Source organism: Mycobacterium sp. NPDC049093, assembly GCF_040704635.1.
GTDB lineage: Bacteria > Actinomycetota > Actinomycetes > Mycobacteriales > Mycobacteriaceae > Mycobacterium.
In genome coordinates, this window is the sequence record NZ_JBEZJS010000010.1 from 1 (window position 1) to 56671 (window position 56671).

The following is a 56671-nucleotide window of genomic DNA, read 5'->3' on the forward strand; positions in this document are numbered from 1 at the left end:
AGCTGTTCTTCAACAACAAGGGCGTCGCCGCCAACACCACCGACGTCTGCCAGAACTACCCGCCCAACGACATGTCGGTCTGGGACTGGCACTGATCCGAGGATTTCCAACGGGCTGGGTCCGGCGGCCGACACGGCTGCGGACCCAGCCCGATTCCGTTAGCTCCATCACAATCGGCATTCCGATGCCTCGGCATCTCCCGGCCTGACGGCCCCGTAAATGTAGCTTGACCTGCGGCTACGCGCCGGGCCACGACGGTGGTCCGCCACGGGTGGCCGGGCAGCACCCCGGGTGCACAATCACACCTGTGTCACCGTTTTGCCACTCATTTAAATAGGCTAATATCTCGCTAAGTTTTTAGTTAGCCATTCGGCTAGACAGCGAGGCGTTTCGAGGTGAACATGGTGCACGGGTGCTCCCCCATCGGCTGCCATGCCACCAGCACGACGATGGCGCCTCGCCGCCCCAATGCCCACTTTGCCCACAACCGACGGACCGGTGCCATTTCACGATGACCAACGCGACGAAAAGCTCTCGCCGGAAACAGTTTTCGATTTCTGGCCTGGCCAAGAAGTTCTGGATCCCCCTGATCATCGTCGTGGTGGTGTTGGTAGGCGGGTTCACGGTGATGCGGGTGCGCACGTTCTTCGGCGCAGGCAATGGCTCGGGGATCTCCAGCGCGAAGGTCGATGACACCAAGCCGTTCGACCCCAAGGTGGTGGTCTACGAGATCTACGGCGTGCCCGGCGCGACGGCAGACGTGAACTACCTCGATCTCGACGCCCAGCCCCAGCGCGTAGACGGAGTCACCCTGCCCTGGACGCTGCGTCTGGAGTCCACCGCTCCGTCGGTGTTCCCCAACATCGTCGCGCAGGGCAACGGGGACAGCATCAGCTGCCGCATCACCGTCGATGACGAGCTCAAGGACGAGAGAACCTCTAACGGCGTCAACGCCCAGACCTTCTGCTTGGTGAAATCTGCATGAGCACCCCTGACGCCCCGACCGACGCCTTTTCGGTCACCGGACCGAAAAAGGCCCACCACGGCGGGATCGCCAAGTGGATCCGGCGCCTGGCCGTGCCGATCATCCTCGGCTGGGTCGTTCTCATCGGCATCCTGAACACCGCTGTTCCCCAGCTCGAAGAGGTGGGGAAGATGCGGTCGGTGTCGATGAGCCCCGACCAGGCTCCGTCGATGATCGCCATGAAGCGTGTCGGCGAGGTGTTCCAGGAGTTCAAGTCCAACAGCTCGGTCATGGTGGTGCTCGAAGGCGACGAGCCGCTCGACATCAAAGCGCACGACTACTACGACGAGGTCGTCGCCAAGCTCGAGGCCGACAAGGAGCACGTCGAGCACGTCCAGGATTTCTGGGGCGATCCGCTGACCGCGTCGGGCGCGCAGAGCTCCGACGGCAAGGCCTCTTACGTGCAGGTCTACACCGCCGGTAACCAGGGCGAGGCGCTGGCCAACGAATCGGTCGAGGCGGTCCAGAAGATCGTCGAGAGCGTCACGCCGCCGCCGGGGGTCAAGGCGTATGTGACCGGCCCGGCCGCGTTGGCCGCCGACCAGCACATTGCCGGCGACCGCAGTGTGAAGATCATCGAGGCGCTGACCTTCACGGTCATCATCATCATGCTGCTTCTGGTCTACCGCTCCATCATCACGGTGATCCTCACCCTGGTCATGGTGGTGCTCTCACTCTCGGCAGCGCGCGGTGTCGTCGCCGCTCTGGGCTACTACAACATCATCGGGCTCTCGACGTTCGCCACCAACCTGTTGGTGACACTGGCCATCGCCGCCTCCACCGACTACGCGATCTTCCTGATAGGCCGATATCAAGAGGCCCGAAGTGTCGGCGAGGACCGGGAACAGTCGTACTACACGATGTTCCACGGCACCGCGCACGTGGTGCTGGGCTCAGGCCTGACCATCGCCGGCGCCACCCTGTGTCTGCATTTCACGAACCTTCCGTACTTCCGGTCGCTGGGCATCCCGTTGGCCATCGGCATGGTCACCGGCGTTGTCGCCGCTCTCACGCTGGGACCGGCGATCATCTCGGTGGCCAGCAGATTCGGTAAGACACTGGAACCCAAGCGGGCCATGCGCACCCGCGGGTGGCGCAAGATCGGCGCCGCGGTGGTGCGTTGGCCGGGACCGATCCTGATCGCCACCATCGCACTGTCGCTGATCGGTCTGCTGACCCTGCCGGGGTACAAGACCAACTACAACGACCGCAAGTACCTCCCGGCGGATCTACCGGCCAACACCGGCTACGCCGCATCCGACCGCCACTTCTCACAGGCCCGGATGAACCCCGAGCTGCTGCTGATCGAGAGCGATCACGATCTGCGCAACTCGGCGGACTTCCTGGTCGTCGACCGCATCGCCAAGCGAATCTTCCAGGTGCCCGGCATTTCTCGGGTTCAGGCCATCACGCGTCCGCAGGGAACGCCGATCGAGCACACCTCGATCCCGTTCCAGATCAGCATGCAGGGCACCACGCAGATGATGAACATGAAGTACATGCAGGACCGCATGAAGGACATGCTGGTCCAGGCCGACGAGATGCAAAAAACGGTCGACACGATGGAGAAGATGCTCGCGTTGACCAAGGAAATGTCGGATACCACCCACAGCATGGTGGGCAAGATGCACGGCATGGTGGTCGATGTCGCCGAAATGCGGGACCACATCGCCGATTTCGACGACTTCTTCCGTCCGATCCGTAACTACCTGTACTGGGAACCGCACTGCTTCGACATCCCCATGTGCTGGTCGATGCGTTCGATCTTCGACACCCTTGACGGCATCGACACCATGACCGACGACATCCAGAAGTTGATGCCGGACATGGATCGTCTCGATGAGCTCATGCCACAGCTGGTCACGATCATGCCGCCGATGATCCAGACCATGAAGAACATGAAGAACATGATGCTGACCATGCAGGCCACGATGGGTGGTCTGCAGGATCAGATGGAAGCGATGATGGAGAACCAGACGGCCATGGGCCAGGCGTTCGACGCTTCCAAGAACGACGACTCGTTCTATCTGCCACCGGAGACCTTCGAGAACCCGGACTTCAAGCGCGGCATGAAGATGTTCCTATCCCCTGACGGGCATGCGGTGCGGTTCATCATCAGCCACGAGGGCGACCCGATGAGCCCAGAGGGAATCTCCCACATCGATGCGATCAAGAACGCCGCCAAGGAGGCCATCAAGGGCACCCCGCTGGAGGGGTCCAAGATCTACCTCGGCGGCACCGCGGCCACCTTCAAGGACATGCAGGAAGGTGCCAACTACGACCTGCTGATCGCCGGAATCGCCGCGCTGTGCCTGATCTTCATCATCATGTTGATCCTGACGCGCAGCGTGGTGGCGGCGGCGGTGATCGTCGGCACCGTGGTGCTGTCCCTCGGCGCCTCCTTCGGCCTGTCGGTGCTCATCTGGCAGCACCTGATCGGACTGGAGCTGCACTGGATGGTGCTCGCGATGGCGGTCATCGTGCTGTTGGCCGTGGGCGCGGACTACAACCTGCTACTGGTCTCCCGATTCAAAGAGGAGATACACGCAGGCTTGAACACCGGCATCATCCGCGCCATGGGCGGCACCGGGTCGGTGGTCACCTCGGCAGGCCTGGTGTTCGCGTTCACCATGATGTCGATGGCAGTCAGCGAGCTCGCCGTGATCGGCCAGGTGGGCACCACCATCGGTCTGGGCCTGTTGTTCGACACCCTGGTCATCCGCTCCTTCATGACCCCGTCGATCGCAGCCCTGATGGGCAAGTGGTTCTGGTGGCCGCAACGGGTGCGTCAGCGTCCCCTGCCGGCGCCGTGGCCCACTCCCGTCCAGCGTGACCCGCAGGACTCGCTGGTCTAAACGGCCTGTTCCAATCCGGACTTCAAACCGGACAGTTTGACCGGCCAGCCGTGCGAGATGATCTCTCGCACGGGGCCGGCGGGATCGAAACCATCGTGGACCACCGTGAGCTTCACCTGGTCCCCGACCGGTTCGATGTCGAACGACACCCGTGACCGGGGTTCGGCCGCCGCCTCGGCAAGGATCTCCTCGTTGAGATCGGGGGCTATCTGGGTCAGGTCGGGCGTGAAGGTGTGGAACGTGAAGGCGAGCCGCTGATAGGGATCGGACTCGACGACGACCTGCTCGGGGTCTTCGATACGCAGCCCGCCTTCGACCCAGGTGTAGGTCGAGCCCTTCTGCCAGTCGGATTCGATGGCGTGTCCCATGTAGCTGCCGGAGAACGCCGGGTTGGTGAGCGCCTGCCACAGCCTTTCCGGTGTAGTGCGGATATAGGTGGTGTACACGAACTCGCCCGGAACAGAGGGGCGCTCCAGGACCGTCTTGAGGTCTGTGAGGGCCTCTACCCTCGTCGAGTCGTAGCGGTCGATCCAGCGGTCGGCGATGGCATTGATCGGTTCGGGGTTGAGGTAATGCAGTTTCTCCCGCCCCTGACGCAGCGTGGTGACGAGGTTGGCCGCCTCCAGCACCGCCAGATGCTTGCTGACCGACTGCCGGGCCATCGACAAGCCGCTACAGAGCTGCCGCAGGCTCTGTCCGTCGCTGTCGTTGAGGCTGTCCAGTAGCAGCCGCCGACTCGGGTCCGCCAGCGCTTTGAAGACCTCGTCCACCCTCACCGTCCCGTCATAGCCCGGGCGCCCGGGCTCTTCGGTCAATCATGCAGCCATTAGGCTGCATGTCAAGGGACGCCGCCGCCGGGGATCGCCGCCGCAACCGCGAATCAGAGCGCCCGATCGGGGCCCGCCAGCCACCATTCAACGGGGTGGCGCCGTTGCCGGATTTACCGCGCCGCGTCGATCCGCCTGCGATCGCGTCCACGGAGAAGCCCGTCGCCGCCCGGGACGCCCTCCAGGCGCGCAGGCAGCCGGTCGAGGTTCGAAATACCTTTAACATCAATGTAATTCGGACACCGCTTGCGTTGCGCAAGCTTTTGATCGACCCGTGGACTGTCAGCACAAGCCCAGTGCCACAGCACTATTGGCGATTGTCCGACACGTCCACCGACGCCTGGCAAACACATTCCCCTGGCAACCGAATTGCGCGCGCAGGCAACTGCACTCAATCCGGAGATGCGTGAAACAGTCCATATCAGGCACCTCTTGTGAACGGAGTCACATATTTTGCCCGGCCAAAAACGGCTCTGCTAGCGTCCCGCCGCATGTTTGCTATCGCGACGCTTATGGCGCTTGTCCAGCAGGTTTCGGGCACGCCGTACATCTCGGGTGGAGACTCGCCGGCCGGCACCGACTGCTCGGGGCTGGCTTCCTGGGTCAGCAATATGGCGACCGGCCGTCCCGTCTACGGCGACCGGTTCAACACCGGAAATCAGGAGCGTGCGCTCCTGGCCCGCGGCTTCAAGTACGGGACCCAGCCGGGCGCCCTGGTGATCGGCTGGAACGGCGGCCACACCGCCGTGACCCTGCCGGACGGCACGCCGGTGTCCTCGGGCGAGGGCGGCCACGGCGTCCGGGTCGGTGGCGGCGGTGCCTACCAGCGCCAGTTCAGCCATCACATGTACCTGCCCATGGCGGCAGAAGCGCCGCAGGAGGCGCCTGCGGACGTGACGATGGACCCGTTCGCGCCCCCGCCACCTCCGCCGATCGATCCCATGGCCGCTCCGGCGCCCATGGACCCCTTCGCGCCCCCGCCACCCGTCGATCCGATGGCCGCTCCGGCCCCGATCGATCCATTCGCCCCGCCGCCGCCGGCCGATGCCGTCCCGCCGGTCGCCCCGATGGATGCGCCGGCGCCGATCGTCCTGGACGTCCCGCCCCCTCCGGCTCCCCCGGCGCCCGACGAGCCGGCCCCGATGGCCGTCTGACATCACACCGGTCGGTGGCCGGCCAACCGAGAGCATTCGGATAGCGTCTGGATGTGCTCGTGCTCCTGCCACCATCGGAGACCAAACGCACCGGCGGGGACGGCCCGCCGGTGCGTTTGGACATTCTGAGCTCGCCAGAGCTCACCCCGCTCCGCCAATCTCTGATCGACGAACTGGTCACCCTGGCCGCCGACCCACCGGCCAGCCGGACAGCCCTAGGCATCTCCGCCGGCCAGGACGCCGAGATCGAACGCAACGCCGCCCTGCGCCAGGCGCCGACGATGCCGGCCATCGAGCGATACACCGGGGTGCTCTACGACGCCCTCGACGTCGGGTCGCTCCGCGGCGCGGCCGTCGCACGAGCCCGCCACCGGCTCGCCGTCGGATCCGCCCTGTTCGGCCTCCTGCGCGCCGACGATCCGGTGCCGGCCTACCGGCTGTCCGCTTCGTCCAAACTGCCCGGACAACCGGGCCTGGCCAAACGTTGGCGCCCGCTGTTGGAACCCGTCCTCGCCGATATCGCCGCAGGCGAGCTGATCGTCGATCTGCGGTCCGGCTCCTACGCCGGGCTGGGCCGGATCCCCGGTTCGGTTCGCGTGCAGGTTCTCGCCGAACATGCCGACGGCCATCGCACCGTGGTCAGCCACTTCAACAAGGCTCACAAGGGCCACCTGGCCCGCGCGCTGGTCAGCTCCCGCAGCGAACCCGACAGCGCAGCCGGGGTCGCGGCGGTCGCCCGCCGTGCCGGCATGCACGTGGAACGCGACGGCGATGAACTGACCGTCGTGGTACCGGCCTGACGTTCAGGCTGCGTCGAACGGCTCGCCGTCGAGAGCCTGCGATGGTCGCCCGTCGGGGCCTTGGGGCACATCCCCCACCAACGTCACCCGATACAACCGGCGGTCGTGTTCGCCCGTGAGATCCGACGGTGCCAGATGCACGGTCGCGCGGTTGTCCCAGAACGCGATGCTGCCCGGCTCCCACTTGAACCGCACGGTGTACTCCGGACGCACCAACTCGTCGTAGAACAGGCCGAGCAGGCGGCGACTCTCGTGCGGTGACACGTCAACGATATGGCTGGTGAAACCCGGGTTGACGTAGAGCGCACGCTCCCCCGTCTCCGGGTGGACCCGCACCACCGGATGCTCGGTCAGCAGCGGACGGCGATTCACCCGACGCTGATAGTCCTCGGTTGCGGTCGTGCCGTCCGGTGGTGCGAACCGGTGCACCGCCCGCAGTCCGTCGGCGAGCCGCTGCAGCGGCGTGGACAGTCCGGCGTAGGCCGCGACGGTATTCGCCCACTGGGTGTCTCCGCCGTAGGGCGGGATCACCTCCGCCCGGAGTATCGATGCGGCAGGCGGATTCACCGCTGCGGTGACATCGGCATGCCAGTTCGCCTTGTCGTAACCGCGACTGCTGCCGTACCTGGCCTTGAACCGGTCGGCGAAAATCGGATAGATCGTCGGGTAGTCCGGATCCGGGATGGAATCGAACAGCGGATGCGCCGGGGTCGGAGAGCCGAAGGCCCGGGCCAACCGAAGGTGATCGTCGTGGCCGATGAACTGGTCGCGGAAGAACACCACTTTCCATTTGAGAAGTGCGGCACGGATTTCGGCGATGTGCTCATCGAGTAGCGGTGCGGTGAGATCGATTCCATGGATCTCGGCACCGATCCAGCCGGACTGTGGCCGGACGCTCAGTGCGGATGCCAGTTGTGTCATCAGTGTTCCCCTCGATTCAGGATGGAGCCGTTAGGATTTCAGCGATTTCGGTGTGACACCGTCGAGTTCGTTCTGCGCGGTGACGATGTCGTTGTAGCGACCGTCCACAAAGGGCGACACGTCGACGCGGCCCTTGATCGTTCCGGTCTCGTGCAGACCGTCGGCGACGGTTTGGAACAACGCCGTGGACTGCTCGTCGATCGGGTAGTACGAGGCGATCCCGTCCTCTTCGTACAGCTTCTTGCCCTGCTCGAAGGTGATGCCCTGAACCTTGACGTAGTACTGGTCGACCCACTGGTCGGCGTGCGTGTCCTTCCAGTTGTTGGCTGCGACGGCACGCCCGAGGTAGTCGCCGATCGCCGCCACCTTGGCGGGATCATCGAGCACATCGCGGCGCACGATCAGTGTCTGAATGCCGGTGTTGATGCCCTTACCGTCACCGAGGATCGGCGGCTCACCCAATTGGTAGTACTGGTTACCCAGCACGATGGCGGCATCGACCGCGCCGGCGGCGAACGTCGGTACCACCTCTGCCCCAGCGAGTTCCACCGGCTGCACGTCGGTGCGCAGGTCCAGGCCGTGGCGCTTGAGCAGCCCTGCGGTCACCATGTGACGGCCCGAACCGGGCGGATAGGCGACCCGCTTTCCGCGCAGATCCTCGATGGTCCTGACTCCGCTGTCGGGGCGAGCCACCAGGTAGTAGCCACCGCTGGTGCCCGGGTTCGCCTGCAACCCGATGGTCACCAGGTCTGTGACGCCACTGTCCACCGCGATCGGTACCGGTGCCTCACCGATGGACCCGACGTCCGCCGCGCCCGACCGGAGTGCCTCGATGACTGCCGCGCCGCCGCTGAAATCGGCGAAATCCACCTCATAAGGTGTTCCCTGGCCGGCATTGGCCAGGTTCCACGGCAGCGACTGTGTCCCGTTCTGCTCGGCGACGACGAGCTTGGTGCCGGCCGGTACCTCGGACTTGGCGGCGATCTTCACCGTGTCGATGGCACCGCCGGACTCGTCGTCGGACAACCCGCACGCGCTGAGCAACAGCGGAACCAACAACAACGCGGCGGACCGCAACCGAACGCGACGATCAAATGGCATCTGATGGTTCCTTGTCTTCGGATACGCCGAGTTCGGACAGCAACCGCTTTCGCAGCGCAGTGAATTCGTGGGTGTCACGGGCCCGGGGTTTGGGCACCGTGACGTCGACATCGAGAGAGATGACGCCGTCGGTCAGCACGATCACGCGGTCGGCGAGCAGGATCGCCTCATCGACGTCGTGGGTGACCAACAGGACCGCCGGGGTGTGTCGGCGGTACAGATCCATCAGCAGGCCGTGCATCCTGATCCGCGTGAGCGCGTCGAGTGCGCCGAACGGTTCGTCGAGCAACAACAGTTGTGGTTCGCGCACCAGGGCCCGGGCCAGCGCAACCCGCTGTGCTTCTCCGCCGGACAAGGTGCGGGGCCACGCCTTCGCCTTGTCCGCCAGGTTGACCTCGCGCAGCGCCGCCAGCGCGCGCCGTTGGATCGCGCCGCCGGCGGGCAATCCGATCGTCACGTTCGCCAGCACCCGCTGCCACGGCAGTAACCGCGAATCCTGGAAGACGATCGCCCGCCGCTCCGGTACCCGCAGGTAGCCGTCCACGTCACTGTCGAGAGCGCCCAGGGCCCGCAGGAAAGTGCTCTTGCCGGAACCGCTTCGGCCGAGCAGGGCGACGAACTCGCCGGCCCGGATCTCCAGATCGAGCCCGTCGATGATGACGTTGTCCCCGAACCGCTTCCGGATGTCGCGGGCGATCACCACCGCCGCCGCGTCAACAGGGGCGGGCAGCGTGTCAGTCCCCGTCATAGGCCCGCCTCCAGGTGAGCAGCCGGCCTTCGAGGAAGCGGACCACCAGAATCGAGACAAGGCCGAGAATCGCGTACACGGCGATCAACACGAAGACGATGTCGATCTGGAAGTACTCGCGGGCGTCGGTCATCATCCGGCCCAGGCCCTTCTTGGCGTTGATCGTCTCGGCGAAGATCAACGACAACCAGGACGCCGTCAGCGCCAGCCGCAGGCCGACCAGGAATCCCGGCAGCGATCCGGGAATGATGACCCGGTAGATCATTTCGGCCCGGCCGGCACCGAACGATCGCGCCGCCTCCACCAGCGTGGCATCGACGCTGCGGATCGCGCTGAACGTGTTGATGTAGATCGCGACGGCAACGGCGAGTGTGATCAGCAGAATCTTCGGCAGCTCGCTGATGCCGAACCACACGATCAGCAGCGGCACCAGCGCGAAGTTCGGAACCGCGCGCAGCACTTCCATGTTGGCATCGACGAAGTTCTCCCCGATCCGGGACAGCCCGGAGATGAGGGCCAGCCCGAGGCCGAGCGCGATACCGAAAGCGAGGCCGTATCCGACGCGCAACAGGCTGGCGGTCAGGTGCTCCTGAAAGGTTCCGTCGGCGATCAGCGTCCACGCGGCACCGAGCACCCGGGTCGGCGGCGGCACGGTGCGCTCGTCGAAGATGCCGACCGTCGAGAGCAGTTGCCACAGGCCGACCAGCAGCGCCGGGCCCAGTAGCCGCTGCACCGAACGCGGCACCAGCGGTTTGCGCTGCGCCCGCCGGACCGCCGCCCGCGGGTCGACCAGGCCACTGGGCGGGTCGGCATGCGCGACGCCGGTCGGTCGCGACAACACGGTGGCCATTTCAGGCAGCGCCGAAGTAGTCGCCCGAAATCGACTCCGAGGCAACACCATCGGGGCCCACCGGAATGTCGCCCACCAGGGTGATGCGGTGCAGCACCCGGTCACCCTCGACATGTTCGAAGTCCCGCGGTGCCAGGTGCAGGGCGGCGCGGTTGTCCCAGAACGCCACACTGCCCGGCTCCCACCTGAACCGCACCGAGTACTCGGGCCGGGCGATCTCCTCGAACAACAGATCGAGCAGGTGCCTGCCCTCCCGCGGCGACAGATTGACGATCTCCCGCGTGAAGGACGGATTGACGTAGAGGACCTTCTCCCCGGTCTCCGGGTGCACCCGAACCACCGGGTGGATCGTCGCCAGTGGATTACTGCGCACCAGATCGCCGATCTTCTCGGTGCTGCGTTCAGCCGACGTCGTCGAACCGAATCGGTGCTCGGCGCGCAGTTCTTCGACGAGCGCCTGCACCGACGGAGACAGACCCGCATACACCGCAGCCACATTGGCGAACTGAGTGTCACCCCCGTAACCGGGCACCTGCTCCGCTCGCAGGATCGAATGCGACGGCGGGTTGATCAGCGGCGTGACATCGGCATGCCAACCCGGACCGTTGGGGCTTTGCCGCTTGCGGTACCTCGTGCCGTAGCGATGGTCGTAGGCGGCCGGGGACACCGTATGAATCTGCGGGAATCCGACTGGGGCAGAATCGCCCTCGTAGGGATGGCCGGGGGTAACTTCGCCGAACTGGGCACCGAACGCGATCTGCGACGCGTGGTCGAGGTCCTGCTCGCGGAAGAACACCACCTTCCACCGGTGCAGGGCCTCGCGGATCGCCGCCACCTGTTCGGGCGGCAGCGGCACGGACAGGTCGGGCCCGTCGATCAACGCTCCGGTGAATCCCGACAGCGGACTGATAGTGAGTCCCGTGGAAGACATGGCCACACTCCCCTCGAAAGCGGCTGCATATATCGGCCATTCGAAGCTAACGACGATGACCGCCGGGCCAACCGGTTTGAATCGACGTGACGGGAAGTGCCGTCGCCGAGCGGGTGACCGATTTGGCGTTGCCAACCGCGGACCGAGTCGACGATCCAAATCGGCTCTGCCTGCGGCGCACTGACGCATTGCGAGAATATGACTGCGAATATCGCTGTTGCCGAGCTACTTTCAGCGCAGCGTTGCCGCCGAAGCACGACCGACCCACACCGCGACCGGATTTCGGCGAATTCTCGGGTGTCACCCACAGGGCCCGGTCTCGTCGTGCACAATATGAGCTCGCGTCAGCGCCCGTCGCCTGTGCCACGCCCATCACACCGCCGTTCCCCGGGAGCAAGCTTGGTCACCTTCGCCGTCTCCACACCGCATCCGCCGTATCAACCGGTTCGCCGTGGACGTCACCGGAAGGCGCCGCAACGACAGTGGCTGCCCGTCGGGATCGGGATGGCGGCCGCAGCCATCGTCAGCTCTCTGCTCACCGCATTCGTCATCATCACCACGTTGGCTTCCAAATTCTCTGCCAGGGATTCGGTGTACGCCGTCGGCGCCAGAACGTATGAGGTGAAACCGAACCGCCTGCAGGCGCCCGTTGTCACCGAACGGGCTGCCGCCGCACCGGCCGCCGCCGCGGCGTTCGCATCTGACGGATCCGGTTTCGTCGACTCCCAGGCGCGGTGCCGCGACACCCAGACCGCCAGGGCCATCGGGCGCACCGAAGGCTCGCTCGTCGTGATCTGCCTGGACCGCACCGGCCGCATGGAATACCACGGCGTGCGGCTTTCCGACCGGGCCGCCCTGGCGGCATCGGCGGACCTCACACCGGGCCGCAAGTTCGTCGCCCGTAACTTCCAGGCGAACTACGCGGTCTCACCGACCGAGTTGCTGGTCACCTCGGGAAGCGCGGTCCTCAAACGCGAACCGATGGTCGAGTACCGCGAGATCCTGTCCACGCCGGTGGTCGTCGCGCCGCGGTAACCGCGCTAAGCTGGCCGCTCATCGGCCGTGCGGCGGGAGATCGATGTCCACTTTCTGGCGGTATGTCCGCATCCAGGCCATGGTGTTCGTCATGGGTATCGTCGGGCCGATCTTCCTCATCATTTACTTTGCCGCGCAACCCGATCCGACACTCAAGTGGATGTATTTCGTCGGCCTGATCCTGACGGGGGTCGAGGTGCTGATCGCGCTCGAGCTCACCCGTCGCAGTACGCCGTCGGACACCACCGTCGAACTCCTGGAGTGAGGTGACATGGATTCCTCGTCGGCATTCGAACTTGCAGGCACCGATGCCATCGGACAGGCGGCACTGGCCGCATCTGGTGAGGTCAGTGCCGTCGAGTTACTCGAGGCTGCGATCATCCGGGTCGAGACGACACGCACCTTGAACGCCGTGATCACCGACCTGTTCGACAGGGGGCGCGCGCAAGCCGCGGCACTCGACGAGTCCGGCGTACTGCGCAACGAGCAGGCCGGGCCGCTGGCCGGGGTGCCGTTCCTGCTCAAGGATCTGGGTGCCGCGCTGGCCGGTACCCGCGAGGCGATGGGCTCGCGGGCGTTGCGCGACCATGTCGCGACCGAAACCGCGTGGACGGTGGACCGCTACCTGGACGCCGGCCTGGTCGTATTCGGCAAGACCAACACCCCGGAGTGGGGCAACCACTGCACCACCGAGCCGGTGTTGTTCGGTCCCACGGTCAACCCCTGGTCCCCCACCGTCACCCCGGGTGGATCCAGCGGAGGTTCGGCCGCAGCCGTGGCCGCCGGCGTGGTGCCCGCCGCGTCGGGCGGGGACGGCACCGGTTCCATCCGGGTGCCCGCCTCCTGCTGCGGCGTCGTCGGCCTCAAGCCGCGGCGCGGGCGGTCGTCCTTCGCCCCCGATGGTGGCCACGGCCTCGAAGGACTCGTGAACGGCCACGCCCTCACCCGCACGGTGCGCGATTGCGCGGCTCTCCTCGACATCATCGCCGGTACCGCACCCGGCGATCCGTACGGCGCCGCGGCTCCCGCCGTGCCCTTCCTTCAGTCGGCCGCGCAGACCCCGTCGGCACAGCGCATCCTGATCGCCACCTCGTCACCGTTTCCCACCGACCGGATCGACCCGGAGGTGGTGTCGGCGGTCGAGGCGACGGGCCGTCTGCTGGAAAGCCTCGGACACCACCTCACTCCCGGGGCCCCGACGATCGATCCGGACGCCGTCGCCGACGCCATCGCGGTCCTGCACACCGTCAGCAACGCGGAACTACATGACCTGGCCGCCGACCACCTGGGACGAGCACCCCTCGAAGACGAATTCGAGCCGAGCACCTGGGTGATGATCCGGGAGGGCTTCACCACCACGGGAGTGGCGTACGCGGACGCGATCTCGGCCGTCCACGCCCAGACCCGCCGTTTCGCCCGGGAGATGGCCGGTCACGACGTGCTGCTGGTGCCGACGCTGCTGACCGGCCCGCCGCCGTACGGTCTGCTGAATCAGCCCCGGGGCACCACCCGGGCCTTCTTCGACGTCGAGTTCGCCACCACCGGTTGGACCGCCCTGGCCAACGTCACCGGTTGGGCCGCGATTTCGCTGCCGCTGGGCCAGACGGCCGAGGGCCTGCCGATCGGCGTGCAGCTGCTGGCACCCGACGAAACGGTGCTGCTCGGCCTGGCCGGCCAACTCGAGCAGGCGGCCCCGTGGGCCGGCCGTACCCCACCCCGATGGGTGGGCGCTACCGCTGTGAGCTGGCCGCCTATCCTCTGAGTCGAACTGTGCGCCACTGTGGTGTGCGCCTCAGCAGCACAACTACATCAGGACACCGTCTTCAAAGGAGTAGACAACCTCATGGTGAACCAGCAGCAGGCCGACAAGATGACCACGGGCAAGGGCTTCATCGCCGCGCTCGACCAGAGCGGTGGGTCCACCCCCAAGGCGCTGCGTCTCTACGGGGTCGAGGAGAGCGCCTACTCCTCCGAAGAGGAGATGTTCGACCTGATCCACCAGATGCGGTCGCGCATCATCACCTCCCCGGTGTTCAACGGTGACCGCGTGCTCGCCGCGATCCTGTTCGAGCAGACCATGGACCGCTCCATCGAGGGCAAGCCCACCGCCACCTACCTCTGGGAGGACAAGGGCGTGGTGCCGCTGCTCAAGATCGACAAAGGCCTGGCCGACGTCGAGAACGGCGTGCAGGTGATGAAGCCGATGCCCGGCCTGGACGATCTGCTCGCCCGCGCGGCCAAGGGCGGCATCTTCGGCACCAAGGAGCGGTCGGTGATCGGCGCCGCCGACGCGGACGGCATCGCCGCCGTGGTCGCCCAGCAGTTCGAGGTGGCAAAGCAGGTGCTGTCGCACGGTCTGATCCCGATCATCGAACCCGAGGTCACCATCTCGATCTCCGACAAGGCCGAGGCCGAGGACCTGCTCCGCGACGAGATCACCAAGAACCTCGACGCGCTGCCCGCCGACCAGAAGGTCATGCTCAAGTTGACCCTGCCGACTCGGGCCAACCACTACCAGTCGCTGGTCGAACATCCCAAGGTGATGCGGGTCGTGGCGCTGTCCGGCGGCTACTCGCGCGATGACGCCAACAAGATGCTGGCCGAGAACACTGGCTTGATCGCGAGCTTCAGCCGCGCACTCACCGAAGGGCTGTCGGCGCAGCAGAGCGACGACGAGTTCAACGCCACGTTGGACAAGTCCATCCAGTCCATCTACGACGCCTCAGTCGCAGGCTAGACGCGGACCCGGCGAGGCACACTGATGGTCATCCCGATCGATCGCCCCAAACTGGAGGGCAATGTCGCCGTCGGCGACGGCCGTCAGCTCGGCTTCGCCGAATTCGGTGACCCGCAGGGCCGTGCGGTCTTCTGGCTGCACGGCACCCCGGGAGCGCGTAGGCAGATCCCGACCGAGGCCCGGATCTACGCCGAGCGCAACCACATCCGGCTGATCGGGGTGGACCGGCCCGGCATCGGTTCCTCCACCCCGCACCAGTACGACCGGGTACTGGATTTCGGTGACGATCTGCGCACCATCGCCGACGTCCTGGGCATCGACAAGATGGCCGTCATCGGGCTGTCCGGTGGCGGCCCCTACACGCTGGCCACCGCGGCAGCCATGCCCGACCGGGTCGTGGCGGCCGGGGTGCTCGGCGGTGTGGCCCCGATGATCGGCCCCGACGCGATCAGCAGCCCGCTGATGCAGCTCGGTGCGGCAGTCGCGCCCATCCTTGAGGTGGCCGGTGCGCCGATCCGGTTGGCCGCCTCCGGACTCATCCGGCTGATCCGTCCGGTCGCCTCCCCCGCCCTCGAGATCTACGCGCGGATCTCCCCCGAGGGCGACCGGCGCATGCTGGGCCGGCCCGAGTTCAAGGCCATGTTCCTCGACGATCTGCTCAACGGCAGCCGCAAGCAGCTGGCCGCCCCGTTCTACGACATCGTGGTGTTCGAGCGGGACTGGGGCTTCCGGCTCGACGAGGTCAAGGTTCCGGTGCGCTGGTGGCACGGCGACCATGACCACATCGTGCCGTTCGCGCACGGTCAACATGTGGTTTCCCGGTTGCCCGATGCGGTGATGACCGAGCTGCCCTACGAGAGCCACCTCGGTGGTCTGGGCTGCGCCGAGGAGATCATGGGCACCATGATCACGATGTGGGACACGGCCGGCACCGACTGAACCCGTTCAGGGGTTGACCTCAACCATTGTTGAGGGGCGAGGCTGTCGTCATGACCACCTCGATGACCCGGATCCGGACCGATCTGTGGGAAACGCGCACCGACACACCGTTTCCCGGATTGACCACCCACGCCTATCTGTGGACGCCCGCCGGGCACAACGCCCTGTTCTACAGTCCGGCCAGTGACGCCGACTTCGCCGCGCTGGACACGCTCGGCGGAGTCGACGACCACTACCTCTCACACCAGGACGAGGCGGGACCGATGCTGGCCCGCGTCGCCGAGCGGTTCGGGTCGAGGTTGCATGCGCCCGCCGCCGAACGCGAGACGATCGGGCGGCACAGCCCGATCGACGTCCCGCTGGGGTCCCGCCATCTCGACGACCGCGGTGTCGAGGTGATCCCCACCCCGGGGCACACTCCCGGCAGCACGAGCTATCTGGTTCAGGGCGCCCAGGGCCGGTACCTGTTCACCGGGGACACCATGTTCGTCGCCGGCGACGGGCGATGGTCGACGTTCGTGATCCCGGGTGTCGGTGACGCCGCAGCCATGGCGGACAGCCTGAACCTGTTGGCGAGCCTGCAACCCGATGTCGTCATCTCCAGCGCGTTCGGGGCGCGGGCGGTCACTGTCCTCGACGAGGGCGCTTGGCCGGCATGCGTCGAGCAGGCGCGGCGCTCGATACCGGTGACCCGCTGAGGTTCGAGTAGCGCACTACTCTAGGCCCGGCTCCGGCCCGCTCCGATACTTCGAGCAACTGGTGATGTGCCAGCGGTCCGGAGGTCGGCAATGGCAACGATCGGCAAACACGCAGTGGTGCTGGGCGCGAGCATGGGCGGGCTGTTGGCAGCCCGGGTGCTGGCCGAGTTCTTCGAGACGGTCACCCTCGTGGAGCGCGACGTACTCCCCGGCGGTCCGGCCCAGCGGCGCGGGGTGCCGCAGGGCCGGCATGCCCACGGACTGCTCAGCGGTGGGCTCCGGACACTGGAGAAACTCTTTCCCGGCCTCCCCGAAGACCTGGCCGCCGACGGCGCAACGGTGCTGGGCGGTGAAAACCTGTCCCTCATCTCGCTGACATTCGGCGGCCACAAGCTCAATCTCAGCCGGGCACCGGAGCAGCCGATCGATTCCTATCTGGCCAGCCGACCGTTCCTGGAAGCACATGTGCGAGACCGGGTGCGCGCCATCGACAACGTCGACGTGCTCGACGGGCATGACGCGGTCGAGCTGCTGATGACCGGCACCCGGCGGGTGACGGGCGTCCTGGTCGCCGGCCGCGACGGTGGTACCGGCAGGGCGATAGCCGCCGATTTGATCGTCGACGCGATGGGACGCGCCGGCCGGACCCCGGCGTTCCTCGAAAGTGCGGGATTCGGGCGTCCGGCCGAATCACGGGTCGAGGTGAAGGTCGCTTATTCCAGCCAACTGTTGCGCTTCACCGGCAGCGCGCCCCGCGATCGGCTCATCCTGGTCGGCGCCGTACCCGAAAGACCTTACGGTGGTTCATTGTTCGCCTACGAAGACGACACCTGGATGCTCACCACGGCGGGCATGAACGGACATGAACCACCGGCCGATCTGGCCGGGATGATCGACTTCGTCGAGGATCTGTTCCCGGCCGATGCGATCGCGGCCCTGCGCGGCGCCCAACCGCTGGAGCCGGTGGCCACCTTCCGTTATCCCGCGAGCGTGCGTAGGCGGTACGAGCGCATGACCCGTTTCCCCGATGGTCTCCTGGTGTTCGGCGACGCCATCTGCAGCTTCAATCCGGTGTACGGACAAGGGATGTCGGTGGCCGCGCTCGAGGCGCTGGCGCTGCGCGACTGCCTGTCCCGAGGTGCCGATGATCTGGGTCCCCGATTCCTGCGCGCGGCCGCCGGCTGCGTCGACACGGCATGGCAGATGGCGAGCGGCGCCGACCTGGCGCTGCCGCAGATACCCGGCCATCGCCCGGTCTCGGTACGGGTATCCAACTGGTACACCCAGCACGTGCTCGCGGCCGCTGAGTCCGATCCGGTGGTGACCGAGGCGTTCTTCCGGGTGATGAACCTGATCGACCCACCCAGCAGACTGCTGCACCCGTCGATCGTGGCGCGGGTGGCGCGCGGCGCCCCGCGACGGCTCCGCGCGGTGCGTGCCGCGCCCGCGGCAACCCCGGTCGCGGCCGGCACCTGAGGGCGGCAGGTTCAGTCGCCAACTCCCGTGAGCGCCCGGCGCAGCAGGTGCATCGCGACCGTGGTGGCCCGCTCCCGGATGTCGGAACGGTTGCCGGGGAGTCGGAGGGTGCGGGTGATGGCCACCGGCCCCGACCGCACCGCGAAACACACGGTGCCGACCGGCTTTTCCGCGGTACCGCCGTCCGGGCCGGCGATCCCGCTGATGGCCACCGCGGTATCGGCACCGAAATGGTGCAGCGCGCCGGTGACCATGGATTCGACCACCGGTTCCGACACCGCGCCGTACTCGGCGATCAGCACCGGATCCACGTTCAACAGTTCGGCCTTGGCCTCGTTCGAATAGCTGACCACCCCGCCGGCGAAGTAATCCGAACACCCGGGGATGTCGGCCAACCGGGCGGCCAGTAGTCCTGCGGTGCAGGATTCCGCAGTGCCGATCCGGTGCCCGGCGAGCAGGCCGGCCACCTGCTGGTCCACGGTCGCGCCGTCCTCGGAGTACAACGCGGCACCGTGCCGGTCCCGCAGCAGGGCCAGCAGCGCCTGGTAGGCACCGGCGGCGTCGGGCTCGTAGCGGGTGACGATCTCGAGTTCGCCGCGACGCAGGCACGTCGTGATCTCCAGTGCGTCGAAGCCCGGGACGGACCCCTCGGCGTCACGCAAGGTCTCGGCCAGACCGGATTCGGCGAGGCCGAACATCCGAACCATTTCCTGCCGGTACTCGGTCCGACCCGAAATCGCTTGTTGCACAGCCTCGGTCGCGACAGCGGTATGCCACATCGGCTGCAGTTCCCGCGGCGGGCCGGGCAGGACCACCACCGTCGGGCTGCCAGGAACCACGACACCGGGGGCGGTGCCGACGGGTGCCAGAACCTCCGCGCCCACCGGCACCATGGCCTGTTTGCGGTTGGCGGCGCGCACCGAGTCGAAATCCACGCCGGGCCGGTCGCCGATCAACTTGCGCAGGATGGCGGCGATCCGCTCCTCCATCGCCTCGTCGAGCACGAGTTCGCGGCCGCAGAACTCGGCGACCGTCGCCACGGTGAGGTCGTCGGCGGTCGGTCCGAGCCCGCCGCTCGTCACGATCAGGTCCACGCCCTCATCGGCGAGGAACCGCAATTGTGCCGCGATGTCGCGGGGCCGGTCACCGCAGATGGTGATGTGTGCGAGTTCCACCCCGAGCTCGAGGAGCTGATCGGCCAGCCACGGACCGTTGCGGTCCTGAACCCTGCCGGTGAGAACTTCGGTTCCGGTTACGACGATGCCTGCGCGTGCGCTCACCCCGTGAACATTACGCAGCACGTGTCGGACGCGGCCTAGAAGCTGTAGCCCAGCTCGGCCGGAACATCGCTCACGAACGCCGCACCGAGCCGCTGCAGCAGGGCTGAGTCCTTGCTGCGCAATCGGTTTGCGGCAACGAACGCGTCCGGGTGATGAGCGCCGAGATAGAGACTTCCGAGGACGTCGAGGTCGAGTTCGACGTCCGCCGGCGCCTCAGTGGGCGTACACCGTGCGCGGCCTTCTCGAACCTGCAGGGCGAAGCGTCCGCCGTCGCCGCGGAAACCGTCCGCGACCTCCAGGACGACGTCGAGGTCGGCGTGATACCGCCGCGCCTCGAGAGCCACCGGGATGTTCATGATCCGGATCCACAGGTCGTCACTGCTCGAGGTCACGCGAGCCAGCCGTGGATTGGTCAGCAGGTAGGGCAACGGATCGCCGGGGTGAGTCCAAACGCTCACCTTGTCCATGAGGTCCATCCCGAGCAGGGCCCGCCACAGGGCGATGTAGGCGTCGGTGGTCACCGCGGTGACGTCGCGGACGCGCAGCGTCCGGGATTCCTCGCCGTGAACGCGATACAGCGCGTAGCCGTCGGGGTGCAGGAACGCGAACCATGCCGAACCGCCCTCGCGGGTGTCCTCCCGGTCGGCGAGCACGTCGTCCCACAGCGCCGTCGTACACGCCAACCCGCCCGGGGTCTGCCGTCGCCAGCGGTCGTAGATCGCGGAGAAGGCGTCGCGGTGCTCGACAGGTTTGACCATGCGGACACCACCGGGGTCGGGGACAGAGCCATGGAACTCGGCGAACCTGCGGTCAACGGTCATCAGGTGCACGGTGGTGGCCGGACCGTAACCGAATCGGCCGTAGATTCCGCCCTCGCTGGCGGTGAGTGCGGCGATCGGATATTGCGCCTCCGCGATCCGCTGGTGCAGCTCGGTGTACATCGAGCGCAGGATGCCGCGGCGTCGATGGGTGGGAGCGACGGCCACATAGCTGATTCCCGCCGCGGGCAGCGTTGCGCCGCCCGGAACGGTCAGGGTGAGGTCGAGGAAGATCGACTGTCCGACGATGTCGCCATCGCCGTCCCGCGCCACGACACCACCGTCGGCAGGCACCAGCTCGCGCCATGCCGCCATCGAATCGGGGTGGTTGACCTCACCGAACGCGGTGTTGCCGAGCAGCGCCATGCCCGCCCAGTCAGCGTCGGTGATGCTCTGTATCGCGAGCGGTGTTGTCGAGGGTGCCACGTTGTCGATCACAGAATCCGACAGTGCCACACCGTCACCGACGAGGGCGACCGATTTTCCGGCCGCCCGACCGGGACGGCCGGTGACTCAGCGCTTGAGCCAGTTGTTCAGCGTCGCGAGTTCGCGGGTGTAGGTGGTCATGATGTCGTCCTGGTACAGCGTCGCCCCGCTGATCGTGGTCGGCCCCTGCCACACCACCCTGATCCGGTTCGCACCGCGCTGGTAGACGTCCACCCGGTCGAGGTCACGGTGCAGCCATCCGCCGCTGTCGGCCAGCCGGCCGACCTCATGGCGCTCATCGGTTGTGGTCATCAGCCGATCCTATCGTCGTGCCCGCTGGTCGATCGGTACCACCGTCGGTGCACTGTTGTAGCCGCCGACCCGGACCCAGTTGGGTCCGTGCTCCGATCCGGTCACCGTGCCGCTGATCTCCGTCGTCTCGCCCGGGTACACGGTGACGTAGTTGTCGGAGTATTCGATCGGGAGGATCTCGTCACCGTCGCGGGTCGTGGTGATCTCGGCCCGCTCGAAGAAGGCGATCTGACGTCCCGGATTGTGCAACCGGATCACCACGCTCGCGCTGCCGTCGGTCGACTCGGTTCGGTGCGCGGTCACGTCCAGCCGTGTGGGTCCCATGGTGTTGAGCGGTGTCAGGTCGGCCCAGCTGCTCTGCACCAGGTCGAAGGCCTGGTCGTTGACCGGGGGCCCGACATCGTCGAGTTTCTGCGACTGCCAATACGTGTTGTCGGCGACCACGGCGCCGGACTCGTCGAGCAGTTCACAACGGATGAACACCACCGGTGAGTCCAGGGCCAGCCGCGGCAGCGTCAACCCCGGCACCACCCCGTTCGACGGCACGGCCGGCACCTCGGAACTGCGGTCGTCGCGCATCCGGCCGGTCAGGTCGTAGGTGCGCACCCGCACCCGAAGACCGGTCCGCTCCTGCGGCGACTGGTTGACCACCTTGACGGCGGCGGTGTCGTGGTCGCCGGTCGCGTACGAGTCGAAGACGACCGACAGCGGGCGCAGCCCCTTCTTGGCTCCGAAGTACGCGCCGCCGGGCCGCAGGTAGTAGTCGAAGAGGTGACCGAAGAACGACGGCCAGTGGTTGTTGAGCATCCAGTAGATGGTCATCTTGTGGTTGTCCCACCCGCCTGCGGCGAACGCCTCGAACTGTGCGCGGGTGGACTCGTAGTGGGCAAGCTGGGCCTTGCGCGCGAATTCCTCTGCGCCCCGCGATGATCCGTAGCGCTGCATGACCGCGGTGCGGATGCTCTCCAGGGCCGCGTTGCTCGGGTTCGCCCCGGCGTGGAAGTACCAGGCCTCGTTGATCGGCCAGAGTTTGTCCGGTGGGATGAACTTCTGCAGGCTGGCGAACGGCGGGATGTGTTCGTTGTCGCCCTGTTCGGCATTGGAACCGCGGGTGGCCTGATAACGACCGTCGAACCAGTAGCTCGGCGGGCGCCACGTATACGGGCCTGCCATGTGGATGCCGTCCCAGTCCGGCTCGCCGTTGGCGTCGCGGGCCAGCGACGACACCGTGTCGACGACGGTGTTGGGCCAGTGCAGCTCACCCAGGATGCGGCGGTAGCCGTCGAGCACCGGCGCCGGGGGCTTGCCGTCGCTGCCGTTGGCCCAGAGGAACGCCGACGCGTGTCCGCGCAGCGACAGGATCTGCGAGCGCATGCTCTCGTCGGCCACCCGCCGATCCTCGTCGTCCCACTGCCACCACTTCTCCCACTGGTTGCAGCACATCCACCCGTACATCAGCGGGATGCCGAGTTCGTCGGCCCGCTCGATGATGTTGTCGCCCGGGAACTTTCCCTCCAGGCGCACCATGTTCAGCCCGAGGTCCCGGACGTATCCGAGGATGGCGTCCTCTCGCTGCGGGTCGTACTGGAACAGCAGATCGGGCGTATATGCCGCACCCCGGACCAGGAAGTCGCGCCCGTTGACGGTCAGGTAGAAGCTGCCACCGCGGCCCAGATCGGGGAACTGTTCGTCGTTGTCGCGGTGCTGCGCCACGGTGCGGATACCGAATCGGGAATCCACGGTGTCGATCGGCCGTCCGTACCGCACGAACTCCAGCCGCAGGTCATAGAGGTCCGGCCGGCCCATGGTGTAGGGCCACCAGAGGTCCGGGTTGCTCACCTGCAAAGCCGCGAAAGTGTCCGGGTCGAACCGGATTTCCCGCTTCTCCCCCGGCGCCAGGCTGACCGCTTGATCCACCGAGATGGTCGGCTTTCCCGGCCGGCTGATCCGGGCCCGAACGACGCCTCGCATCGGAACGTCGGCGGTGTTGCGGATGTCGGAGTAGACGGTGAGCCGCGCATGCGAGGTGTCAGGCAGCGGCAACGCGGTGGTGACCAACGGGTCGCTGAGCACGACCTGCCCCGAGAAGCTGAGGTAGACGGGTTTGAAGATGCCCGCGTTACGGTCGGGCACATAGGAATTGCCACGCAGCGGGTTCTTGTCCGGGCCCTGATAGCCGATGCGGTTCCAGTTGAGCCAGTCCCACCAGCTGTCGGCGAGCTCGACCCCGTCGATGTCCTGCAACGCCTGCTCGGGAGTGACCCTGACCGCCAGCGTGTTGGCGCCGCCGGGGTTGATCCACGGCGTGGCGTCGATCTCGTGGATCGTGTGCATCCCTACGAGCAGGGAATTACCGGCGATCATGGTGCCGTTGAGCCAGACCTCGGCGCGGTAGTTGATGCCGGGGAAATCGAGCCGGTAGCTGGAGCTGCCCTGCGGAGCGGTGAACGTCGTCCGGTACCACCAGTCCTGGCGGAACAGATCGTCGGGCACATCGGCCAGGTTGTCCCCGACGTACAGGTCCGGGTAGGTGCCGTCGTCCTGTAGCGCCGCCAGCACCGTCGAAGGCATGTGTTTGACCTCGTGCCAGTCGGCCTCGACCGCGCCCGGGGTCGACAGCGCGGCGCCGTCGGCCGTCACGGTGCGCGCCGAGGCCAACTGCCAGCCCTGTGCCAGCTCCACCCGTCCCGACGGCGGCTCCGGGGTGGCGAACGGCGGGAAATCGGCGGCGCACAGCGAGAACACCAGCACCGCGGCAACGACCAGGCCGACGAAACCCGTGAGGCTCAGGCCTGCGCGGCGACTCCGGGCGGAAATGGGCAGCTCCTCACAGACCGGTACGGCACCGTGTCGATGAGTCGATGCCCTGCCGGGTCATTCTGCCGTGGCCGGTACCGCCGCGTGCGGCCGGTGCTGACTCAGAGCTTGTGCGGGACGTCGTTGACGAGGCCGCCGTCCATCACGAACTCCGCGCCGGTGGCATAGCGAGATTCGTCGCTGGCCAGGAACACCACGAAGGTCGAGACCTCCTCGGGTTGTCCGGACCGGCCCAGCGGAATGGTCAGCATGTCCTCGGGGAAATGCTCGGTCATCGGGGTCCGGATGAATCCGGGGTGGATCGAGTTGACCCGGATCTGTTTGGGTCCCAGCTCCAGTGCCGCAGACTTCGTCAGGCCGCGCACCGCCCACTTCGAGGCGACGTACGGGTGCACCATGGCCGCACCGCGCAACCCCTCGATCGACGAGACGTTGATGATCGAACCGCCGCCCGCGGCCTTCATCGCCTTGACGCACGCCTGCATGCCCAGGAAGGTGCCGGTCAGGTTGACGTCGATCACCTTCTGCCACTGGGCCATGTCGAACTTGCCGATCTGGCCGAGCGCGACGATGCCGGCGTTGTTCACCAGCACGGTGAGTGAGCCGAACTCCGAGGTGGCCGTTTCCACGGCCGCGTTCCATTGGTCCTCCTCGGTGACATCGAGGTGCACATAGCGGGCCGAATCGCCGAGTTCGGCGGCCAGCGCCTTCCCCTCGTCGTCGAGGATGTCCCCGATCACCACCTTGGCGCCTTCGGCGATCAGCGCCCGGGCGTGCTCGGCACCCATGCCCCGCGCCCCGCCACTGATGAGTGCCACTTTTCCGTCTACCCGTCCCATGACGGGTGAGGCTACCGCCTGCGGTCGCAAATTAGAACCTGTTCCAATTTTCTTGTCCGGTAGGCATACTGCGATCAGACCGAACACTTGAGGAGACCTGTATGGCCATTCGCGTGGCGATCGTCGGCACCGGAAACTGCGGCCGGTTGGCCCTGATCCAGCTCATCGAGGACCCCCGGTTCGAACTCGTCGCGGTGGGCACCTCGACCGAGGCGAAGGTCGGCCTGGACGCCGGCGAACTGGCCGGACTGGGTGGCGTCACCGGGGTCACCGCCACGCTGGGCATCGATGCCTCGATCGCCGCCAAGCCGGACTGCCTGGTGTACTGCGCGATGGGTGACACCCGCCCCGTGGAAGCCACGCGCGATGTGATGGCCGCACTGGCCGCCGGGATCAATGTGGTCGGCTCGGCCCCGGGCGGCCTGCAATTCCCCTGGGGCGCCATGCCGGAGAAGGCCATCGCACGGGTCGAAGAAGCTGCTCAGGCGGGTAATTCAAGCGTGTTCATCACCGGTGTCGACCCCGGGTTCGCCACCGACCTGCTGCCGTTCGCCATCGCCGGTACCTGTCAGCGCATCGATCAGATCAAGACCATGGAGATCGCCGACTACGCCACCTATGACGGCACCGAGGTGATGTCGATCGTCATGGGATTCGGCAACCCGATCGACCAGCCCGGAATGTTGTTTCTCCCCGGAATCCTCAGTGCCGCTTGGGGGACCGCGATCCGGATGCTCGCCGCCGGACTGGGCGTCGAAGTCGAAGACATCACCGAGCACTACGAGTTGGAGCCCGCGCCCGAGGACATCGAGGTCGCGACCGGCGTCATCGCCAAGGGCACGGTGGCGGCGATGCGCTTCCAGATCAACGGCATGGTCGGCGGTAAGCCGGTGATCGTCGTCGAACACGTCACCCGGGTACGTGCGGACCTACGACCGGACTGGGCGCAACCGGCCCAGCCCGGCGGCTCCTACCGCGTCGAGATCACCGGCGAGCCGTCGTATGTCGTGGACATCTGCCCCACCAGCCGTAAGGGCGACCACAACCACGCCGCCATCGTCGCGGCGGCCGGGCGCATCGTGAACGCCATCCCTGACGTGGTGGCCGCCGCGCCCGGCATCCGCACCACCCTGGACATGCCGCTCGTCACGGGCATGGGACTGCACAGGCTGGGCTAGGCGCCGGGACGGAGCCGGCGTTCGCCACGACGCCGGCCACCGGGACGCGGCAAGCTGAGCACCGGCCAGTCCTGTTCGGTGGCGGCCGAGGCCAGACCCGGCCGCGGATTCACGGGCCGCGGATGGCCCACCAACCGCATCAGTGCGCCATCCTCGGGGCCGTCCGCGTAGAAATAGCTGTGGGCCAGATCGACCTGCTCGGCCCGGCAAAAGGCCTGCACCGCATCGGCTTTGCGGGCCCCCCAGATGATCGGTTCGACGATCCCGCCGGTGAGCCTGCCCTGGTCGTCGGTCAGAAAGTGATTGCACAGCACGTGGTCGATCCCCAGGTGCCGCGCGACCGGCTCGGCGTGGATGGTCAGGGCCGAGGAACTCATCACGACGGTGTGGCCGCGGTCCTGGTGACGACGCACCACGTCACGCATGTGCGGGTAGACCCGCTGGTTGATGCGGCTCTCGAACAGGTACTCCCCCAGCTCGTCGAGCTCGAGCAGTGATTCGCCGCGGAGGTACCCGGCCGCCCGGACCAACAGCCGCTCGAACGGCATCCGGCCGATCCGATACCGGACCGAGGCCTCGACGATTCCGAGGATCTCGCCTGCAGCGGCCTGCCGCCGGCGGATCCGATGACCGGCGTGCGCCGTGGCGGTGAACCCGTCCACCAGCGTGCCGTCCAGGTCGAAGAAGGCCCCCACCTGCGCACCGCCCGGACCGTCCCCGATCTCCTCAAGCGACTCGGGTGGCGAGAGCATGCGGCCCATGGGCCTAGTACACCAAGCCGCCACGACAATCTGCCAGTCGAGACTCGATCAGGACTAGAACAGAGGGATGTCCGCACAAATGCAATCCATCGCGATCAAGGACGTCGCGGCTGTCATCGCCACCGGTCGTTTCGAGGAGGCGAGGGCCTGGTACGCGCGGCTGCTCGGCCGGGAACCTGACCTGGAACCTGTTCCAGGGGTCGCTGAATGGCAGCTGACCGCGACCGCCTGGCTACAGGTCGTCACTGATCCGGTTCGGGCCGGGAGGTCTGCCGTGCGATTCGGTGTCGACGATCTGGAGCACACCGCCGCCGGGCTGCGCCAGGATGGGGTGACAATCGGGGAACCGCAGGTCATCGCCGACATGGTCGCTGTCATCGACGTTGCCGATCCTGACGGGAATGAAGTTTCATTCGTCGCCGAACTCGCATGAAAATTCCGGGTCGTTCCCCAAACGAGCCCGAGGCCGTACTAAACTAGAACACGTTTCATTTCCATGCGGGCCGTACCGGCCGAGGACTCTCAAACCGCACTGCCACTACACCGCCACCACAAGGAGCTCCGAATGCACACCGCACTCTGCGACGAGCTCGGGATCGACGTCCCGATCTTCGCGTTCACCCACTGTCGCGACGTGGTCGTCGCCGTCAGCAAGGCCGGTGGTTTCGGCGTGCTGGGCGCCGTCGGATTCACCCCCGAGCAGCTCGAGATCGAGTTGAACTGGATCGACGAGCACATCGGCGACCACCCGTACGGCGTCGACATCGTCATCCCGAACAAGTACGAGGGCATGGACGCCAACATGTCCGCCGACGACCTCAAGGGCATGCTGCAGTCCCTGGTACCTCAGGAGCACCTGGATTTCGCCAAGAAGATCCTCGCCGACCATGGCGTGCCGGTCGACCACAGCGACGACGACGCCCTGCAGCTGCTGGGCTGGACCGAGGCCACCGCGACGCCTCAGGTCGAGATCGCGCTGAAGCACCCCAAGATGACGCTGATCGCCAACGCGCTGGGCACGCCGCCCAAGGACATGATCGACCGCATCCACGCCGAGGGGCGCAAGGTCGCGGCGCTGTGCGGTTCGCCGTCACAGGCCCGCAAGCACGCCGACGCGGGCGTGGACATCATCATCGCCCAGGGCGGCGAGGCCGGCGGCCACAGCGGCGAGATCGGCTCGATCGTGCTGTGGCCCCAGGTGGTCAAGGAAGTGGCCCCGGTTCCGGTCCTGGCCGCCGGCGGTATCGGCAGCGGTCAGCAGATCGCCGCTGCCCTGGCTCTCGGCGCGCAGGGCGCCTGGACCGGCTCGCAGTGGGTCATGGTCGAGGAGTCCGAGCACACCGAACAGCAGCACGCGGCGTACGCCAAGGCCACGAGCAAGGACACGGTGCGCAGCCGCTCGTTCACCGGCAAGCCGGCCCGCATGCTCCGCAACGACTGGACCGACGCCTGGGAGAACCCGGACAACCCGAAGCCGCTCGGCATGCCGCTGCAGTACATGGTGTCCGGAATGGCCGTCGCGGCGACGCACAAGTACCCGAACGAGAGTGTCGACGTCGCGTTCAACCCGGTGGGCCAGGTCGTCGGCCAGTTCCAGAAGGTCGAGAAGACCTCGGCCGTGATCGAGCGCTGGGTTCAGGAGTACCTGGAGGCGACGGGCAACCTCAATGCCCTGAACGAGGCCGCCGGGGTGTGATCGAGGCCGCCGGCAGCGGGTTCCTCATCGCCGTTCTGTGGATGGACCTGATCTTCGACGTTCAGGTCCTACCCCACCGCAGGTCGGCCGAATTGCCGGAACCCGTGCTGGCGTCCATCGCCGGCTACTACCGCCGTGCGACCACGACATCGCGCCCGATGAGCCTGCTGATCGCCGCCGTCATGGTGGTGCTGTTGGCGGCAGTGGCTTTTCACGCATTCGACGGTGCCGACCCGGGTTGGCTGACCGCAATGTTCGCGCTGCTCGCCGGCGGCCCCGTGCTGCTGGCCCTGCTGCGCACCGTCCCCAACGCCGTGGCCCTGGGCGCGCGCACCGCCGGCCCGGCCCAGCAGACGCGATTGGCCCGCGCCATCTGCCGCGATCATCTGCTCTGCCTGACGAGCATGTCCATTTTTCTCGTGCTGTGGCTGGTGACAGCCGCTTAGATCGTCAACGCGGCGAATTGCAGTCAGCATCAAGCAGCAACCCGCCGCTTGAGTCGTAGGCGACGGGCGGTAGACCCATGCCTGCCGATTATGTATGGTTGCATACATAGAATTGGCGGAAGGGCTTCGGATGACCAGTCCTCGCGAACGCATGGTGGCTTCGGCCGCACTGTTGATCCGGGAACGCGGCGCGCACCCGACGGCGATTGCCGATGTATTGGCCCACAGCGGCGCCCCGCGAGGCTCGGCATACCACTACTTCCCCGGCGGCCGCAACCAACTCCTGTGCGAGGCAATCGATTACGCCAGCGATCACATCGCGGCTCGGATCGACGAGGCGGACAGCGCCGTGGCACTGCTCGACGCGATGATCGCGGGGTTCCGTAAACAGCTGTCCGCCACCGACTTCCGGGCCGGTTGCCCGATCGTCGCGGTGACGGTCGAGGCCGGCGAACCCGCGGCCGCCGAGCCCACTCCCCTCGACCGCGCCGGGGTGGCCTTCACCCGCTGGACCGGACTCATCACCCGCCGCCTGCAGAGCGACGGAGTCACCACCGAACGCGCCGAGGAACTCGCCACACTGATCCTGACCGCGGTCGAAGGCGCCGTGGTGATGGCCCGGGCGACCCGTGACGTGAAACCACTCGATCTGATCCACCGTCAACTTCGCGCACTCCTTCCGGAAGGAACCCCGTCATGACCGTCGATCAATGGCAGCCCACCGCGTGCATCCTGTGTGAGTGCAACTGCGGCATCGTGGTGCAGACCGAAGGCCGGGCCATCACGAAAATCCGCGGCGACAAAGACCACCCGGCGTCGGCGGGCTACACGTGCAACAAGGCGCTGCGGTTGGACCACTACCAGAGCAGCACCAACCGCCTGACCTCGCCACTGCGCCGCACACCTGACGGCAGCTACGAGGAGATCGACTGGGACACCGCAGTTTCCGAGATCGCCGCGAAGGTCCTGGCAGTCAAGGACGCTCACGGCGGGGACAAGATCTTCTACTACGGTGGCGGCGGCCAGGGCAACCACCTCGGCGGCGCGTACAGCGGCGCGTTCCTCAAGGCGATCGGCTCGCGGTACCGGTCAAACGCCCTGGCGCAGGAGAAGACCGGTGAGGCGTGGGTCGACGCCCACCTCTACGGCGGGCACACCCGCGGCGAGTTCGAGCACGCCGAGGTCTCGGTGTTCGTCGGCAAGAACCCGTGGATGTCGCAGAGTTTTCCACGGGCCCGCGTCGTGCTCAACGAGATCGCCAAGGATCCGGACCGCGCGATGATAGTGATCGACCCGGTGATCACCGACACCGCCAAGCTCGCCGACTTCCACCTGCGCGTGCGGCCCGGGACCGATGCGTGGTGCCTGGCCGCGATGGCCGCGGTGCTGGTTCAGGAAAACCTGTGCGACGAAGAGTTCCTGGCCGCTCACGTCAACGGTGTCGAACCGGTCCGTGAGGTGCTGGGCCACGTCCCGATCGGCGACTATGCCGCGCGGTGCGGCGTCGACGAAACCCTGCTGCGCCAGGCGGTGCGCCGCCTCGCCGCAGCCGACAGTGTGGCCGTGTTCGAGGATCTCGGCATCCAGCAGGCCCCCAACAGCACGCTGTGCTCGTACCTCAACAAGATGCTGTGGATCCTCACCGGCAACTTCGCCAAACGCGGTGGGCAACATCTGCATTCGTCGTTCGCCCCGCTGTTCGGTTCAGGTGGGGTCGGGCGCAGCCCGGTCACGGGCGCCCCGGTGATCGCCGGCCTGGTGCCGTCCAACGCGGTGCCGCAGGAGATCCTCACCGACCACCCCGACCGCTTTCGCGCGATGATCGTCGAGAGCAGCAACCCGGCACACTCGATCGCCGATTCGGCGGCCGTGCGCGCCGCGCTCGAATCGCTCGAGCTCCTGGTGGTCATCGACGTCGCGATGACCGAAACCGCCCGGTTGGCCGACTATGTGCTGCCCGCGGCCAACCAGTTCGAGAAGCCCGAGGCGACGTTCTTCAACCTTGAGTTCCCGCACAACAACTTCCACCTGCGGCACCGGCTGTTCGAACCGCTGCCGGGCACCCTGCCCGAGCCCGAGATCTGGGCCCGCCTGGTACGCGCCATCGGCGCGGTCGACGACGCCGAACTGGATCCGTTACGGCGCGCCGCCCGCGACGGTCTGGACGCCTACGCCGCAGCGTTTCTCGGCGCTGTGGGTGCCAACCCGGGTCTGGGGCGGGTCCTGCCATACGTGCTGTACGAGACGCTCGGACCGGTGCTTCCGGATGGCCTCGCCGGTGCCGCGGCGCTGTGGGGGCTGGCGCAGAAGACCGCGATGACCTATCCCGATGCCGTGCGTCGCGCCGGTCACGCCGACGGCAACGCCCTCTTCGAGGCCATCCTGGCCGGCCGGTCCGGGCTGACCTTCACCGTGCACGAATACCCGGACGATTTCGCTCTGATCGGGCACCCCGATCGCAAGATCGCACTCGACATGCCCGAGATGCTCGACGCGGTCCGGGCATTGCCGACCATGCCGTCGGCACTGACCTCCGAGGAGTTCCCGATGGTGCTCTCGGCCGGCGAACGTCGGGCCTACACCGCCAACGACATCTTCCGCGACCCGGCCTGGCGCAAGCGCGACACTGAGGGCGCCCTGCGGATCAGCGCCGACGACGCCGAGTCCATCGGCCTACGCGACGGAGACCGGGCCAGGCTGACCACCGCGACGGGAAGCGCGGACGTGACCGTCGAGGTCAACGACGCGATGCTGCCCGGGCACATCTCGCTGCCCAACGGATTCGGCCTCGACTACACCGACGGTCAGGGACGGTCGATCGTGCCCGGAGTCGCCCCCAACGAGCTCACGTCGTCGCAGTGGCGCGATGAGTACGCGGGCACACCATGGCACAAGCACGTGCCTGCCCGGGTCGATCTTCCGGTGACAAGCCTGCCGGCCTGATCAGATTCCCGTGCCTCAGGGCGCCGGCGCCGGAGCAGCCGGCGCCGCCGGTACGGCGGGCACAGCAACAGCTGGACCGGCGGGAGCGGCGGGCAACCCGGCGGGGCCGGCAGGAGCGCCGGGCTCGGCTACGGCCGACCCGCCGGGCAGCGGTGCCTCCGGCGCCCCGGGTGCCGCAGGCGCGGTCGGAACGTTCGGCCCGGGTACCTGACCCGGGACAGGTGTATTCATGCCGCGCTGTGCGAGCCCGAGTACCAGGGCTTCCTTGCCACTGATCTCCTGGTTCTGCACGGCATGCCACAGATCCTTGAGATAGCTCAAGTTGGGGGTTTCGGCACCCTGTCCCGTGGGATCCATCGTGGCGCCCGGTGGCAGGGCATCGGGGCTCGCCAGGTGAGGGGTGCCCACTGGGGCCGCGGCAGCCGGTGCCGCCGGATCTCCGACCGCGGCCTGAGCCGCCGGCCCGGGAGCAGCCGCCGGCGCGGGCGCAGGTGCCGGCGCGGGGGCGGGCGCCGGATTGGGTGGCTCCGCGGCCGCCGCGGCGGCCATGGCCAACGCGACGACAGGACCCGACACGCAGCCCGTCAACACGATCCCGAACCTACGGACGTCGACTCGCATAACTGGTTGGCCTCCTGCTGTTGCTCCAGGGACGAATGGTAACGCTGAGTGCATCGTCGCGCTCGTTCAACCGTTACAACGCAAGAATCGGAACACGTTCCAATACCCACGATGTGGGAGTTTCCGAAACCCGCTCCGAGGGGCCCCACCTGTGGTGTAGCAATGGGTCTACGCCACTACACAACGTCGTCGCGAGGAGCGCCAACGCCATGCCGACTCTGCACCTCCCGCCCGGATTCGACTTCACCGATCCCGACATCTACGCCGAACGGCTGCCCGTCGAGGAACTCGCCGAGATGCGCAAGCTGGCTCCGATCTGGTGGAACGAGCAGCCGCTGGGCCAAGGAGGGTTCGACGACGGCGGGTTCTGGGTCGTCACCAAGCACAAAGACGTCAAAGAGGTCTCGCTGCGCAGCGACGTGTTCTCCAGCCAGGAGAAGACCGCCCTCCCGCGCTACCGCGACGGCACCGTCCAGCAGCAGATCGAACAGGGCAAGTTCGTCATGCTCAACATGGACGCCCCACACCACACGCACCTGCGGAAGATCATCTCGCGGGCCTTCACACCACGGGCGGTCGAACGCCTGCGCGCGGACCTCGCCGAGCGCGCACGCACGATCGTGGAGACGGCCGCCGCCGAGGGCTCGGGAGACTTCGTCGAGCAGGTTTCGTGCGAACTACCGCTCCAGGCCATCGCGGGCCTCATGGGTGTGCCGCAGGAAGACCGCAAGAAACTGTTCGACTGGTCCAATCAGATGGTCGGCGACCAGGACCCGGAGTTCGCCTCCAACGATGCGATCAGTGCCTCGGTCGAGCTGATCATGTACGGGATGCAGATGGCGGCTGAGCGGACGAAGAACCCTGGCGAGGATCTGGTCTCCACTCTCCTGCAGGCCGACGTCGAGGGGCACAAGCTCTCCGACGACGAGTTCGGCTTCTTCGTCATCCTGCTCGCCGTGGCAGGCAACGAGACGACGCGCAACTCCATCACCCAGGGAATGATGGCGTTCGCCGATCACCCCGACCAGTGGGAGTTGTTCAAACGGGAGCGCCCGGGCACCGCGGCCGACGAGATCGTCCGGTGGGCCACGCCCGTCACGTCATTCCAGCGCACCGCACTGGAAGACACCGAGCTGGCCGGCGTGCCGATCAAGAAGGGGCAGCGGGTGGTGATGTTCTACCGCTCGGCGAACTTCGACGAGGACGTGTTCGACGACCCGTACAGCTTCAACATCTTGCGCGATCCCAACCCGCACGTGGGGTTCGGCGGCACGGGCGCGCACTACTGCATCGGCGCCAACCTCGCCAGGATGACGATCGACCTGATCTTCAACGCGATCGCCGACGTGATGCCCGACCTGAGGCCGCTGGCGGCGCCCGAACGGCTGCGGTCGGGTTGGCTCAACGGCATCAAACATTGGCAGGTGGACTACCGCGGCCAGTCGGATAGTCGATGATGGATCGCCAATAGTCCTCCGGGATCTCGGTATTCGACCGCAGGGTGATCGCCAGACCGGTTGCCATCGCAATGCCGAGAAGCCCCAGCCACAGGCCGGCGAGGGCGATCGCGATCCAGAGCACGGTTGTCAGCGCGGGCCAGGGCGACACCACCGCGAGCACCGGAGCGAAGAAGAAGCCGGCGCCGATGTAGGCGGCCGACCCGGCCCGGTCGGCCGCCATGACGAAGTGCAGCCAGCGCGGAATACGTTGGTCGGACTGAGGTTTGTCGCTCACTGCCGCCTCCTTGGTGGGTACTGGACTCCACGGTGACGCGGACCGGGTAAGTACCGCAATTACCCCGCAGGTAGTGGTTATCTCCCCGCGCGTGAGTGAGACTCGGGTGGTGACGACTGCGGCAACCCAGACACCTATCGGATCGCTGATGCGCGACTGGCGATTACGGCGCCGCATCAGTCAGCTGGACCTCGCCATCGAGGCCGACGTCTCGGCGCGACATCTCAGCTTCATCGAGACCGGGCGGTCGGTACCGAGCCGGGCCATGGTGCTGCGCCTCGCCGACGCACTGGAGGTGCCGCTGCGAGACCAGAACCAGTTGCTCCTCGCTGCGGGGCTGGCACCGGTGTACGCCGAGCGGACTCTGGAGGATCCCGAGATGACAGGTGTGCGCGACGGTGTGGCCCGAGTGTTGGACGCCTACAACCCGTTTCCCTGCGTGGTCGTGGATCGCACCTGGAATCTGTTGCAGGCCAATGCCGGTACCGCAGTCATGCTGGACGGTGTCGCGCCCCATCTGCTGGCGCAGCCCAACGCGCTGCGGATCACCCTGCACCCCGAGGGCATGGCCCCGCGCATCCGGAACCTGGCAGAGTGGCGCCACCACCTGATCAGCCGGCTGCGCCGGGAGGTCACCGTGAGCGGTTCGGCGGAGCTGGCCGCCCTTCTTGCCGAGATCGAGTCCTACCCGGGAGGGATGGAACCGGTGCGCGACCTCGGCGGCGTGGTCGTCCCACTGGAACTGTCGGCCCCCGACGGCGCCGTGCTGACCTTCCTGAGCACCGTCACCACCTTCGGTACTGCCCTGGACCTGACCGCCGCGGAACTGAGCATCGAGGCCTTTCTGCCGGCCGACGCCGAGACCGCAGCCGCTCTGCGGTGAAAATTTAGTGGTCTTACCACTTGACCTCTGACCGCCAGGCCGGGCAGCATGGGCGGTATGGCGCTACAACCGGTGAACCGCCGATCCGTGCCCGAGGACGTCTTCGAGCAGATCGTCGCCGAGGTACTCAGCGGTCAGATGCAGCCCGGCGAGTCGCTGCCCAGTGAACGCCGCCTGGCCGAGGTGCTCGGCGTGTCCCGCCCGGCTGTGCGCGAGGCGATCAAGCGGCTGACCGCGGCGGGCCTGGTCGAGGTTCGACAGGGCGACTCGACCACGGTGCGGGACTTCCGCAAACATGCGGGCCTGGATCTGTTGCCCCGACTCCTCTTGCGCGCAGGCGAACTCGACGTCGGCGTGGTTCGCAGCATCCTCGAAACCCGCCTGCACAACGGACCCAAGGTCGCCGAGTTGGCCGCCGAGCGGGCCCCGTCCGAGGTGATCGCGCAACTCGGCCGCACCGTCGAGGCCCTGGCGGCCGAACCGGACCCGGTCGAGCAACAGCGCCAGGCACTCAGCTTCTGGGATCTGATCGTCGACGGTGCGGATTCGATCGCTTTCCGCTTGATGTACAACACCCTTCGGCAGACCTACGAGCCCGCGCTGCCGGCGCTGGCCACCATGATGGCCGCCGAAGTCGGCCGCCCCGAGGCATATCGCCGGATCGTCGAGGCCATCGAAGCAGGCGACTCCGCGGCTGCCCGTCTCGCGGCCCAGGACCTACTGGAGCCCGCCACCATGGCGCTCATGGGCGCCCTCGAGGCGTTGGAGGAAACCCGATGACGCGCAATGCTTTCACGTTGGGTGACGCGGCTCGGGAGTTCGTCAAGCACCCCTCCCCCTGGATGATCGGCACCGCGCTGATCGCCGGCGTCGCCGCGCGGTGTGCCGTCGGAGACTGGCAACTCACCGACGCGCTCGTACCCGCGGTGATGCTGGTGACGTTCCCGTTCTTCGAATGGGTCGTCCACGTCTTCGTACTGCATTGGCGGCCAAGGCGATTAGGCCCGATCACACTGGATTCGCTGTTGGCTCGCGACCACCGGCTGCACCACGTCGACCCACGTGAGATCCCGTTGATCTTCATCCCGTGGCGAGCTCTGCTGTGGATCCTGCCTCTCGCAGTGGCCGTCGCCCTCCTGGCGTTCCCCCGACCCGGCCTGGGGCTGACTTTTCTGTCACTGCTGACAGTGCTCGGCCTGGCCTACGAGTGGTGCCACTACCTGATCCACAGCGACTACAAGCCGAAAAGCCGCGCATACCGCGCGGTTTGGCGCAACCATCGCCAGCACCACTACAAGAACGAGCACTACTGGTTCACGGTGACCACCGCCGGGACCGCCGACCGGGCCCTGGGGACCTATCCCGACCCGGCGACGGCCTCCACCTCACCGACCGCGAAGAACCTGCACGCGGCTATGCCTGCACGACAATAGGGTCGCCAAGGTGCACCGTGTTGAAGTACCAGTCGGCGTTGTCGGGACTCAGGTTGATGCAACCGTGGCTGACGTTGGCATAGCCCTGCGATCCCACCGACCAGGGCGCCCCGTGCACGTAGACACCACCCCAGGTCACGCGAACCGCGTCGTAGACGGTGAGCTTGTACCCCTCCGGGTCGCTCAGCGGAATACCGATGGTGCGCGAATCCATCACCACGACAGGCTCTTTGGCCAGCGCGGTGAAGGTCCCGATCGGGGTCGGGTGCTTGGGCTTGCCCATCGACGCAGGCATGGTGCGGGCCACCGTGCCATCGATGCTGACCGTGAAGGTGTGCGCATCGATGTCGGCGACACCGAGTACCTGGGCCCCCGTCTCGAAACTCGTCTTCGCACCGCCGGCCGTGACCGAGATCTTCGAATGAGCCGGCCACAGCTGACCCGGTTTCCACTGCATCACATCGTCACTGAGCCAGGTGAAGGTGCCGGTGGGGGTCTCGGGAGAGCTGATCTTCAGGCTGCTCTGTGCCGCATCGCGATCGGTCACCGGGTCGGCGAACGTCACCGTCAGCGGCATGGCGACGCCGACCACCGAGCCCGAGGCGGGCTCGATCTTCGCACCGGGTGCAGGCGTGCTCGACGCAGCAGATGCCACATTCACCGTGCTCGCGGCGGCCAAGGTGGCGACACCGATCGCCGCAAACACTTTCAGTACCGATACTCGAACGGTTCCGAATGACGACGATGGGGCGCTCAGCATTCCACCAGTGTAGGTGAGCGCCGAAGGTGCACCTTTTAGGCGCAGCGTGGCGACGGCAATTCGAGGTCGGCGGTGGCGCAGTGGGTTGCCCATGGTGAACTCATCGGCCGGGCAACTCAGAACGTTTCACCGCACCCATCGGCGCCCTGGCGTGAGTCTCAGCAACGTCACAGCGGTCAGGGCGTGGCGGGAACCGGCACCGGAGTCTCGGCCGGCAGCTGCTCAGGTGCGGGTGGGGCCACTTCCGGCGCGGGCGGTGCCGGCTCCGGCGCTGGTGGCTCCGGTGCGGGCGGTGCCGGTTCGGTCAACGGAGCCTGCGCGGCCGTCTGCTGCACCGGCGCCGCCTCGGGCGGGACTGGTGGCGCTGGAGGCGCCACCTCGGGGGCCGGGGCCGGAGGCGGAGGTGGAGGCACCTCCGATGTCGAGGACGGCGGCGGCGCCTGATTCTCGGGCAAGGGCTGTTGACCCGGTTCCGGCGGCGGCGCACCTGGAACTTGTTCGGGCAGTGGCGGCGACTGCTCCGGCGGCACCGCCTCCAGTCCGGGCGCGGGAGGCGCCATCAGCTCGCCGGTGTTCTCGGGTGGCGCCGTGGTGGATTGATCGACGACGTACTCGGGCGGGGCGTCCTGTACCACCGGTTCGAGCATCGGCGGAGCTTCGGACGTCGAGGCCGAGGGCGCCGGAGACGTGACCGCCGAGGTCTGCTGCACGGAAGCCGAATCCCCCGATGTACTCACCACCGGACGCGTGCTCTTGTGCGGCGCCGGCTCCGAGGTGGGCAACAGCTGCTGGCCGATCGCCAGCGAGAGCGATACGGCGAACGCCAGCACTCCACCGACCAATATCGCCAGGGGCGTCAATTGCTTTGGGGGCCAGCGCCATCCGGTCGGGGCTACGCTGTCGTCGGATGCCCAACGGTTCCTGCGCACCGCGGCCAATGCGGCTCCTCTGGCCAACGGCAATCCCGGTTCGGCAGGTGTGAACACCGGCGCCGCCAGTGCCTGCTCGAGTTTCGGCAGAACCGAGTCCAGATCTACGGCGGACCCCACGACGACCAGCGCATCAGGGCGCGGGTCCGCCGCGTCGAACATGTCTGACAACCAGGTGGTCAGGCCGGCCACGGTTTCGATGCCACGGCTGACCGTGGTCTGCACCGGGCTCTCGCCGCTCACGGTCATCGCCTGTACGACATCGGGTTCCAGCACACATACGCCGGTCGTGTCGAATCCGACGATCCCGGCAACGCGCCGAGCCAACGCATCCGTCGCGTGCGGCAACCGGACCGGGATCACATCGTTGAATCCGGCGTCCGTGAACTTCTTCAACAGCACCGCGGCCTCGGCGGCCGCCCCTGAACTCCACGTGACGCCGATGGCTGTCAGCCGCAAACCACGTTCTGCGGCAACTCTTTCGGAACGCCGAACCGCCTTCACCACGTCGGCGCAGATGTCGTCGGTGCGCGCGGGTGCAAGGCCGCGAATGTCGAGCGCCTCATGGTCGACGGTCGCTCCGTCGGCCTCGCAGCCCTCTACCAGGACCAGACCGACGGTGGACGGTGTCAACGACACACCGAGCACCGCGTCCACATACACCCCCGAAAAGTGTGGCCGTCGTCCAAACGTTTCACGGTGACATTACCCGGTGGCAGCTTCATTCCCATCTCCTGCACCGTCGGTGACCTCTCACCACCGATGACGAAATGTGCTGTGCCGCAGAATCGCCAGTACACAAAGCAGTCACAGTTTGCCGCCTTGGCCGTCAATTTGGACCGACCGAGCGGTCAGCATGGCAAGGTGGTGGCGCATGCAGGAAGTCCAGGATTCTCCGCGACACCGGACGTTCTTCGGCCATCCCCTCGGGCTGGCCAACCTGGCCGGGGTGGAGATGTGGGAGCGGTTCTCCTTCTACGGGATGCTCACCATCCTCGGCTACTACCTGTACTACGTGGCCACCGACGGCGGGCTCGGGTTGCCCAAGAGCACCGCCACCGGCATCGTCGGCGCCTACGGCGGTCTGGTTTATCTGTCCACCGTGCTGGGTGGCTGGGTCGCCGATCGCATCCTGGGCATGGAGCGCACGGTGTTCTACGGCGGTGTGGTCGTCATGGCCGGCCATATCGCCCTCGCGGTCATTCCGGATCTCTCCGGCGTCGGCATCGGCCTGGTGCTCGTCGCACTCGGGTCCGGCGCACTCAAGGCCAACGCGTCGTCACTGTTGGGCACGCTCTACGCCTTGAACGACCCGCGCGCCGACGGCGGGTTCACCTTGTTCTACCTCGGCGTCAATCTGGGCGCCTTCGTCGGACCGCTGGCCACGGGGTTGTTACAGACACACATCGGCTTCCACTACGGCTTCGGCGCCGCAGCGGTCGGTATGGCAGTGGGGCTGGCGCAGTACGTGATGTTCCGCCGCAACCTCGGAAGCCACGGACGTGTCGTGGCGAACCCGTTGCCGGCGCGGTCCATCGGAAAGGTGATCGCCGTCGTGGCGGCGGCGACCGTGGTCGTGGGGGTGCTGTTCGCGGCACACCTGGTCAAACTGGCGAACCTGTCACAGATCACCACCGCGGTGATCGCCGTGGCCTCGGTAATGTATTTCGCGGTGATGCTGTCCAGAGCCAAAGTGACAGGTACCGAACGGATCCGGGTGCGGGCCTTCATCCCCCTGTTCATCGCGAATGCAGTGTTCTGGTCGCTGTTCCAGCAGACGTTCACGGTGCTGGCCGTCTACTCCGACGAGCGGGTCAACTGGTCACTGTTCGGCTGGACCGCGCCGTCGAGCTGGATCGGGTCGATCGAGCCCGTGTGGATCATCCTGCTCTCACCCGTGTTCGCGGTCCTGTGGACCCGGCTGGGCAACCGGGCACCGACCACACCGCGCAAATTCGGCTACGGGGTGATCGGGATGGGCGCCGCATTCCTGCTGTTTCTCCCGACAGTGCCGCACCAGGGCAAGGTGGTGCCCGCGCTACTGGTCGCCGGCATCATGGTGGTGTTCGCGGTGTCCGAGCTGCTGGTGTCACCGATCGGCCTGTCGGTCACGACAAAGCTTGCCCCAGAGGCGTTCCGGGCCCAGATGATGGCGCTGTTCTTCTTCTCGGTGGGGCTCGGCACGGCGATGTCGGGGGTGCTGGCCCAGCATTACGATCCGGCTCACGAATTCGCCTACTTCGGCACGCTCGGGGCGGTGGCGATCGTCACGGGTGTCGTGGTGCTGCTGATGTCACCGCGGATCAGCAGGTTGATGGAAGGTGTTCACTGACCTTCCGCGAGGATCTCGGCCAGCAACGGCAGCGCGATGTTTCCACCGGAGACGATCGCGACCGTCGGCCCCGGCGGCGTGGCTGCCGTGCGATATCCGGCCAGCGCCACGGCACCGCTGGGCTCCGCCACCAGATGTGCGTGACGCGCCAGTTCTCGCACCGCCGAACGGATCTCGTCCTCGCTCACCGTGATCACACCGTCGAGCACCCGTTGCAGGTGAGCGAAGGTGAGCCCCGACGGGGTCGCACGCAAGCCGTCGGCGATGGTCCGGTTGCGTTGGGCCACAGGCCATTCCACCAGGTGACCGGCGGCCAGACTCTCCGCGGTGTCCGCGGCGAGCTCGGGCTCCACGCCGAATATCTTGGCCCGGGGGCACAACGCGCGGATCGCGGTGCCCACCCCGGAGGCCAGACCACCGCCACTGATCGGGATGAGGACCGTCGCGACCTCGGGCAGATCCTGCGCGATCTCCAGCCCGATGGTGCCCTGGCCCGCGATCACGTCGGGATGGTCGAACGGTGGCACCAGAACACCGCCGGTGCGCTCGACCAGTTCGGCGGCGACCGATTCACGCTCCCCCGCCCCACACAACACGACCTGCGCCCCGTGGCCCCGGGTGGCCTGCACCTTGACGGCCGGGGTTTCCTCGGGCATCACGATGTGGGCCGTGACCCCAAAGGCCGCAGCCGCATACGCCACGGCCTGGGCGTGATTGCCGCTGGAGTAGGCCACCACTCCGGCCGCCCGGACCTCGGGATCGAGCCGGCCCAGCGCGTTGAATGCGCCGCGGATCTTGAAGGCGCCGATCGGTTGCAGATTCTCCGGCTTCAGCCACAACGGACGGTCAGCATCTGACCACCCGGCCGCCAGCAGCGGGGTCCGCACGATGTCGGGGGCTATCCGCCGGGCGGCGGCTTCGATGTCGTCGAGGGTCACCAGGTTCACCAGCCAAGTGTCTCCCGGCGGTCGGTTACCGTGCTGACGTGACCCAGTACAGCTTCGGAATCGTTCCTCGTTACGCCGAGATCGACCAGCAGGGTGTGGTGTTCAACGGCCACTACCTCACCTGGTTCGACGAGGCATGCACCGGGCTGTTCGACCACCTTGGCGTGAACTTCACCGACCTGATCGCCAACGGCATCGACATGCAGGTGGTGCACACCGAGATCGATTTCCAGGCTCCGGTCCGGTGGCGCGAGCCGGTGCGGATCGCCGTCCGGTGCGAGCGCATCGGCACCACCAGTTTCACCATCGGCTTCACCGTGCTGGGCACCGACGCCGCGGGCGACGAGCAGACCCGGGTGTGCGGACGGAACGTCTATGTGGTGGTCTCGACCGACGACTGGGCCAAGCGGCCGGTCCCCGAAGACATTCGCACCGCGCTCACTTCCGTTGCCGGTCAATGATTCTTCCGTCCGGGCTGTGCCGTGGCGCCCGCGGCGGTAATGTCTGGCCATGACACACGCTGAGCGCGGTGAGTTCGGCGACGACGTCCCGGAGGCCGACGTCGTGGAACAACTGATACCGGTCGGCGTCGACGACGAGGACGACGCGCTGTCGGAACTGCCCCCGGTGCGGACCTCGACGGATGCCGATGCCACCGAGGCCGACCTGATCGATCAGGCGATCGCCGTACCACTGGACGACGAGTCCGACTTCGACCGCTGACAGGAAGGATCCCCCGGCATGCGCCTGCCCGATGCCCTCGACAGCATCTCCACCGATACCGCGACCACCTCGCGGGTGTTCGGTGACCCGTACCTGACGCCCGACGGAGCGACGGTGATACCGGTGAGCAAGGTGAGGCACCGGCCCGACAGCGGGCGAACCAGCTCACGACCGCTGGGGATTTTCGTCGTCAAGGACGGCAAACCCACCTGGGTGCCCGCCGTCGACAACACGCGGATCGCCTTGCTGGGTGAACTGATCGGGTTGGTGGCAGCGACTTTGGCCACGGCCGCTATGGTGCGTCGTCCGCCGTGGCCGGACGTACGTGGCGAGTTCTCGCGGCGACTCTGACCCGCCGGGTACGCCACCCGAGCCCGAGCACGACCAGCGTCAGCAGGGCGAGCAACCACGGCCATGCGCCGTGCCGATGCACCCATCCCGCCAGGGCACCCTGCACGCGCCCGGCAGCCGCGATCACCGGGTCAGCGGGATTTCCTGCGGCGCCGAACAATTGGATTTCATACCAGCCGTAGTAGGCGACATAGGCGCCGACGGCGATCAGCAGGGCTCCGCTGATCCGGCTGATGTACGGAACGACACTGCGCAAGCGGTCGATCACGACGGTGCCGGCCAGCGCCGTGGCCACGGCCAGAACGCCGACGACAAGAGCGAAACCCCCTGCGTAGGCAGCGAACACCGCCACCCGGTGCAGTGGGGTGGGTGATTCGAGAGTGGCGCCGGTGACCGCCAGGAAGGGACCCACCGTGCACGACAGTGATGCCAGCGCATACCCGACGCCGTAGCCGGCCATGGAGCCCAGCCGTGCAGTGGGCGCCCAGCCGGCCCGGCCCGCCACCGCATCGGGCAACAGCAACCCGAGCCGGCGACCGGCCAGCAACCAGACCCCCAGCACCAGCAGGATGATCCCGATGACCAAGGTGACGTACGGAAGATAACGCTGCACCGTGTTTGCGGCGGCAACGGTCAGCAGCCCGAAGGTGCCGAACACGGCAACGAATCCGGCGGTCATCACGATGGTGGCGACGAGCGCCCGCCCCAGCGCGTTCAACGGCCCCCGCGGCGAGGCGCCCCGCACCACCAGCGCCAGGTACCCGGGCAGCAGTGCGAAACCGCACGGATTGAGTGCCGCGACGAGTCCGGCGCCGAACGCCAACCCCACCAGGTTGTCTGGCACGCCGGGCGGCTAGCTCTTCAGGGCCGCGACCCGGTCGGCCAGTTCCTGCTGCGGCATCGCGGACGTGGGGTTGTTGACGAAGGTGGATGACCCGTCGGCACGGTAGAAGACGTAGGCCGGCTGCCACGGGACGTTGTAGCGGGCCCAGATCGACCCGTCCGCGTCATTGAGGGTGGGGAAGTTGAGGTGGTATTTGTCGACGAACCCCTGCATGGCCCCGACATCGGAATGTGCCGCCACACCGACGAAGCTGACCTGTGGGTTGGCCGCGGCGACCTGGCTCACCGACGGCGCCTCGGCGTTGCAGAACGGGCACCACGGCGTCCAGAACCACAGCACCGCGGGCCGCCCGGCCAGGCTCGACCCGTTGAACGGGGCACCCGACAGCGTGGTGCCGGTGAACTGCAGCCGGTCGTCGGCGGCGGCGGTCGGCGCGAGCACCAGCGCCGACACCATTGCGATCGTGGACAGCACGCCGGCCAGCACGGATACGACCGATAGGCGCAACTGCGGGAATCGAAGTCGCATCGTCATGACAGTCTCCTTCGCTCAGGGCGCAGTGCACGCTCGGCCTGCACATACCCCCTGACACGGCTGTCGACACTCCCCGGTTCAAAAGCAGGATTTCGACCGGCCTCAGTTCTGCCGCGGCAACAGCTCGGTGGTGAACCGGTCCAGGAACGCATCGCGATCGGTGGTGCCTGCCGCCCTGATCACGAACTTGGTCAGGCCGGCGGCCAGGTAGCCGTCGATCTGGCAGTGCAGGTCGGGCCAGTCCGCCGCCACCAGTTCGGCCGGGTCGACGTCGGGCCTGCGGCGACGCACCGCGGCGAGCAGTTCGGCCGGCAGCGCACCGTCGCCCACCGCGAGGCTGATGCCGTAGTGGTCGGGTTCGATGGTCCGGCCCGCGGCCTCCGCTGCGGCCTCGATACCCCGGCGCGCTGCCCCCGCCTCGTCCGGGGTGAGGAAGCTGCCCAGCCACCCGTCGCCGAGTCTGCCGATGCGGGTCAGCGCGGCCGGCGCCGATCCGCCCAGCCAGATGTCGATCGGTGTGGCGGGAAGCGGCTGCACGTGTGCGGAGCGGACGGTGAAGTACTCCCCCTCGAACGACACATCATGGCCGCTCAGGGCCGATCGCAAGAGGTCAAGCGATTCGTCGAAGACCGCGGCCCGGCGACGGTCGGGCACCACGAAGATGTCCCGCTCGGCGGGCAGTGCCGAATGCAGCCCGAATACGGGCAGAACCCGCTTGGGTGCGAGCGCCGCCAGCGATGCCAGTTGTTTGGCCACCAGCACCGGATGGCGGCCCGGCAGGATGGCCACCGAGGTCCCGACCTTCAACCGCCGGGTACGCGCCAGCGAGTAGGCCATGCCGATGAACGGATCCACCGCCGGGGTGTAGACCAGTTCGGAGAACCACAGTGAGTCGACCCCGGAATTCTCCAGGTGGTCGACGATGCCGCTGAGTTCGTCCGGGGCCGTGTCGGCGCCGACTCCCAGACCGAACCTGACCTTCATCGGACGTTTCCCATGCCATCCATGATTGACGCAACACCGCGCGAGCGCCTCTTGTGCCCGGCCGTCCGGCGGTTCAGAGTAAGACAATGAGCGAACAATGGATTCAAGGGTGCTTGGTCCAGCGGATCGCGTTTCGCGATGGCCTGGTGCTCAACCTCGATGACTACAACGAACTGGTCATCTCGGTCCCGCTGGAACTGACGCTGCCGGCCACCGGTGCCGACGCTTCGGAAGTGGTGTCGCTGGACCCGCGGTCACTGCGCAACGAGGTTCGGCCGCTCTTCGATTTCGCGGGGCAGCGTTGCACACATGCGGACTGGGAGGACAACGGCAGCCTCCACCTGAGCTTTTCCGACGGCCACCGCATCGATGTCCGGCCCGAGGAGGACCGGACATCGTGGGAGTTGTACGGGAAGCACCACGGCTACGCCGCGTGCCTGCCCCACGGGCGGGTCCGCGTCGTCCGTCACGATCTGGATGACCTAGATCAGGACGGCGACGAGGGACCCACCCGCGAGAGCGGCTGACCGCTACCGACGGGACATCAGCCGACGCCGAGGATCGGAACCCAGACGCCGAACAGCCAGACCCCCCACTGCCGGAACCCGTTGTCCCACACTGGGTTCAAGTTGTAACCCCAGTAGTTGATGGTCGGCGGGAGCGGGCCACCACGCCATTGGAACGGTGGTGGTGGGCCCCAGCCCCACGGCGGCGCGCCCCGGCGGTCGTCCCACCAGTCGTGCCGGTTGTTCGCCCACCACGGACCCTTGTCGTCCCAATGGTCGCGGCGGTCGAAGTCAGGACCGCGATCGGGCCCACGCCCGCGACTGTCGAAGTCACGATCATGGCCGGGCGGCCCACCGTTGCAGAACGGGAAACAGTCGTCGTTACCGTGCCCCGGCTTGAGCGGAGCCGGCACAGCGGGCGACGCCGACGCCACCGGGACCCCCAACCCCGTGACACCCATTGCGAACGCGCCGGCTGTCAGCGCACCCGCCACGAACTTGGCCAGTTTCATACCTGAACCTCCTACAGTCTCGTGACCCCGGCGCCGGCCATCCCCCAATGGCCCGGCGCCGCAACGCCTTGCAACTCACCTGGCTGCGAGCGGCGAAACGTGCACCCCAGAGGGGTATCGCCTCGGCCGATCCGAGCGTTACCCGTTTTCCGGGCCCGTGCGGCCCTACCCTGGCGGGGTGGGTATCGCACCGCGGATCAATGGGGCGCGTCCCGGCGACGTGCCGCGCTTGGAGATCGACCTCGGATCGTGGCAGTTCTGGCGCGAGGATGACGAAGTCCGGGACGGCGCATTCGGCGTGCTGCGCCGTGACGACCCGGTCTCGTTCCACCGGGCCTGCGTCCTCGACGGCTCTCCGGAGAGTGTCGGGCACTGGGCGGTGACCAGGTACGACGACGTGTTCCACGCCAGCCGCCATCCGGACATCTTCAGCTCCGCCTCCGGGATCACCATCGGCGATCAAACCCCGGAATTGGCAGAGTATTTCGGCTCGATGATCGCGTTGGACGATCCCCGTCACACCCGGCTGCGCAACATCGTGCGCAGCGCGTTCACGCCGCGGGTGGTGGCCCTGATCGAGGATTCGGTGCGTGACCGGGCGCGACGCCTGGTCAGTGACATGGTGGCCAGGAATTCCGACGGCACCGCCGAGCTGGTCACCGAACTCGCCGGACCGCTACCGCTGCAGATCATCTGCGACATGATGGGTATCCCCGAACACGACCACCAGCGGATCTTCCACTGGACGAACGTGATCCTGGGATTCGGCGACCCCGACCTGACCACCGATTTCGACGAGTTCGTCACCGTCGCGACAGACATCGGCGCGTATGCGACCGCGCTGGCCGACGAACGGCGTGCGGCACCCACCGAGGATCTGACGACCAGCCTGGTTCAGGCCGAGGTCGACGGGGAACGGCTGACCTCGGCCGAGGTGGCCTCGTTCTTCATCCTGCTGGTGGTCGCGGGCAACGAAACCACCCGAAATGCCATCAGCCACGGGGTGCTCGCGCTCACCCGCTACCCGGAGCAGCGGCAGAAGTGGTGGTCGCGGTACGACGAACTGGCCCCCACCGCGGTCGAGGAGATCGTGCGCTGGGCGTCGCCGGTGAGCTACATGCGCCGCACGGTCACCCGGGACACCGTGCTGGGCGAGACACCGTTGCCCGCCGGGGCGAAGGTGACACTGTGGTACGGATCGGCGAACCGCGACGAGTCGAAGTTTGCCGATCCGTGGATGTTCGACGTCACCCGCCACCCCAACCCCCACCTCGGATTCGGTGGTGGCGGAGCGCATTTCTGCCTCGGAGCAAATCTGGCGCGCCGCGAGATCACCGTGGCGTTCGAGGAATTGCACCGCCAGTTGCCAGACATCGTCGTGACCGAGGAACCCGACCGACTGCTGTCGCCGTTCATCCACGGCATCAAGCGCATGCCGGTGGCCTGGCCCAGTCGATGAAGGGCTACTTGACGGTCAGGGTGCCCAACATCGCAGGGTGATACAGGCAGTAGAACGGATACTCCCCCGGCTCCTGCGGTGCCGTCAGCGTCGCCCGTGCCTTGCCGTCGACGTGGACGTCGAACGTGCCCTTGGTGCGGGACGTCACCGAATGCTCGACCTCGTCCTTGTTGATGATCGTGATCTCGGTCCCCGGCGCCACCGGTCCCAGAGCACTGAATCCCATACCTTCGATCGCGATGACGGGTCCGGTCGGCATTCCCGTGGCCGGACCGGTGGTGACGCTCTCCGAGTGCTCGCCATGGGTACTCGGCGAATTGGCTTGTCCGCAAGCGACACTCATCCCCACGAGCAGGAACATCGACACCATCAACGCTGCAAGTCGGAACACCTTCGCCCCCTGAGATCGTCGTCTCCGCAGACAAGTATCCGTCCCACGGGGCTGCGATGTGCCTTTTTCAGACCACCCGGCGACCCACGACCACACCGACCGTGAACGCGGACACGAGCACACCGACGATCACCCAGGCGAGCACGCTGGAACCGCCGACCAGGTCGTTGAGGTTGGTCAGGATCAGTACCAGTGCGCCCAGCAGACCCGCCAGGCCCAGCGCCGGGGCGATACGCACCCGCCACAGTGAATGGCCGTGCCGGTCGGAAGCGAAGTAGACCAGGACCGCGACGCTGGTGGCGATCATCAGCACCACCACGCCGACCGTCGTCGCCCCGGCGAACCAGGTGTAGAACTGGGCGGCCGGGTCCAACCCGAAGACCACCGCCAGGAGCACGCTGAACGCCACGATGCCGGAGATCCACAGCGAGGCCCGGTGTGGCGAGCCGTGCCGGTCGTGCGGCCGGCTCAGCCGCGCGGGCAGCACGTCACGCTGCGACAGCGCGAACACGTAGCGCGAGGCCACGTTGTGGAAGGCGAGGATGCAGGCGAACAGGCTGGTGAAGTACAGGACGGTGATGATGTCGGCGCCCGCCGTGCCGATGTAGCGGTGCGCGGTGTCGCCGAGGAACGTCGCGCCCGAATCGGTGGCGCGGGCGACGACCTGCTCGTCGCCCCAGCCCGAGATCAGTGCCCAGCTGGTGACCGCGTAGAACACCCCGATCAGGATCAGGGCCAGGTAGGTGGCCCGGGGAATCGTGCGCTCCGGAGTATGGGCCTCGTCGCGGAAGATCGCGGTCGCCTCGAATCCGACATAGCTGATGATCGCGAACAACAACCCGATGCCCAGCGACCCGGAGAAGATCGCACCCGGGTTGACGATGCCCGAGGACAGGCCGTGCTCACCGCCGTTGGCCACGATCACCAGGTCCAGCACCAGCACGATCGCGATCTCGGCGGTCAACAGCACGCCGAGCACGCGGCTGGACAGCTCGATGTTGCGGTACCCGAGATAGGTGGTGACGGCGAAACCCACTGCGGCGAACACCCACCAGGGCAGCGTCGGCCCACCCGCCAGCTCGACGACGCTCGCCCCCGCCGGGCCGAGCAGCCCGTACACGCCCGCCTCCAACGCCACGTAGCTGACCAGCGCCACGAATGCGATACCGATGCCGGCCGGCAGCCCGAGCGACTGACGAACGTAGGAGAAGAAGGCGCCCGCCTCGTCGACATACGGAGTCATCGCGGTGAAGCCGACCGCGAACAGCAACAACACCAGCGTGGCGGCGATGAACGTGGCAGGGAATCCGGCTCCGTTGCCCGAGGCGATGCCCAAGGGCACCACCCCGCCGATCACACCGAGTGGCGCGGCCGCGGCCACCACCATGAAAACGATCGAGGCCACTCCCAGGTTGCCGCGCAGTTGACGGCCGCCCTCGGGCGGCGGGGAGTCCAACGATTCTGGGGCTGTGGTGGTTTCGGACATGCTCGACCGTCCTTCAGGCAACGTGCGCAAAATATGACCCGCGGAACATAGGGCCGGCGCGGGGCCGCACACCAGGTCTGGCGTCAGCGTGCGCAAAACCCGGCTTGCTACCCGGCTCCGAGTACGTCGAGCATTCCGGCGGCCGACCGCGGCCAGGTGAACTGCTCGGCACGCTGACGCGCACTGCTGCGCCGCAGCGGTTCGGGCCGGCCGATCACCGAGGTGACGGCTTGTGCGATGGCACGGGGGTCATTGTCGGCGGTCGCTCCGCTGTCGCAGGTGAGGATCTCGGCCAGGGCCGATGTCCGGGACACCACCGCGGGAGTTCCGCAGGCCAGCGCCTCCAGCGCCGCCAGGCCGAACGTCTCGTGCGGGCCCGGCGCCAGCGCGACGTCGGCCGAGGCCAGGATGGTCGCCACGGTGTCGCGGCAACCGACGTATCCGGTGAAGGCCACCGGCAACCCACTGGCCTGCCTCTCCAGCCGGGCCCGCAACGGACCCTCCCCGACGACCACGAGTTGCGCGTCTACGCCCGAATCACGCAGAGCGGCAACGGTATCGATGCTGCGGTGGGCGTGCTTCTCCACCGACAACCTGCCGCAGTGCACCAGGAGGGTCTGCTGTGGCGCCGCCCAGCGACTGCGCATCTCGGCGCACCGGCGCCGTGGGTGGAACTGCTCGAGGTCCACCCCGAGCGGCACGGTCGCGACGTTGTCGGCACCGATCCGGTCGAATTCCTCCCGCGCGAAACCCGTCGTACACACCACCGCGTCGTAGTTCGCCGCGGTGCGGCGGTTGGCGAAGTCCGCCACCATGACCGCCGCCGACCGCGGCAACACCTGACCGACCAGCCGGTCCAGGCGTTCGTGGGAAATCATCACGGTGGCCACCCCATGCCTGCGGCCCCACGGCCCCAGCGACCGCAGGGTCAACCGGTCCGAAACCTCGATCGCGTCCGGACCGAGCTGCTGAAGCAACGCGGTCACCGGTCCCGGTAGCACCGCGCGGTAGCCCGCGGTGAACGGGATGAGCCTGGCGGGCAGGGAAATTCGCACGACACCACTGGCAAGGACATGCCGCTGCGGATGTGGACCCGGAACGATCAGGTAAACCTCGTGGCCCAGGGCGCAGTACTCCGCGCCGAGGCGGTCGACCGCGGTGCGCAGACCACCCGAACGCGGGCCGTAGAAGTTGGCAACCTGGACAACCCGCATGCCACGATGAGAACCGGGCCGCGTGTGCGGTCAACAACGACGCCGCAACCGAGGCCTGAACAGCCGCTGAACAAGCCCGGGGTTCAGGCCAGATGCGCCCCGAACCAGTCCTGGATCCGGCGCCAGGCATCGGTTGCGGCCGCGGGGTTGTACCGATCGCCGGTGTCGTTGAAGAACGCATGGTTGGCGTCGGGTTCGGTGATCAGATCGTGCACCATTCCGGCGCGTTCCAACGCCGCGCGTACCGTCGGTTCACCCGCATTCACCCGCTGATCCAGGGCGCCGTAGAACGCGAGCACCGCGGCATCACGGGAACCACTGAAATCCGGATCGTCGGGAGCCGGGCCGTAGAACGGCACCGCGGCGGCCAGCGCCGGAGTACCCGCCGCCAGGAGTCGCCAGACCAGCCCGCCGCCCATGCAGAAACCGACAGCGGCGACCTTGCGGCCCGGCACGCGGCGTTGCACCTCTTCGATGCCGGACTTCAGATCGGCGATCAACTCCGGCGGTTCGATCCGGCTCAACGCGGCGGTGGCACCCGCCGGATCGGTGAATGCCGCCGTGCCGCCCTGCGCCGAGAGCAGATCGATCGCGAGCGCCGAATACCCGATACCGGCGAACCTTCCGGCCACCGAGCGGATGTGGTCGGTGAGCCCCTTGTTCTCGTGGATCACCAACACCGCGCCCCTGGCTTCCTGCGCGGCGGCCCAGGCTCCCTGCAACTCCCCTGTGGGGCCCGACCAACTGACCGGCGTGGTGGGCAGCGCATTCTGCAGTCCGGGAGGCTCCGCCGGTCCGGGTGGCGCACTCGGGGTGGTGGCGGGTGCCGGTTCCTTCGCCTCACCGCAGGCGGCGATCAGTGAGGCTGCCGCGGCCGCACCGATTCCCAGCAGACCCAACCGGCGCAGCGCCTCACGACGCGACAACAGCCCGTCGAGGTGATCGGTCGCGATTTCCTCGGCGATGTAGCGCTGCAGTGGAGTCACCTCAGCCAGTATGCGCTGAAATCCCGAACTGCAGCTATAGAACTGCACGCGGCGGGATACTCATCGGATGGCCTGGACACCCGACCCGGAGGCGCTGCGCGGACGCATCGCCGTTGTCGCCGGGGCCACCCGCGGCGCGGGGCGGGGCATCGCCGCGGCGCTGGGGGAAGTCGGCGCGACGGTGGTGTGCACCGGCCGCAGCAGCAGGTGCGGAAGCCGCCTCTCCGATTACGACCGGCCCGAAACCATCGAGGAAACCGCCGAAATGGTAACGGAGCTCGGCGGATCCGGCGTCGCCGTACAGGTCGACCACCTCGACGTCACCCAGGTGCGCAAACTTGCCGGGCGGCTCAAGGCCGACTACGGGCACATCGACATCCTGGTCAACGACATCTGGGGGGCCGAGGTACTCAAGGGCCCGCCGGACACCTGGGGCCGGCCGATGTGGCAGCACGACCTCGACGACGGGTTGCGGATGCTGCGTCTCGGACTGGACACGCACCTGATCACGTCACACTGCCTACTGCCGCTGCTCGCCGACCGCCCCGGCGGGCTGTTGGTGGAGATCACCGATGGCACAACCGAATTCAATGCCGAGAATCCCCGGCTATCGGTGTTCTACGACCTGGTCAAGAACGCGGTGAACCGACTGGCGTTCAGTCACGGGCACGAACTCGCCGCGTTCGGCGCCACCGCCGTCGCGGTCACTCCGGGATGGCTGCGCTCGGAGATGATGCTCGACAACTACGGCGTCAGCGAGGCCAACTGGCGGTGCGCACTGGACCTCGCCCGCACCGACGGCTACCCGGCCGCGCCGCCGGGATTCGCCGAATCCGAGTCGCCCCGTTTCGTCGGCCGCGGTGTGGCCGCGGTGGCCGCCGACCCGCACCGGGCGCAGTGGAATCAACGTTCCGTCAGCTCGGCCGCCCTGGCGCGCCAGTACGGCTTCACCGACCTGGACGGACGGGTGCCGGATGCCTGGGCTCCGCTATAACCCCAGGTCAGACCATTCCGCCCGCTTCCAGTAGACATTTTTTCAAATCTGTTCACCATTTTCATTGACACTCCCACCAGCGGGACTGTTCTATGGCTGGGTGAGCTTCGACACAATCATTCGCAACGGCCGGTGGTTCGACGGCACCGGGGCGCCGTCAGCGGTGCGCAACATCGGAATTCGTGACGGGCACGTGGTCGCCATCTCCCCGGACCTCCTCGACGAGGCGGACTGCCCGCAGGTCATCGACGCCGCCGGCAAGTGGGTCATGCCCGGAATGTTGGATATCCACACGCACTACGACGTCGAGGTCCTCAATGGCCCGTCGTTGTCGGAGTCGCTGCGCCATGGCGTGACCACCGCGATGCTCGGGTCCTGCTCACTGTCGACCGTGCACGTCGGCGGCGTCGACGCGGGCGACCTGTTCGGCCGGGTCGAGGCGATCCCGCGCGATCAGGTGATCGCCGCTGTCGACGACAACAAGACGTGGACCACCTGCGACGAATACGTGTCGGCCCTCGAATCGCTGCCGCTGGGCCCCAACCTGGCCGCCTTCATCGGGCACTCCGACATGCGGACCGCAGTGATGGGACTCGACCGGGCGACCCGTAAGGATCAGCGGCCGACGGCAACCGAACAGGCCCGCATGGAGCAGATGCTCAAAGAGGCCCTCGACGCGGGCTTCGTCGGGATGTCCTCACAGCAACTGCTTTTCGACAAGATCGACGGCGACATCTGCCGGTCCCGCACCCTGCCGTCCACCTACGCCAAGCCCCGCGAGCTCCGCCGGCTCAAGTCGATGCTGCGGCGCGCCGGCCGGGTGCTGCAGTCCGGTCCCGACATCCAGAATCCGCTCAACCTGGCCTCGCAGGTGGCCCAGTCCCTCGGGCTGTTCCGCAAGCAGCTGAAGACCAGCCTGCTCTCGGCTGCCGACATCAAGGCCAACCCGTACGCGATCTGGATGATGGGGCCGCTGGCAAAGGCGGTGAACACGCTCGGCGGCAACTTCCGGTGGCAGCATCTGCCGGTGCCGTTCGAGGTGTATGCCGACGGTATCGACCTGGTGGTGTTCGAGGAATTCGGTTCCGGTGCAGCGGCTCTGCACCTGCGCGACGAGGTCGAGCGCAACGACCTGCTGCGCGACGAGTCCTACCGCCGCACATTCCGCAAGGACTACGACAGCAAGTTCGGCATGCGGGTCTGGCACCGGGACTTCTTCGACGCTGAAATCGTCGCCTGCCCCGACGAATCCGTGGTCGGCAAGACGTTCGGTCAGGTCGGCCAGGAGCGCGGCGAGCTGCATCCGGTCGACGCCTTCCTGGATCTGGTGCTCGAGCACGGCACCGCGATCCGCTGGCGGACCACCATCTCCAACCACCGTCCCGAGGTGCTCAAGAAGCTCGCCCGGGACCCGGGCATCCAGCTCGGCTTCTCCGATGCCGGCGCCCACCTGCGGAACATGGCCTTCTACAACATGGGACTGCGCCTGCTGCGACACGTCCGCGACGCCGAGCGGGCCGGTACGCCGTTCATGTCCATCGAGCAGGCCGTGCACCGGCTGACCGGTGAGCTGGCCGACTGGTACCGGATCGACGCCGGCCATCTGCGGATCGGGGACCGCGCCGACATCGTGGTCGTCGATCCCGAGCACCTCGACGACTCACTCGATGCGTACGCCGAGGAGACCGTCGACCACTACGGCGGGTTGTCGCGCATGGTGAACCGCAACGACGACACCGTCACCGCGGTGCTCGTCGGCGGACGCACCGTGTTCACCGACGGTGCGCTGACCGACCTGGTGGGCAAGCAGCGCACCGGCCAGTTCCTGCGGGCCGCACACCGCGTCCCGTCGATCTCCGCCGAGGATGGGAAGTTGACCAGTGTCCGTTGAAGACATCTCGATCGAGGAAACTGTCCACGGCATGTGGAAGGCGCTGTCGGAACGCGACTGGGATCTTCTCAAGACCTACCTGTCGGACGACTGCATCTACCTGGACATGCCGGTAGGCGCGGCCGCGGCCGCCAGAGGCCCGGAGGACATCGTCAAGCGGCTCAAGATCGGCCTCGAACCGCTCGCCTCCTACGAGAACTTCCCGGGCCTGCTGGTCGACAACGGCCGTGATGCCATGTACGAACACCACGAGGAATGGCACTGGGCCACTGGCGAATCCGCCGTCCTGAAGTTCGTCACCGTTCACCGGGTCGAGAACGGCAAGGTGACGCTGTGGAAGGACTACTGGGACATGGGCGCCCTGGCCAACCACGCTCCGCCGGACTGGCTGGAGAACTTCGCCACCGCCGACATGTCGTGGGTGTTCGACGCCACCGGTCTGGTCTGACCGCAGCCGCTCAGTCGATTCCCCACACCAGGCAGAACGGGTGGCCGGCCGGATCCCGGAACACCCGGAACAAGGTCTCCCCGACGGCATCGGTGACACGGGTTGCGCCCAGCGCCAGCACCTGACGCTGGGCCGCGTCAGGATCGTCGACCTGGATGTCGAGGTGAATCTGCTGCGACCCCCGCGGATCGGGAAACAGTGGCGGCTCGTGCTGCGGTGAGTACTGGCAGGCGAGCCGCCGGCCCGCCGGGTCGGTGACGACCACCCACGTGTCGTCCTCGGCGGCGACGTCGCCGCCGAGCACCTCGGCGTAAAAGGCGGCCAGCGCACGCGGATCCCGGCAGTCCAGCACGATGGAGCGAAGGCTTCCGATCATGGCTGCGGTATTGCCGTCACGACGCCCGGGTAAACCGGGCCGCGAGCGCGCGGGTTACAGCGTGATCCTGCAGGTTTGACCGATGTCGAGGGTCCGCAGCATCCGGCCCATTCCCAGCCACATCGCACACGACAGCGCCAGGTCGGTGAGCAGTTCGGCATCGAACTGCTCACTCGCGCGATCCCAGAAGTCCTCGTCGTCACGCAGTCCGGTGTGATCGCTCGCGAAGCGCTCGGCGAACTCGGCGGCGACGCGTTCCTGCGCGCTGTAGCCCGGCCAGGTCCGCCACTCGGCGGCGTGGTCGTAGAGATCCTCGTCCACTCCCGCCGCGGCACCGTCGGAGTCGCGGGTGTTCTGGCACACCACGCACTCGTTGTTGAGTGCGATCACCATCCGGGCGAGTTCGCGCACCCGGAGGGGCAGGCGGCCCTTGGTGTACACCGCGTTGGTGAAGTTGGCCATCGCGGTGCCGATCTCGGGAGACTTCAAGATCCAGCCGGCCACGTCGTCGTCGGGAAATTCTCCGATTCGGCTCATGGCCGAATCGTACGCAGATTCCGGCAGTTCTGGAACAAGTTCTAGTTTTTGGTTCCCGAGCCGGTCAGCTCGGTGGCGCGGTCGTCGTCTCCCCAGTCCCGTTGCACCACAATCCGGTGCGCGATGCGCTCGAGTGCGGCCTCGACCTGGGCTCGGTCCGGGCGGCCCTCGTACGACGACGACTCCCCCAGTTTGTCGACGATCCGACCCACCAGCGCCGCCGAGACACCCTCGACCTGCCGCACCCCGGCCTGGGTCAGCCACAGGTTGTCCCCGGTACGCAGTACATAGCCGTCCTGCACCAACCGGTTGAAGGTCGGCTCGAGCACTTCGAAGGGCACGACCAGGCGGTCGGCGATCTCGGTCAGGCGAGCCGAGCCGAATACCTGGCCGTGCCGGTAGATCTTGAGCAGCGCCCACAACCCCGCGACATCCAGCTCGCACCCGGGGCCGCCGGCGACATTTCGCAGCCGGATCTCTGGTGAACTGCGCATCAGCCGGCTGACCACGGTCTCGAGCACCTGGTCCGCCGATTCCGAGCTCGGCATGCCGAAGCCTTCGCCGAGATCCGCCGCCATGGTCGCCTCGGCCTCCAGCAGGGGCACCTCCTTGAGGAACAACGCCACGATCAGGCCGATCAGCGCCACCGGCGCGGCGCACAGGAACACCAGGTCCAGCGCATTCGCATAGGCGTCGACGATCGGGGCGGCGACCTCGGGCGGCAGTTCGTGCAGCGCCTTGGGTGAAGCACCCGCCACGGCTGGAGCTCCGCCGGCAGCGAGTGCACCGGGCAGGCGATCCGACAGGAAACCGACGAACAACGAGCCGAAGATCGCGGCACCGAACGAACTGCCGATGGTCCGGAAGAACGTCACCCCCGAGGTCGCCACGCCCAGATCGCTGAAGTCGGAGGTGTTCTGCACGATGAGGACCAGCACCTGCATGCACATGCCGATGCCGGCGCCCAGGATGAGCAGGTAGAGCGACTGGATCGGGATCGGTGTCGCGGCGTTCATGCGCGACAGCAGCACGAAGCCGACGAGCATGATCGCCGTGCCGGCGATCGGGTAGATCTTGTACCGGCCGGTGCGGCCCACCAGACTGCCGCTGACGGTCGAGGTGATCAGCAGCCCGACGACCATCGGCATGGTGCGCAGCCCGGATTCGGACGGCGATACACCGTC

General features: G+C 67.1%; 59 protein-coding genes (1 of these 59 cut by a window edge). 31 read left to right on the forward strand and 28 right to left on the reverse strand.

The genetic code is table 11. The features are described from left to right. The 3 genes from AB0876_RS30280 to AB0876_RS30290 form a co-directional block, all read left to right on the forward strand. The coding region (locus AB0876_RS30280) for a DUF5078 domain-containing protein (RefSeq protein WP_358028485.1) at positions 1-95 on the forward strand (95 nt) is incomplete at its 5' end. 416 nt (positions 96-511) lie between these two features. Next, positions 512-985 carry an MmpS family transport accessory protein gene (locus AB0876_RS30285; protein WP_082448981.1) on the forward strand — a complete coding sequence of 158 codons (474 nt, stop codon included), beginning with the start codon at positions 512-514 and terminating at the stop codon, positions 983-985. Further along, positions 982-3879 carry an MMPL/RND family transporter gene (locus AB0876_RS30290; RefSeq protein ID WP_491840975.1) on the forward strand — a complete coding sequence of 966 codons (2898 nt, stop codon included), beginning with the start codon at positions 982-984 and terminating at the stop codon, positions 3877-3879. The genes AB0876_RS30285 and AB0876_RS30290 overlap by 4 nt, the downstream gene beginning before the upstream one ends. Here the strand turns inward: AB0876_RS30290 and AB0876_RS30295 are convergent. Then, the gene (locus AB0876_RS30295; RefSeq protein ID WP_491840991.1) at positions 3876-4649 is read right to left on the reverse strand and encodes an ArsR/SmtB family transcription factor; all 774 of its coding nucleotides are present in this window, start codon (positions 4647-4649) and stop codon (positions 3876-3878) included. The genes AB0876_RS30290 and AB0876_RS30295 overlap by 4 nt on opposite strands. Before the next feature lie 548 nt (positions 4650-5197). Here AB0876_RS30295 and AB0876_RS30300 point away from each other — a divergent pair. Both AB0876_RS30300 and yaaA read left to right on the forward strand, forming a co-directional pair. Beyond that, complete coding sequence (locus AB0876_RS30300; protein ID WP_526043762.1) at positions 5198-5860, forward strand: peptidoglycan endopeptidase; 663 nt, start codon at positions 5198-5200, stop codon at positions 5858-5860. Positions 5861-5913: 53 nt separating this feature from the next. Next, positions 5914-6660: a peroxide stress protein YaaA gene (gene yaaA / locus AB0876_RS30305; RefSeq protein WP_491840973.1), complete on the forward strand. Its 747-nt coding sequence runs from the start codon at positions 5914-5916 to the stop codon at positions 6658-6660. A 3-nt stretch (positions 6661-6663) separates the two neighbouring features. On the opposite strand, the gene AB0876_RS30310 is transcribed toward yaaA, so the two are convergent. From AB0876_RS30310 to AB0876_RS30330, 5 genes are read right to left on the reverse strand one after another with little or no spacing between them, the layout of a single operon-like run. After that, positions 6664-7581 (reverse strand): TauD/TfdA dioxygenase family protein, encoded by a 918-nt coding sequence (locus AB0876_RS30310; RefSeq protein WP_526043763.1) that lies wholly within the window; start codon positions 7579-7581, stop codon positions 6664-6666. Positions 7582-7611: 30 nt separating this feature from the next. Next, entirely contained in the window at positions 7612-8682 is a 1071-nt protein-coding gene (locus AB0876_RS30315; RefSeq protein WP_526043764.1) for a PhnD/SsuA/transferrin family substrate-binding protein, read from the reverse strand. After that, complete coding sequence (locus tag AB0876_RS30320) at positions 8672-9430, reverse strand: ABC transporter ATP-binding protein (RefSeq protein ID WP_526043765.1); 759 nt, start codon at positions 9428-9430, stop codon at positions 8672-8674. The genes AB0876_RS30315 and AB0876_RS30320 overlap by 11 nt, the downstream gene beginning before the upstream one ends. After that, positions 9417-10280 carry an ABC transporter permease gene (locus tag AB0876_RS30325; RefSeq protein ID WP_526043766.1) on the reverse strand — a complete coding sequence of 288 codons (864 nt, stop codon included), beginning with the start codon at positions 10278-10280 and terminating at the stop codon, positions 9417-9419. The genes AB0876_RS30320 and AB0876_RS30325 overlap by 14 nt, the downstream gene beginning before the upstream one ends. Position 10281: 1 nt before the next feature. Further along, positions 10282-11211, reverse strand: a complete 930-nt coding sequence (locus AB0876_RS30330; protein ID WP_526043767.1) for a TauD/TfdA dioxygenase family protein — start codon at positions 11209-11211, stop codon at positions 10282-10284. 399 nt (positions 11212-11610) lie between these two features. Here AB0876_RS30330 and AB0876_RS30335 point away from each other — a divergent pair, with 399 nt between their 5' ends. The 7 genes from AB0876_RS30335 (at position 11611) to AB0876_RS30365 (ending at position 18096) form a co-directional block, all read left to right on the forward strand. Continuing rightward, complete coding sequence (locus tag AB0876_RS30335) at positions 11611-12246, forward strand: hypothetical protein (RefSeq protein WP_526043768.1); 636 nt, start codon at positions 11611-11613, stop codon at positions 12244-12246. Between the two features lie 43 nt (positions 12247-12289). Next, positions 12290-12511, forward strand: a complete 222-nt coding sequence (locus AB0876_RS30340) for a hypothetical protein (protein ID WP_526043769.1) — start codon at positions 12290-12292, stop codon at positions 12509-12511. A 6-nt stretch (positions 12512-12517) separates the two neighbouring features. Beyond that, positions 12518-14008: an amidase gene (locus tag AB0876_RS30345; RefSeq protein ID WP_526043770.1), complete on the forward strand. Its 1491-nt coding sequence runs from the start codon at positions 12518-12520 to the stop codon at positions 14006-14008. Between the two features lie 81 nt (positions 14009-14089). Next, positions 14090-14983: a fructose bisphosphate aldolase gene (locus AB0876_RS30350; RefSeq protein WP_526043771.1), complete on the forward strand. Its 894-nt coding sequence runs from the start codon at positions 14090-14092 to the stop codon at positions 14981-14983. Between the two features lie 24 nt (positions 14984-15007). After that, complete coding sequence (locus AB0876_RS30355; protein WP_491840966.1) at positions 15008-15922, forward strand: alpha/beta fold hydrolase; 915 nt, start codon at positions 15008-15010, stop codon at positions 15920-15922. A 50-nt stretch (positions 15923-15972) separates the two neighbouring features. Further along, positions 15973-16620 carry an MBL fold metallo-hydrolase gene (locus AB0876_RS30360; protein WP_491840965.1) on the forward strand — a complete coding sequence of 216 codons (648 nt, stop codon included), beginning with the start codon at positions 15973-15975 and terminating at the stop codon, positions 16618-16620. Between the two features lie 90 nt (positions 16621-16710). Continuing rightward, complete coding sequence (locus AB0876_RS30365) at positions 16711-18096, forward strand: FAD-dependent oxidoreductase (RefSeq protein WP_491840964.1); 1386 nt, start codon at positions 16711-16713, stop codon at positions 18094-18096. Between the two features lie 11 nt (positions 18097-18107). Here the strand turns inward: AB0876_RS30365 and AB0876_RS30370 are convergent, their stop codons facing one another. From AB0876_RS30370 to AB0876_RS30390, 5 genes are all read right to left on the reverse strand, one after another. After that, positions 18108-19376: a competence/damage-inducible protein A gene (locus tag AB0876_RS30370; RefSeq protein WP_491840963.1), complete on the reverse strand. Its 1269-nt coding sequence runs from the start codon at positions 19374-19376 to the stop codon at positions 18108-18110. A 35-nt stretch (positions 19377-19411) separates the two neighbouring features. Next, entirely contained in the window at positions 19412-20644 is a 1233-nt protein-coding gene (locus tag AB0876_RS30375; protein WP_491840990.1) for an enhanced intracellular survival protein Eis, read from the reverse strand. Positions 20645-20707: 63 nt separating this feature from the next. Continuing rightward, complete coding sequence (locus AB0876_RS30380) at positions 20708-20932, reverse strand: hypothetical protein (protein ID WP_055114375.1); 225 nt, start codon at positions 20930-20932, stop codon at positions 20708-20710. A gap of 9 nt (positions 20933-20941) precedes the next feature. Further along, positions 20942-23683 carry a glycoside hydrolase family 2 protein gene (locus AB0876_RS30385; protein ID WP_526043772.1) on the reverse strand — a complete coding sequence of 914 codons (2742 nt, stop codon included), beginning with the start codon at positions 23681-23683 and terminating at the stop codon, positions 20942-20944. Positions 23684-23850: 167 nt separating this feature from the next. After that, entirely contained in the window at positions 23851-24588 is a 738-nt protein-coding gene (locus AB0876_RS30390; protein WP_055114376.1) for a glucose 1-dehydrogenase, read from the reverse strand. Between the two features lie 101 nt (positions 24589-24689). On the opposite strand from AB0876_RS30390, the gene AB0876_RS30395 reads away from it, so the two are divergent. After that, positions 24690-25766, forward strand: a complete 1077-nt coding sequence (locus tag AB0876_RS30395; protein ID WP_491840961.1) for an NAD(P)H-dependent amine dehydrogenase family protein — start codon at positions 24690-24692, stop codon at positions 25764-25766. On the opposite strand, the gene AB0876_RS30400 is transcribed toward AB0876_RS30395, so the two are convergent. Continuing rightward, positions 25763-26527, reverse strand: coding sequence for an HAD family hydrolase (locus tag AB0876_RS30400; protein WP_491840960.1), 765 nt, complete (start codon positions 26525-26527; stop codon positions 25763-25765). The two genes, AB0876_RS30395 and AB0876_RS30400, sit on opposite strands and share 4 nt — an antisense overlap. A gap of 67 nt (positions 26528-26594) precedes the next feature. Between AB0876_RS30400 and AB0876_RS30405 the strand changes: the two genes are divergently transcribed. The 5 genes from AB0876_RS30405 to AB0876_RS30425 all read left to right on the forward strand — a co-directional run bounded on the left by AB0876_RS30405 (position 26595) and on the right by AB0876_RS30425 (position 31612). Then, positions 26595-26960 (forward strand): VOC family protein, encoded by a 366-nt coding sequence (locus tag AB0876_RS30405; protein WP_491840959.1) that lies wholly within the window; start codon positions 26595-26597, stop codon positions 26958-26960. A gap of 132 nt (positions 26961-27092) precedes the next feature. Further along, entirely contained in the window at positions 27093-28223 is a 1131-nt protein-coding gene (locus AB0876_RS30410) for a nitronate monooxygenase (protein WP_491840958.1), read from the forward strand. 41 nt (positions 28224-28264) lie between these two features. Next, on the forward strand, positions 28265-28669 hold the full coding sequence (locus AB0876_RS30415) for a hypothetical protein (protein ID WP_491840989.1): 405 nt from the start codon (positions 28265-28267) through the stop codon (positions 28667-28669). Positions 28670-28799: 130 nt separating this feature from the next. Then, entirely contained in the window at positions 28800-29369 is a 570-nt protein-coding gene (locus tag AB0876_RS30420) for a TetR/AcrR family transcriptional regulator (protein ID WP_491840957.1), read from the forward strand. Further along, on the forward strand, positions 29366-31612 hold the full coding sequence (locus AB0876_RS30425; protein WP_526043773.1) for a molybdopterin-dependent oxidoreductase: 2247 nt from the start codon (positions 29366-29368) through the stop codon (positions 31610-31612). Before AB0876_RS30420 ends, AB0876_RS30425 begins: the two co-directional genes overlap by 4 nt. Positions 31613-31627: 15 nt before the next feature. On the opposite strand, the gene AB0876_RS30430 is transcribed toward AB0876_RS30425, so the two are convergent. Then, positions 31628-32233, reverse strand: a complete 606-nt coding sequence (locus AB0876_RS30430) for a hypothetical protein (protein ID WP_491840955.1) — start codon at positions 32231-32233, stop codon at positions 31628-31630. A 209-nt stretch (positions 32234-32442) separates the two neighbouring features. Here AB0876_RS30430 and AB0876_RS30435 point away from each other — a divergent pair, with 209 nt between their 5' ends. Continuing rightward, positions 32443-33690, forward strand: coding sequence for a cytochrome P450 (locus AB0876_RS30435; protein WP_491840954.1), 1248 nt, complete (start codon positions 32443-32445; stop codon positions 33688-33690). On the opposite strand, the gene AB0876_RS30440 is transcribed toward AB0876_RS30435, so the two are convergent. Beyond that, positions 33644-33913 carry a hypothetical protein gene (locus AB0876_RS30440; RefSeq protein ID WP_491840988.1) on the reverse strand — a complete coding sequence of 90 codons (270 nt, stop codon included), beginning with the start codon at positions 33911-33913 and terminating at the stop codon, positions 33644-33646. The two genes, AB0876_RS30435 and AB0876_RS30440, sit on opposite strands and share 47 nt — an antisense overlap. 202 nt (positions 33914-34115) lie before the next feature. On the opposite strand from AB0876_RS30440, the gene AB0876_RS30445 reads away from it, so the two are divergent. The 3 genes from AB0876_RS30445 to AB0876_RS30455 are packed head-to-tail and all read left to right on the forward strand — an operon-like array spanning position 34116 to position 36283. Further along, positions 34116-34850, forward strand: a complete 735-nt coding sequence (locus AB0876_RS30445; RefSeq protein WP_491840987.1) for a helix-turn-helix domain-containing protein — start codon at positions 34116-34118, stop codon at positions 34848-34850. A 57-nt stretch (positions 34851-34907) separates the two neighbouring features. Further along, the gene (locus AB0876_RS30450; RefSeq protein WP_526043774.1) at positions 34908-35630 is read left to right on the forward strand and encodes a FadR/GntR family transcriptional regulator; all 723 of its coding nucleotides are present in this window, start codon (positions 34908-34910) and stop codon (positions 35628-35630) included. Continuing rightward, positions 35627-36283, forward strand: a complete 657-nt coding sequence (locus AB0876_RS30455) for a sterol desaturase family protein (RefSeq protein WP_526043775.1) — start codon at positions 35627-35629, stop codon at positions 36281-36283. Before AB0876_RS30450 ends, AB0876_RS30455 begins: the two co-directional genes overlap by 4 nt. Here AB0876_RS30455 and AB0876_RS30460 read toward each other — a convergent pair. After that, positions 36264-37043 carry a L,D-transpeptidase gene (locus AB0876_RS30460; RefSeq protein ID WP_526043776.1) on the reverse strand — a complete coding sequence of 260 codons (780 nt, stop codon included), beginning with the start codon at positions 37041-37043 and terminating at the stop codon, positions 36264-36266. The two genes, AB0876_RS30455 and AB0876_RS30460, sit on opposite strands and share 20 nt — an antisense overlap. Before the next feature lie 176 nt (positions 37044-37219). Further along, on the reverse strand, positions 37220-38635 hold the full coding sequence (locus AB0876_RS30465) for a DUF7159 family protein (protein ID WP_526043777.1): 1416 nt from the start codon (positions 38633-38635) through the stop codon (positions 37220-37222). A gap of 211 nt (positions 38636-38846) precedes the next feature. On the opposite strand from AB0876_RS30465, the gene AB0876_RS30470 reads away from it, so the two are divergent. Then, the gene (locus AB0876_RS30470) at positions 38847-40304 is read left to right on the forward strand and encodes a peptide MFS transporter (protein ID WP_526043778.1); all 1458 of its coding nucleotides are present in this window, start codon (positions 38847-38849) and stop codon (positions 40302-40304) included. Here AB0876_RS30470 and AB0876_RS30475 read toward each other — a convergent pair. Next, positions 40298-41251, reverse strand: coding sequence for a threonine ammonia-lyase (locus tag AB0876_RS30475; protein ID WP_526043779.1), 954 nt, complete (start codon positions 41249-41251; stop codon positions 40298-40300). The genes AB0876_RS30470 and AB0876_RS30475 overlap by 7 nt on opposite strands. Before the next feature lie 38 nt (positions 41252-41289). Here AB0876_RS30475 and AB0876_RS30480 point away from each other — a divergent pair, with 38 nt between their 5' ends. Genes AB0876_RS30480 through AB0876_RS30490 form a run of 3 tightly spaced genes read left to right on the forward strand, consistent with a single transcriptional unit; the run spans position 41290 to position 42325 of the window. Continuing rightward, a complete protein-coding gene (locus AB0876_RS30480) occupies positions 41290-41712 on the forward strand; it encodes an acyl-CoA thioesterase (protein WP_526043780.1) in 423 nt (140 codons plus the stop codon). 49 nt (positions 41713-41761) lie between these two features. Then, positions 41762-41974: an Rv3202a family protein gene (locus tag AB0876_RS30485; protein ID WP_526043781.1), complete on the forward strand. Its 213-nt coding sequence runs from the start codon at positions 41762-41764 to the stop codon at positions 41972-41974. An 18-nt stretch (positions 41975-41992) separates the two neighbouring features. Continuing rightward, positions 41993-42325, forward strand: coding sequence for a hypothetical protein (locus tag AB0876_RS30490; RefSeq protein ID WP_491840945.1), 333 nt, complete (start codon positions 41993-41995; stop codon positions 42323-42325). Here the strand turns inward: AB0876_RS30490 and AB0876_RS30495 are convergent. The 3 genes from AB0876_RS30495 to AB0876_RS30505 form a co-directional block, all read right to left on the reverse strand. Then, positions 42267-43169 carry a cytochrome c biogenesis CcdA family protein gene (locus AB0876_RS30495; protein ID WP_491840944.1) on the reverse strand — a complete coding sequence of 301 codons (903 nt, stop codon included), beginning with the start codon at positions 43167-43169 and terminating at the stop codon, positions 42267-42269. The genes AB0876_RS30490 and AB0876_RS30495 overlap by 59 nt on opposite strands. 9 nt (positions 43170-43178) lie before the next feature. Beyond that, positions 43179-43625: a protein disulfide oxidoreductase gene (locus tag AB0876_RS30500; RefSeq protein WP_491840986.1), complete on the reverse strand. Its 447-nt coding sequence runs from the start codon at positions 43623-43625 to the stop codon at positions 43179-43181. 180 nt (positions 43626-43805) lie between these two features. Then, the gene (locus AB0876_RS30505; RefSeq protein ID WP_491840943.1) at positions 43806-44687 is read right to left on the reverse strand and encodes a TIGR03854 family LLM class F420-dependent oxidoreductase; all 882 of its coding nucleotides are present in this window, start codon (positions 44685-44687) and stop codon (positions 43806-43808) included. Positions 44688-44773: 86 nt separating this feature from the next. Between AB0876_RS30505 and AB0876_RS30510 the strand changes: the two genes are divergently transcribed. Further along, positions 44774-45214 carry a DUF6188 family protein gene (locus AB0876_RS30510; RefSeq protein WP_491840942.1) on the forward strand — a complete coding sequence of 147 codons (441 nt, stop codon included), beginning with the start codon at positions 44774-44776 and terminating at the stop codon, positions 45212-45214. Between the two features lie 17 nt (positions 45215-45231). Here the strand turns inward: AB0876_RS30510 and AB0876_RS30515 are convergent, their stop codons facing one another. Continuing rightward, a complete protein-coding gene (locus tag AB0876_RS30515; RefSeq protein WP_491840941.1) occupies positions 45232-45705 on the reverse strand; it encodes a hypothetical protein in 474 nt (157 codons plus the stop codon). 178 nt (positions 45706-45883) lie between these two features. On the opposite strand from AB0876_RS30515, the gene AB0876_RS30520 reads away from it, so the two are divergent. Further along, positions 45884-47164 carry a cytochrome P450 gene (locus AB0876_RS30520; RefSeq protein ID WP_526043782.1) on the forward strand — a complete coding sequence of 427 codons (1281 nt, stop codon included), beginning with the start codon at positions 45884-45886 and terminating at the stop codon, positions 47162-47164. Positions 47165-47168: 4 nt separating this feature from the next. Here the strand turns inward: AB0876_RS30520 and AB0876_RS30525 are convergent, their stop codons facing one another. The 4 genes from AB0876_RS30525 to AB0876_RS30540 all read right to left on the reverse strand — a co-directional run bounded on the left by AB0876_RS30525 (position 47169) and on the right by AB0876_RS30540 (position 51241). Further along, entirely contained in the window at positions 47169-47555 is a 387-nt protein-coding gene (locus AB0876_RS30525; protein ID WP_491840939.1) for a cupredoxin domain-containing protein, read from the reverse strand. Between the two features lie 67 nt (positions 47556-47622). Continuing rightward, on the reverse strand, positions 47623-49041 hold the full coding sequence (locus AB0876_RS30530) for an amino acid permease (RefSeq protein ID WP_526043783.1): 1419 nt from the start codon (positions 49039-49041) through the stop codon (positions 47623-47625). A 107-nt stretch (positions 49042-49148) separates the two neighbouring features. Continuing rightward, entirely contained in the window at positions 49149-50255 is a 1107-nt protein-coding gene (locus tag AB0876_RS30535) for a glycosyltransferase (RefSeq protein ID WP_491840937.1), read from the reverse strand. Positions 50256-50338: 83 nt separating this feature from the next. After that, a complete protein-coding gene (locus tag AB0876_RS30540; RefSeq protein ID WP_526043784.1) occupies positions 50339-51241 on the reverse strand; it encodes a dienelactone hydrolase family protein in 903 nt (300 codons plus the stop codon). 67 nt (positions 51242-51308) lie between these two features. On the opposite strand from AB0876_RS30540, the gene AB0876_RS30545 reads away from it, so the two are divergent. The 3 genes from AB0876_RS30545 (at position 51309) to AB0876_RS30555 (ending at position 54574) form a co-directional block, all read left to right on the forward strand. Beyond that, positions 51309-52235 (forward strand): SDR family oxidoreductase, encoded by a 927-nt coding sequence (locus AB0876_RS30545; RefSeq protein WP_491840935.1) that lies wholly within the window; start codon positions 51309-51311, stop codon positions 52233-52235. A gap of 100 nt (positions 52236-52335) precedes the next feature. Then, positions 52336-54126 carry an N-acyl-D-amino-acid deacylase family protein gene (locus tag AB0876_RS30550; protein WP_491840934.1) on the forward strand — a complete coding sequence of 597 codons (1791 nt, stop codon included), beginning with the start codon at positions 52336-52338 and terminating at the stop codon, positions 54124-54126. A gap of 4 nt (positions 54127-54130) precedes the next feature. Further along, positions 54131-54574, forward strand: coding sequence for a nuclear transport factor 2 family protein (locus AB0876_RS30555; protein WP_491840985.1), 444 nt, complete (start codon positions 54131-54133; stop codon positions 54572-54574). A 10-nt stretch (positions 54575-54584) separates the two neighbouring features. Here AB0876_RS30555 and AB0876_RS30560 read toward each other — a convergent pair whose 3' ends face one another. The 3 genes in view from AB0876_RS30560 to AB0876_RS30570 are tightly spaced (at most 54 nt apart) and all read right to left on the reverse strand, a layout consistent with a single transcriptional unit that may run on beyond the window. Beyond that, positions 54585-54950 carry a VOC family protein gene (locus tag AB0876_RS30560; protein WP_491840933.1) on the reverse strand — a complete coding sequence of 122 codons (366 nt, stop codon included), beginning with the start codon at positions 54948-54950 and terminating at the stop codon, positions 54585-54587. Positions 54951-55004: 54 nt separating this feature from the next. Then, entirely contained in the window at positions 55005-55487 is a 483-nt protein-coding gene (locus AB0876_RS30565; protein WP_491840932.1) for a carboxymuconolactone decarboxylase family protein, read from the reverse strand. A 41-nt stretch (positions 55488-55528) separates the two neighbouring features. Next, positions 55529-56671: the 3' portion of an MDR family MFS transporter gene (locus AB0876_RS30570; protein WP_526043785.1), read on the reverse strand. It continues 921 nt past the right edge of the window; only the last 1143 of its 2064 coding nucleotides appear in the window; its start codon lies off the right edge, out of view; the stop codon is at positions 55529-55531.

Coding starts and splice junctions, on each gene's coding strand:
- AB0876_RS30425 (WP_526043773.1), top strand. CDS start 29,366: ATGACCGTCGATCAATGGCAGCCCACCGCGTGCATCCTGTGTGAGTGC.
- AB0876_RS30395 (WP_491840961.1), top strand. CDS start 24,690: ATGGCCATTCGCGTGGCGATCGTCGGCACCGGAAACTGCGGCCGGTTG.
- AB0876_RS30455 (WP_526043775.1), top strand. CDS start 35,627: ATGACGCGCAATGCTTTCACGTTGGGTGACGCGGCTCGGGAGTTCGTC.
- AB0876_RS30320 (WP_526043765.1), bottom strand. CDS start 9,430: ATGACGGGGACTGACACGCTGCCCGCCCCTGTTGACGCGGCGGCGGTG.
- AB0876_RS30560 (WP_491840933.1), bottom strand. CDS start 54,950: ATGATCGGAAGCCTTCGCTCCATCGTGCTGGACTGCCGGGATCCGCGT.
- AB0876_RS30360 (WP_491840965.1), top strand. CDS start 15,973: ATGACCACCTCGATGACCCGGATCCGGACCGATCTGTGGGAAACGCGC.
- AB0876_RS30285 (WP_082448981.1), top strand. CDS start 512: ATGACCAACGCGACGAAAAGCTCTCGCCGGAAACAGTTTTCGATTTCT.
- AB0876_RS30515 (WP_491840941.1), bottom strand. CDS start 45,705: ATGAAACTGGCCAAGTTCGTGGCGGGTGCGCTGACAGCCGGCGCGTTC.
- AB0876_RS30345 (WP_526043770.1), top strand. CDS start 12,518: ATGGATTCCTCGTCGGCATTCGAACTTGCAGGCACCGATGCCATCGGA.
- AB0876_RS30310 (WP_526043763.1), bottom strand. CDS start 7,581: ATGACACAACTGGCATCCGCACTGAGCGTCCGGCCACAGTCCGGCTGG.
- AB0876_RS30415 (WP_491840989.1), top strand. CDS start 28,265: ATGGACCTGATCTTCGACGTTCAGGTCCTACCCCACCGCAGGTCGGCC.
- AB0876_RS30400 (WP_491840960.1), bottom strand. CDS start 26,527: ATGGGCCGCATGCTCTCGCCACCCGAGTCGCTTGAGGAGATCGGGGAC.
- AB0876_RS30535 (WP_491840937.1), bottom strand. CDS start 50,255: ATGCGGGTTGTCCAGGTTGCCAACTTCTACGGCCCGCGTTCGGGTGGT.
- AB0876_RS30500 (WP_491840986.1), bottom strand. CDS start 43,625: ATGGTGTCGGCGCTGGTGCTCGCGCCGACCGCCGCCGCCGACGACCGG.
- AB0876_RS30430 (WP_491840955.1), bottom strand. CDS start 32,233: ATGCGAGTCGACGTCCGTAGGTTCGGGATCGTGTTGACGGGCTGCGTG.
- AB0876_RS30290 (WP_491840975.1), top strand. CDS start 982: ATGAGCACCCCTGACGCCCCGACCGACGCCTTTTCGGTCACCGGACCG.
- AB0876_RS30545 (WP_491840935.1), top strand. CDS start 51,309: ATGGCCTGGACACCCGACCCGGAGGCGCTGCGCGGACGCATCGCCGTT.
- AB0876_RS30330 (WP_526043767.1), bottom strand. CDS start 11,211: ATGTCTTCCACGGGACTCACTATCAGTCCGCTGTCGGGATTCACCGGA.
- AB0876_RS30490 (WP_491840945.1), top strand. CDS start 41,993: ATGCGCCTGCCCGATGCCCTCGACAGCATCTCCACCGATACCGCGACC.
- AB0876_RS30350 (WP_526043771.1), top strand. CDS start 14,090: ATGGTGAACCAGCAGCAGGCCGACAAGATGACCACGGGCAAGGGCTTC.
- AB0876_RS30315 (WP_526043764.1), bottom strand. CDS start 8,682: ATGCCATTTGATCGTCGCGTTCGGTTGCGGTCCGCCGCGTTGTTGTTG.
- AB0876_RS30365 (WP_491840964.1), top strand. CDS start 16,711: ATGGCAACGATCGGCAAACACGCAGTGGTGCTGGGCGCGAGCATGGGC.
- AB0876_RS30435 (WP_491840954.1), top strand. CDS start 32,443: ATGCCGACTCTGCACCTCCCGCCCGGATTCGACTTCACCGATCCCGAC.
- AB0876_RS30380 (WP_055114375.1), bottom strand. CDS start 20,932: ATGACCACAACCGATGAGCGCCATGAGGTCGGCCGGCTGGCCGACAGC.
- AB0876_RS30485 (WP_526043781.1), top strand. CDS start 41,762: ATGACACACGCTGAGCGCGGTGAGTTCGGCGACGACGTCCCGGAGGCC.
- AB0876_RS30440 (WP_491840988.1), bottom strand. CDS start 33,913: ATGGCGGCCGACCGGGCCGGGTCGGCCGCCTACATCGGCGCCGGCTTC.
- AB0876_RS30405 (WP_491840959.1), top strand. CDS start 26,595: ATGTCCGCACAAATGCAATCCATCGCGATCAAGGACGTCGCGGCTGTC.
- AB0876_RS30565 (WP_491840932.1), bottom strand. CDS start 55,487: ATGAGCCGAATCGGAGAATTTCCCGACGACGACGTGGCCGGCTGGATC.
- AB0876_RS30390 (WP_055114376.1), bottom strand. CDS start 24,588: ATGGGACGGGTAGACGGAAAAGTGGCACTCATCAGTGGCGGGGCGCGG.
- AB0876_RS30410 (WP_491840958.1), top strand. CDS start 27,093: ATGCACACCGCACTCTGCGACGAGCTCGGGATCGACGTCCCGATCTTC.
- AB0876_RS30300 (WP_526043762.1), top strand. CDS start 5,198: ATGTTTGCTATCGCGACGCTTATGGCGCTTGTCCAGCAGGTTTCGGGC.
- AB0876_RS30420 (WP_491840957.1), top strand. CDS start 28,800: ATGACCAGTCCTCGCGAACGCATGGTGGCTTCGGCCGCACTGTTGATC.
- AB0876_RS30510 (WP_491840942.1), top strand. CDS start 44,774: ATGAGCGAACAATGGATTCAAGGGTGCTTGGTCCAGCGGATCGCGTTT.
- AB0876_RS30505 (WP_491840943.1), bottom strand. CDS start 44,687: ATGAAGGTCAGGTTCGGTCTGGGAGTCGGCGCCGACACGGCCCCGGAC.
- AB0876_RS30470 (WP_526043778.1), top strand. CDS start 38,847: ATGCAGGAAGTCCAGGATTCTCCGCGACACCGGACGTTCTTCGGCCAT.
- AB0876_RS30530 (WP_526043783.1), bottom strand. CDS start 49,041: ATGTCCGAAACCACCACAGCCCCAGAATCGTTGGACTCCCCGCCGCCC.
- AB0876_RS30340 (WP_526043769.1), top strand. CDS start 12,290: ATGTCCACTTTCTGGCGGTATGTCCGCATCCAGGCCATGGTGTTCGTC.
- AB0876_RS30325 (WP_526043766.1), bottom strand. CDS start 10,280: ATGGCCACCGTGTTGTCGCGACCGACCGGCGTCGCGCATGCCGACCCG.
- AB0876_RS30445 (WP_491840987.1), top strand. CDS start 34,116: ATGCGCGACTGGCGATTACGGCGCCGCATCAGTCAGCTGGACCTCGCC.
- AB0876_RS30450 (WP_526043774.1), top strand. CDS start 34,908: ATGGCGCTACAACCGGTGAACCGCCGATCCGTGCCCGAGGACGTCTTC.
- AB0876_RS30460 (WP_526043776.1), bottom strand. CDS start 37,043: ATGCTGAGCGCCCCATCGTCGTCATTCGGAACCGTTCGAGTATCGGTA.
- AB0876_RS30355 (WP_491840966.1), top strand. CDS start 15,008: ATGGTCATCCCGATCGATCGCCCCAAACTGGAGGGCAATGTCGCCGTC.